Origin of the sequence: Flavobacterium labens (assembly GCF_048286755.1) — a bacterium.
Lineage (GTDB): Bacteria > Bacteroidota > Bacteroidia > Flavobacteriales > Flavobacteriaceae > Flavobacterium.
Genome location: NZ_JBLVPL010000006.1, coordinates 1 through 57,671, shown reverse-complemented (window position 1 = coordinate 57,671; position 57,671 = coordinate 1). Strand labels below are relative to the sequence as shown.

At 33.1% G+C, this 57,671-nt stretch carries 50 protein-coding genes, 1 tRNA gene and 1 pseudogene (1 of these 52 running past the window's edge); 20 read left to right on the top strand and 32 right to left on the bottom strand.

The window, feature by feature from the left end; all coding sequences use genetic code 11:
* From ACNQF8_RS12700 to ACNQF8_RS12640, 13 genes are all read right to left on the bottom strand, one after another.
* Window positions 1–442: the 5' portion of a helix-turn-helix domain-containing protein gene (locus ACNQF8_RS12700; RefSeq protein ID WP_315207752.1), read on the bottom strand. The gene continues 110 nt to the left of window position 1, outside the view; the window shows 442 of its 552 coding nt (coding positions 1–442); the start codon lies at window positions 440–442; the stop codon falls past the left edge of the window.
* Between the two features lie 521 nt (window positions 443–963).
* On the bottom strand, window positions 964–1,440 hold the full coding sequence (locus ACNQF8_RS12695) for a hypothetical protein (protein WP_417951606.1): 477 nt from the start codon (window positions 1,438–1,440) through the stop codon (window positions 964–966).
* Between the two features lie 2 nt (window positions 1,441–1,442).
* Window positions 1,443–2,120 (bottom strand): peptidoglycan DD-metalloendopeptidase family protein, encoded by a 678-nt coding sequence (locus ACNQF8_RS12690; protein WP_417951607.1) that lies wholly within the window; start codon window positions 2,118–2,120, stop codon window positions 1,443–1,445.
* A gap of 175 nt (window positions 2,121–2,295) precedes the next feature.
* Entirely contained in the window at window positions 2,296–2,559 is a 264-nt protein-coding gene (locus tag ACNQF8_RS12685) for a hypothetical protein (protein WP_417951608.1), read from the bottom strand.
* Window positions 2,560–2,696: 137 nt separating this feature from the next.
* Window positions 2,697–5,105 carry an alpha-ketoacid dehydrogenase subunit alpha/beta gene (locus ACNQF8_RS12680; RefSeq protein WP_417951609.1) on the bottom strand — a complete coding sequence of 803 codons (2,409 nt, stop codon included), beginning with the start codon at window positions 5,103–5,105 and terminating at the stop codon, window positions 2,697–2,699.
* Between the two features lie 186 nt (window positions 5,106–5,291).
* Entirely contained in the window at window positions 5,292–8,039 is a 2,748-nt protein-coding gene (locus ACNQF8_RS12675) for a gluzincin family metallopeptidase (RefSeq protein WP_417953730.1), read from the bottom strand.
* Window positions 8,040–8,228: 189 nt separating this feature from the next.
* A complete protein-coding gene (locus ACNQF8_RS12670) occupies window positions 8,229–8,957 on the bottom strand; it encodes an LOG family protein (RefSeq protein WP_417951610.1) in 729 nt (242 codons plus the stop codon).
* 118 nt (window positions 8,958–9,075) lie between these two features.
* Window positions 9,076–11,907 carry an excinuclease ABC subunit UvrA gene (gene uvrA, locus ACNQF8_RS12665; protein WP_417953680.1) on the bottom strand — a complete coding sequence of 944 codons (2,832 nt, stop codon included), beginning with the start codon at window positions 11,905–11,907 and terminating at the stop codon, window positions 9,076–9,078.
* An 88-nt stretch (window positions 11,908–11,995) separates the two neighbouring features.
* Complete coding sequence (locus tag ACNQF8_RS12660; protein WP_417953679.1) at window positions 11,996–13,780, bottom strand: chloride channel protein; 1,785 nt, start codon at window positions 13,778–13,780, stop codon at window positions 11,996–11,998.
* Window positions 13,781–13,822: 42 nt separating this feature from the next.
* Window positions 13,823–14,491 carry a DNA alkylation repair protein gene (locus ACNQF8_RS12655; RefSeq protein ID WP_417951613.1) on the bottom strand — a complete coding sequence of 223 codons (669 nt, stop codon included), beginning with the start codon at window positions 14,489–14,491 and terminating at the stop codon, window positions 13,823–13,825.
* A gap of 13 nt (window positions 14,492–14,504) precedes the next feature.
* Window positions 14,505–16,190, bottom strand: a complete 1,686-nt coding sequence (gene ggt, locus ACNQF8_RS12650; protein WP_417951614.1) for a gamma-glutamyltransferase — start codon at window positions 16,188–16,190, stop codon at window positions 14,505–14,507.
* A 15-nt stretch (window positions 16,191–16,205) separates the two neighbouring features.
* Window positions 16,206–17,891 (bottom strand): gamma-glutamyltransferase, encoded by a 1,686-nt coding sequence (gene ggt / locus ACNQF8_RS12645; RefSeq protein ID WP_417951615.1) that lies wholly within the window; start codon window positions 17,889–17,891, stop codon window positions 16,206–16,208.
* Complete coding sequence (locus ACNQF8_RS12640; protein WP_417951616.1) at window positions 17,888–18,472, bottom strand: acyl carrier protein phosphodiesterase; 585 nt, start codon at window positions 18,470–18,472, stop codon at window positions 17,888–17,890. Before ACNQF8_RS12640 ends, ggt (ACNQF8_RS12645) begins: the two co-directional genes overlap by 4 nt.
* A gap of 119 nt (window positions 18,473–18,591) precedes the next feature.
* Between ACNQF8_RS12640 and glmM the strand changes: the two genes are divergently transcribed.
* Both glmM and ACNQF8_RS12630 read left to right on the top strand, forming a co-directional pair.
* On the top strand, window positions 18,592–19,980 hold the full coding sequence (gene glmM, locus ACNQF8_RS12635) for a phosphoglucosamine mutase (RefSeq protein WP_165151122.1): 1,389 nt from the start codon (window positions 18,592–18,594) through the stop codon (window positions 19,978–19,980).
* A 202-nt stretch (window positions 19,981–20,182) separates the two neighbouring features.
* Window positions 20,183–20,959: a membrane metalloprotease gene (locus ACNQF8_RS12630; protein WP_417951617.1), complete on the top strand. Its 777-nt coding sequence runs from the start codon at window positions 20,183–20,185 to the stop codon at window positions 20,957–20,959.
* A gap of 95 nt (window positions 20,960–21,054) precedes the next feature.
* Here ACNQF8_RS12630 and ACNQF8_RS12625 read toward each other — a convergent pair whose 3' ends face one another.
* Both ACNQF8_RS12625 and ACNQF8_RS12620 read right to left on the bottom strand, forming a co-directional pair.
* On the bottom strand, window positions 21,055–21,951 hold the full coding sequence (locus tag ACNQF8_RS12625) for a hypothetical protein (RefSeq protein ID WP_417953678.1): 897 nt from the start codon (window positions 21,949–21,951) through the stop codon (window positions 21,055–21,057).
* A gap of 10 nt (window positions 21,952–21,961) precedes the next feature.
* Entirely contained in the window at window positions 21,962–22,381 is a 420-nt protein-coding gene (locus ACNQF8_RS12620; protein ID WP_417953677.1) for a DM13 domain-containing protein, read from the bottom strand.
* A gap of 174 nt (window positions 22,382–22,555) precedes the next feature.
* Here ACNQF8_RS12620 and ACNQF8_RS12615 point away from each other — a divergent pair, with 174 nt between their 5' ends.
* Window positions 22,556–24,043, top strand: a complete 1,488-nt coding sequence (locus ACNQF8_RS12615; protein WP_417951620.1) for an aminotransferase class V-fold PLP-dependent enzyme — start codon at window positions 22,556–22,558, stop codon at window positions 24,041–24,043.
* Between the two features lie 115 nt (window positions 24,044–24,158).
* Here ACNQF8_RS12615 and ACNQF8_RS12610 read toward each other — a convergent pair whose 3' ends face one another.
* Entirely contained in the window at window positions 24,159–25,028 is an 870-nt protein-coding gene (locus tag ACNQF8_RS12610; RefSeq protein WP_417953676.1) for a lysophospholipid acyltransferase family protein, read from the bottom strand.
* Between the two features lie 115 nt (window positions 25,029–25,143).
* On the opposite strand from ACNQF8_RS12610, the gene ACNQF8_RS12605 reads away from it, so the two are divergent.
* Together ACNQF8_RS12605 and ACNQF8_RS12600 are read left to right on the top strand one after the other, a co-directional pair.
* The gene (locus ACNQF8_RS12605; RefSeq protein ID WP_315207538.1) at window positions 25,144–25,782 is read left to right on the top strand and encodes a rhomboid family intramembrane serine protease; all 639 of its coding nucleotides are present in this window, start codon (window positions 25,144–25,146) and stop codon (window positions 25,780–25,782) included.
* Window positions 25,783–25,832: 50 nt separating this feature from the next.
* The gene (locus tag ACNQF8_RS12600) at window positions 25,833–26,522 is read left to right on the top strand and encodes an SIMPL domain-containing protein (protein ID WP_417951622.1); all 690 of its coding nucleotides are present in this window, start codon (window positions 25,833–25,835) and stop codon (window positions 26,520–26,522) included.
* Between the two features lie 285 nt (window positions 26,523–26,807).
* On the opposite strand, the gene ACNQF8_RS12595 is transcribed toward ACNQF8_RS12600, so the two are convergent.
* The 5 genes and pseudogenes from ACNQF8_RS12595 to ACNQF8_RS12575 form a co-directional block, all read right to left on the bottom strand.
* Window positions 26,808–26,888, bottom strand: a tRNA-Tyr gene (locus tag ACNQF8_RS12595).
* A gap of 175 nt (window positions 26,889–27,063) precedes the next feature.
* A pseudogene (locus ACNQF8_RS12590) lies at window positions 27,064–27,450 on the bottom strand (TlpA family protein disulfide reductase); the annotation flags it as partial.
* 18 nt (window positions 27,451–27,468) lie between these two features.
* Window positions 27,469–28,239, bottom strand: a complete 771-nt coding sequence (locus ACNQF8_RS12585) for a DUF4369 domain-containing protein (RefSeq protein ID WP_315207439.1) — start codon at window positions 28,237–28,239, stop codon at window positions 27,469–27,471.
* Window positions 28,240–28,544: 305 nt separating this feature from the next.
* On the bottom strand, window positions 28,545–28,985 hold the full coding sequence (locus ACNQF8_RS12580) for a KTSC domain-containing protein (RefSeq protein WP_099715348.1): 441 nt from the start codon (window positions 28,983–28,985) through the stop codon (window positions 28,545–28,547).
* Between the two features lie 173 nt (window positions 28,986–29,158).
* Window positions 29,159–29,404 carry a hypothetical protein gene (locus ACNQF8_RS12575; protein ID WP_035672083.1) on the bottom strand — a complete coding sequence of 82 codons (246 nt, stop codon included), beginning with the start codon at window positions 29,402–29,404 and terminating at the stop codon, window positions 29,159–29,161.
* A 93-nt stretch (window positions 29,405–29,497) separates the two neighbouring features.
* On the opposite strand from ACNQF8_RS12575, the gene ACNQF8_RS12570 reads away from it, so the two are divergent.
* The gene (locus tag ACNQF8_RS12570; RefSeq protein ID WP_417951706.1) at window positions 29,498–30,049 is read left to right on the top strand and encodes a hypothetical protein; all 552 of its coding nucleotides are present in this window, start codon (window positions 29,498–29,500) and stop codon (window positions 30,047–30,049) included.
* A 27-nt stretch (window positions 30,050–30,076) separates the two neighbouring features.
* Here ACNQF8_RS12570 and ACNQF8_RS12565 read toward each other — a convergent pair whose 3' ends face one another.
* Together ACNQF8_RS12565 and ACNQF8_RS12560 are read right to left on the bottom strand one after the other, a co-directional pair.
* A complete protein-coding gene (locus ACNQF8_RS12565) occupies window positions 30,077–30,484 on the bottom strand; it encodes a response regulator (protein ID WP_417951707.1) in 408 nt (135 codons plus the stop codon).
* On the bottom strand, window positions 30,481–33,321 hold the full coding sequence (locus tag ACNQF8_RS12560) for a PAS domain S-box protein (RefSeq protein ID WP_417953675.1): 2,841 nt from the start codon (window positions 33,319–33,321) through the stop codon (window positions 30,481–30,483). Before ACNQF8_RS12560 ends, ACNQF8_RS12565 begins: the two co-directional genes overlap by 4 nt.
* Before the next feature lie 357 nt (window positions 33,322–33,678).
* Between ACNQF8_RS12560 and ACNQF8_RS12555 the strand changes: the two genes are divergently transcribed.
* The 6 genes from ACNQF8_RS12555 (at window position 33,679) to ACNQF8_RS12530 (ending at window position 37,982) form a co-directional block, all read left to right on the top strand.
* Window positions 33,679–33,831 carry a hypothetical protein gene (locus tag ACNQF8_RS12555; protein ID WP_417951709.1) on the top strand — a complete coding sequence of 51 codons (153 nt, stop codon included), beginning with the start codon at window positions 33,679–33,681 and terminating at the stop codon, window positions 33,829–33,831.
* A 2-nt stretch (window positions 33,832–33,833) separates the two neighbouring features.
* The gene (locus ACNQF8_RS12550; protein WP_417951710.1) at window positions 33,834–34,064 is read left to right on the top strand and encodes a hypothetical protein; all 231 of its coding nucleotides are present in this window, start codon (window positions 33,834–33,836) and stop codon (window positions 34,062–34,064) included.
* Between the two features lie 30 nt (window positions 34,065–34,094).
* Entirely contained in the window at window positions 34,095–34,478 is a 384-nt protein-coding gene (locus tag ACNQF8_RS12545; RefSeq protein ID WP_417951711.1) for a YchJ family protein, read from the top strand.
* Between the two features lie 91 nt (window positions 34,479–34,569).
* A complete protein-coding gene (locus ACNQF8_RS12540) occupies window positions 34,570–35,688 on the top strand; it encodes a vWA domain-containing protein (protein ID WP_417953674.1) in 1,119 nt (372 codons plus the stop codon).
* Between the two features lie 67 nt (window positions 35,689–35,755).
* Complete coding sequence (locus ACNQF8_RS12535; RefSeq protein ID WP_417951712.1) at window positions 35,756–37,219, top strand: AAA family ATPase; 1,464 nt, start codon at window positions 35,756–35,758, stop codon at window positions 37,217–37,219.
* Between the two features lie 169 nt (window positions 37,220–37,388).
* Window positions 37,389–37,982, top strand: a complete 594-nt coding sequence (locus ACNQF8_RS12530) for a 2OG-Fe(II) oxygenase (RefSeq protein WP_417951713.1) — start codon at window positions 37,389–37,391, stop codon at window positions 37,980–37,982.
* A gap of 105 nt (window positions 37,983–38,087) precedes the next feature.
* Here the strand turns inward: ACNQF8_RS12530 and ACNQF8_RS12525 are convergent, their stop codons facing one another.
* Complete coding sequence (locus tag ACNQF8_RS12525; RefSeq protein ID WP_417951714.1) at window positions 38,088–38,570, bottom strand: hypothetical protein; 483 nt, start codon at window positions 38,568–38,570, stop codon at window positions 38,088–38,090.
* Between the two features lie 99 nt (window positions 38,571–38,669).
* The gene (mnmE, locus tag ACNQF8_RS12520; RefSeq protein ID WP_417953673.1) at window positions 38,670–40,058 is read right to left on the bottom strand and encodes a tRNA uridine-5-carboxymethylaminomethyl(34) synthesis GTPase MnmE; all 1,389 of its coding nucleotides are present in this window, start codon (window positions 40,056–40,058) and stop codon (window positions 38,670–38,672) included.
* A gap of 177 nt (window positions 40,059–40,235) precedes the next feature.
* Between mnmE and ACNQF8_RS12515 the strand changes: the two genes are divergently transcribed.
* The 3 genes from ACNQF8_RS12515 to ACNQF8_RS12505 all read left to right on the top strand — a co-directional run bounded on the left by ACNQF8_RS12515 (window position 40,236) and on the right by ACNQF8_RS12505 (window position 43,876).
* Window positions 40,236–41,066, top strand: coding sequence for a universal stress protein (locus ACNQF8_RS12515; RefSeq protein WP_417953672.1), 831 nt, complete (start codon window positions 40,236–40,238; stop codon window positions 41,064–41,066).
* An 86-nt stretch (window positions 41,067–41,152) separates the two neighbouring features.
* Complete coding sequence (locus ACNQF8_RS12510; protein ID WP_417952699.1) at window positions 41,153–41,986, top strand: universal stress protein; 834 nt, start codon at window positions 41,153–41,155, stop codon at window positions 41,984–41,986.
* Window positions 41,987–42,103: 117 nt separating this feature from the next.
* Complete coding sequence (locus ACNQF8_RS12505) at window positions 42,104–43,876, top strand: MutS-related protein (RefSeq protein WP_417953671.1); 1,773 nt, start codon at window positions 42,104–42,106, stop codon at window positions 43,874–43,876.
* 225 nt (window positions 43,877–44,101) lie between these two features.
* On the opposite strand, the gene dnaN is transcribed toward ACNQF8_RS12505, so the two are convergent.
* The 5 genes from dnaN to ACNQF8_RS12480 all read right to left on the bottom strand — a co-directional run bounded on the left by dnaN (window position 44,102) and on the right by ACNQF8_RS12480 (window position 48,959).
* Entirely contained in the window at window positions 44,102–45,220 is a 1,119-nt protein-coding gene (dnaN, locus tag ACNQF8_RS12500; RefSeq protein WP_126459175.1) for a DNA polymerase III subunit beta, read from the bottom strand.
* A gap of 104 nt (window positions 45,221–45,324) precedes the next feature.
* The gene (gene gldG, locus ACNQF8_RS12495; RefSeq protein WP_417953670.1) at window positions 45,325–47,010 is read right to left on the bottom strand and encodes a gliding motility-associated ABC transporter substrate-binding protein GldG; all 1,686 of its coding nucleotides are present in this window, start codon (window positions 47,008–47,010) and stop codon (window positions 45,325–45,327) included.
* A complete protein-coding gene (gene gldF, locus ACNQF8_RS12490; RefSeq protein WP_417953669.1) occupies window positions 47,010–47,735 on the bottom strand; it encodes a gliding motility-associated ABC transporter permease subunit GldF in 726 nt (241 codons plus the stop codon). Before gldF ends, gldG begins: the two co-directional genes overlap by 1 nt.
* A 31-nt stretch (window positions 47,736–47,766) precedes the next feature.
* Window positions 47,767–48,063 carry a putative quinol monooxygenase gene (locus tag ACNQF8_RS12485; protein WP_417952695.1) on the bottom strand — a complete coding sequence of 99 codons (297 nt, stop codon included), beginning with the start codon at window positions 48,061–48,063 and terminating at the stop codon, window positions 47,767–47,769.
* Between the two features lie 68 nt (window positions 48,064–48,131).
* Window positions 48,132–48,959 (bottom strand): SAM hydrolase/SAM-dependent halogenase family protein, encoded by an 828-nt coding sequence (locus ACNQF8_RS12480; RefSeq protein ID WP_417952694.1) that lies wholly within the window; start codon window positions 48,957–48,959, stop codon window positions 48,132–48,134.
* A 182-nt stretch (window positions 48,960–49,141) separates the two neighbouring features.
* Between ACNQF8_RS12480 and ACNQF8_RS12475 the strand changes: the two genes are divergently transcribed.
* The 4 genes from ACNQF8_RS12475 to ACNQF8_RS12460 all read left to right on the top strand — a co-directional run bounded on the left by ACNQF8_RS12475 (window position 49,142) and on the right by ACNQF8_RS12460 (window position 54,569).
* Complete coding sequence (locus ACNQF8_RS12475; RefSeq protein ID WP_315211223.1) at window positions 49,142–50,092, top strand: PhoH family protein; 951 nt, start codon at window positions 49,142–49,144, stop codon at window positions 50,090–50,092.
* 190 nt (window positions 50,093–50,282) lie between these two features.
* Complete coding sequence (locus ACNQF8_RS12470; protein ID WP_417952693.1) at window positions 50,283–51,098, top strand: Cof-type HAD-IIB family hydrolase; 816 nt, start codon at window positions 50,283–50,285, stop codon at window positions 51,096–51,098.
* A 62-nt stretch (window positions 51,099–51,160) separates the two neighbouring features.
* A complete protein-coding gene (locus tag ACNQF8_RS12465; RefSeq protein ID WP_417953668.1) occupies window positions 51,161–53,509 on the top strand; it encodes a S9 family peptidase in 2,349 nt (782 codons plus the stop codon).
* A 106-nt stretch (window positions 53,510–53,615) separates the two neighbouring features.
* The gene (locus ACNQF8_RS12460) at window positions 53,616–54,569 is read left to right on the top strand and encodes a phosphoribosylaminoimidazolesuccinocarboxamide synthase (protein ID WP_417952691.1); all 954 of its coding nucleotides are present in this window, start codon (window positions 53,616–53,618) and stop codon (window positions 54,567–54,569) included.
* A 60-nt stretch (window positions 54,570–54,629) separates the two neighbouring features.
* Here the strand turns inward: ACNQF8_RS12460 and ACNQF8_RS12455 are convergent, their stop codons facing one another.
* On the bottom strand, window positions 54,630–55,085 hold the full coding sequence (locus ACNQF8_RS12455) for a DUF1801 domain-containing protein (protein WP_417952690.1): 456 nt from the start codon (window positions 55,083–55,085) through the stop codon (window positions 54,630–54,632).
* Window positions 55,086–55,293: 208 nt separating this feature from the next.
* Window positions 55,294–56,382: a M42 family metallopeptidase gene (locus tag ACNQF8_RS12450; RefSeq protein ID WP_417952689.1), complete on the bottom strand. Its 1,089-nt coding sequence runs from the start codon at window positions 56,380–56,382 to the stop codon at window positions 55,294–55,296.
* 82 nt (window positions 56,383–56,464) lie between these two features.
* Between ACNQF8_RS12450 and ACNQF8_RS12445 the strand changes: the two genes are divergently transcribed.
* Complete coding sequence (locus ACNQF8_RS12445) at window positions 56,465–57,142, top strand: DUF4294 domain-containing protein (protein ID WP_417953667.1); 678 nt, start codon at window positions 56,465–56,467, stop codon at window positions 57,140–57,142.
* The last annotated feature ends 529 nt before the right edge of the window (window positions 57,143–57,671 follow it).

The following is a 57,671-nucleotide window of genomic DNA, read 5'->3' as shown; positions in this document are numbered from 1 at the left end:
CAACACTGCTGTAATTCATTTTCCAGGCAATTTCAGTGATATTTAACTCACCATAAATAATCAATTCCTTAATACGTTCTGTTTTATGAGAAATTATAAATTGTTCAATTGTAGTCCCTTGCACTTCCGAAAACAAGTTTGATAGGTACGTATAATCGTGATTTAATTGTTGACTCAGATAATCAGAAAAATTAATTTTTATATTTTCTGTTGAATGGTGAACCATCTGGATAATTACATTTTTTATTTTTTCGATTAGCATGGATTTTTTATCATCCATTAATTCGAGTCCGGAGTCTAAAAGCGCTGTTTTTAATCGTTGTCTCTGATCCATAGAAATGTTTTCCATGATTTCAACTTCGCCTAAATCTACAACCATGAAGTGTAGTCCAAGTTTTTTCAATTCCTCTTTTACCGCCATTTTACAGCGATTACTGACCATGTATTTTATGTATAGTTTCAAATTATTTTTTTTAACAGATTATGTAAAAATCGAATAAAATTTAGCAACAAAACTTATATAACTAAAAAAAAAAATTATATAATTCACACATTATTAATTTTAATAATATAGGGTTTTAAGAAAAAAAAGCAATTAGAAAAGAACCGTTTTTAAAGCAGATTCATTAGTTACTAATTTTAATAATCTATAAATTTACGAATAAACAGTTAGAAAGATTATGAATTGAGTTATAATAAAAATAGTAGTACTCTGTAATTGTATTAATCTTGAAATATGGATAATAAATTACTATATTCAAAACAGTATTTAGACGAGTTGTTTGAATACAATATTTCACAAGAAACATTCAGGGAATAGGTTTTCCTTTGAATTATTATTTGGTAATCAGATAGGCTTAATACCCTTTAAAGTTTAGGACTTTTCCGGATTCATTCCTCAAATAGTTATGATAAACTGTGAAAAAACTTTTTGAGGAATGAATTTAATTGTATCATTTTAAATTATTTCATCGAGAAAGGATTGACCCAATCTAATGATTTAATCGATGAAACTTTGTTTTCTTGGTTCATTGAAACCCGAAGTTCCTTATTAGCTACTTTCTTTGTATACAATGCTTTGTAGCGAAAAATGATTGTTCCGTCAAAATTGTTTTTATAAATTTCAGTTAATTGAAGATCAATAAAAGTCCCGTAATATTGGCGAAATTTGGTACAGGTTTTTGTTAATCTTTCCTCAGTAGTGTTCTGAATTACTGATGCAGTTGCTTCACTTTGATTGAAAGGTTTGAATTTAGAGGTATTACAAGTCATTAAAACTCTCTTTCCTAATTCATACGCTTTATTCTTTTGACTTTCGTTAACTTCGGTCATACCAAGTTTTTCAATTTTAGCTTTTTCCGGTTCAGTAGTTGTAACAACATTTTTTGATTTGCATCCAATGAGCAGCAAAATGCTGAAGACAATAATTATTTTTTTCATATTTATATAATTTTTAATAAAATATTCGGATCAGGACAGTTCTTCAAATAGTGCTTTAAGTCATTTTCACTACAAACTCCCGGGTAATCACCAAATGTTTGTGAAATTTTTTCTATAATCTGAAAATGTAAATGTGGTGCATAATCTCCATTCACAGAAGCATCTCCTAAAGTTGCTATTTGTTGTCCTTTTTCGAAAATATCACCAATTGCAATATCACTGATACTTTCTAACGAAAGATGCCCGTATAAAGTATAGAATCGCTTATTTTCTATTTTATGTTCTAAGATAATAGTTGGGCCATAATCACCTACGCCCGTATTGTAATTAAAACTGTGTACAAATCCATCAAGTGCTGCTAATACTGGAGTCCCAGCTTTAATCCATAAATCTAAACCAATATGGATATTTCGCTCCTCAGTTTTAGAATCGTTAAAAATATCACTTCGTTTATACAGATTTCTAATTTCATTATAACCACCAAAAGCTACTTTAGCATTGTTTTCGTCTAAATAGTTTTCGATATATTGTTCAAAATCAGTTGCATTGTCAATAGCATGTTTTGTAAAATTTTCATTTTTTATCGATAAATCCAATGGGATGTATTGGTTGTAATCAATTGATTTCTCTATCACTTTTACATTTTGGATGTCTTTTAAGATAGTTTCCAGTTCGGTCATAATTTGTATTAATTTTTATAATTCCTAAATTTAAAATAAAAAATGGCAACATAAAAATTTAGGTAGCATTATAACTTTTAATTGTGAAAAATGTTTAAAAAAAAATAAAAGAGCAAATGCCAATATGAAATTTCATATTGGCATTCTAATTCTTGGTTGAGATAAGAATCAGTTATTATTTTTTGATCTCAACTTTTGCTTCTCCACCGGAAAGTTCCACACTAGTTTTAGTTTTCCCATCTTTTGTAGTAACGCTTACACCATCGGTAGCTACTTTTATAGAGGTGCTATCTTTCGCTTCAGCGGTAACAGTTGTAGTTGTAGTTGTTTCACTTGAAGTTTCAGTTTGTGTTGCTGGAACTGGAGTTTCTTCTTTTTTCTTGCAGGATACAATCGCAAGTAGTGATAGCATTCCTAAAAATAATGATACTTTTTTCATATTTATGTTTTATAGTTATTAGCCAATTAATTGATTTACAATTTACTGTTTTAAATCTTTAAAAGAGAATATTGGTTTATTATTTTAAAAAAAATCCCAATCGTAAAGATTGGGATTTCAATTTATAGATTTAATTCTTAATACAAATTTGGATATTTCGAAGGATTTACTTCATTCATCATTGCATATACTTTTTCAAAAATATCTTCTGCAGAAGGTTTTGAGAAGTAGTCACCGTCCGTTCCATAAGCTGGTCTGTGTGCTTTTGCAGTTAAGGTTTGCGGTTTACTGTCTAAATAGTTGTAAGCGTCTTGTTGCTCAATTATTTGTTGTAAAATATAAGCTGAAGCTCCACCCGGAAGATCTTCGTCAATAACTAACAGGCGATTTGTTTTTGCAATACTTTTCACTACATCTTGATTTACATCAAATGGGAGTAAAGATTGTAAATCGATAATCTCACAATCAATTCCTACTTCAAGAAGCTCATTTGCCGCTTGTTGAACTAATCGCAATGTTGAACCGTATGAAACAAGAGTAATATCAGTTCCTTCTTTCAACGTTTCCACAACCCCAATTGGAGTTTTGAAGTCGCCATAATTCAAAGGCATTTTTTCTTTCAATCGGTAACCATTCAAGCATTCGATTACTAAAGCAGGTTCATCACATTCTAACAAGCTGTTATAAAATCCGGCTGCTTGAGTCATGTTTCTTGGAACTAATACATGAATTCCACGTATGGCATTTATAATCATTCCCATAGGAGAACCGGAATGCCAGATTCCTTCTAAGCGATGTCCACGTGTTCGTATAATTAACGGTGCTTTTTGTTTTCCAACTGTACGGTATCTTAACGTAGCTAAATCATCACTCATGATTTGAATAGCGTACAGTAAATAATCTAAATATTGAATTTCAGCAATAGGGCGTAAGCCTCTTAATGCCATTCCTATACCTTGACCTAATATGGTTGCTTCACGAATTCCCACATCGGCAACACGTAATTCTCCATATTTTTCCTGCATTCCTTCTAAACCTTGGTTTACGTCACCAATGGCTCCAGCATCTTCTCCAAAAATTAATGTTTCAGGATATTTTGTAAAAATGGCATCAAAGTTATCGCGTAGAATCATGCGGCCATCCGTGTCTTCTTTAGCATCTTCAGGATATACCGGTAAAACTTTTTCTACAGAAAATACGTTTAAATCTGTTTCTGAAAATAAGTTGCTGCTAAAATTCTTTTGAGTTTTATTAGTATAAGAGCTGATCCATTGTGATAATTCTTCTTTGCCGTTTTCGTTTAGGATTAAGCGTAAAACTTTACGTGCTGTAACTAGAATTTCTTTTTTCAAAGGTGATTTAATACTATTTAAATCAGATGTGAATTGTAAAATTCTATCTTTATTTTTACTGGTCTCCGCTATTTTTTCTAATAATCCAATCAGTTGTTTTTGTTCTTCAACAATAGGTTCAATAAATGCATTCCAAGCTGCTTTTTTACCTTCTAAAACATCTTTTTTTGCTTGAGCATCAATAGCATCGATTTCTTCAGGTGAAGCAACGTTGATTGCAATCATCCATAATTTCATTTGACGAATACAATCAAAATCTCTTTCCCATGCTAATCGGTCTGCGTTTTTGTATCTTTCATGAGAACCTGAACTGGAATGTCCTTGAGGTTGCGTCAATTCATTTACGTGAATCAAAACTGGAGTATGATTTTCTCGGGCAATATCAGCAGCTTTTTCATACGTAGCAACTAAGTCGGCATAATCCCAACCTTTTACTTTTAGTATTTCATAGCCATTGCTTCCCTTTTCTCTTTGGTATCCTTTTAAAATCTCCGAAATATTTTCTTTAGTCGTTTGGTGTTTTGCATGTACCGAAATCCCATACTCATCGTCCCAAACACTCATAACCATAGGAACTTGTAATACTCCTGCAGCATTTATGGTTTCAAAAAATAACCCTTCAGATGTACTTGCATTTCCTATTGTTCCCCATGCAATCTCATTTCCTTCATTAGAAAAATTAGCTGCATTTGGTATTCCAGTAACTTGTCTGTATATTTTAGAAGCTTGAGCTAGTCCCAATAAACGTGGCATTTGCCCTGCCGTTGGGGAAATATCAGCACTTGAGTTTTTTTGTTTTGTTAAGTTTTTCCAACTTCCATCTTCATTTAAACTATGAGTGGCAAAGTGACCACCCATTTGTCTTCCTGCTGACATTGGTTCTTGTTCAATATCGGTATGGCCATATAAACCCGCAAAAAATTGTTGCACGGTTAATTCGCCAATAGCCATCATAAAAGTTTGATCACGATAATATCCTGAACGGAAGTCACCATTTTTGAAGGCTTTTGCCATAGCTAGTTGTGGTACTTCTTTTCCATCACCAAAAATGCCAAATTTAGCTTTTCCAGTCAATACTTCTTTACGTCCTAAAAGACTGCATTCTCTACTGATTATGGCTAATTTATAGTCATTCAGCACCTCGATTTTGAAATCTTCAAATGTCAATGTAGTATTGGTTTTTTCTTTTATCATAATTGAAAAGTATAACTTTGTGAGGCAAATTTACTTAAAAACTAGCTATTTTCATAATTCATTAAAAAAAATATAATTTAATTATTGCAATTTATTCTAATAAAAAGAACTTTATTTTTTTGTTATATGTAATTTTAAATTCGTTTTAATGAGAATAGTTTAATGATTAATGAAAATTATATTGGATTAGAACCATTTTCGATTAAAAAGATTGATTAATGTTTTAGGCGAAAATGTTACTATAAATCGTACTTTCTCATTATAATTATTTTGCGCTATTTCCCATCCATTATTAGAATATACCGGAAAATACAACTCAAAGTAATCTGTAACTAGATTGAGACGAATACCGCTGTCGTATAAAAACTTTGCATTTTGGTTTTTATTTTTGATGAAACCAATATCTCCATAAATTTCTATCCAGTTCCATACACTAACACTAGCATTTAAGCTGGTAATCCATCTATTAGCATATGGCGTATCCATTTTTGATTTAAACCCGCCTTCTCCCATTATGAATTGTTGGCTATAAAAACCAGTGCTTTCTGAACGACCAAAGTAGTTGTAATCAAACAAATAATCAGTAGGTCTGTCTGATGCGAAACTAAAAAAATCAGATTCAGTTTTGTTGTATAAAAAACTTCCTGCATAGAATCGCAAATTAATTTGGCGATTGTTTTCAAAAAGCTTTCTATATTCTATTTCGCCGTTTATTTTTCCAAATTTTCCTGAGATTTGAATATCTGAACTAAAATTGAAATGATTTGTTACTTCTGTTTTTGTATTCACATAGCGTGCATTAAAAATGGAATAATTGGATGGAGCATTGTCCATTGCAAAAGCGCTTTTTTCCCTGTTTACAATAACTTGGCGTAAAAGGATGAGTTGTTTTCTGTTGTCTCTGAAATTTGGTTCCCGAATTCGCAATTGCACCATAGGATTTAATCTCAGGTATGAAGCGTCTTGCGCATAATGAAAGTAAGAGCCGCTAACAGAATATTTTACATTGTAAAGTGTGCTGTTTCGATAATTTTGATTGACTACAAATGAAGCTGATCCAGATAAATTATTGGATCTAGTGGAGTAGGATGGATTGATGTCAAAAGTAAAAGGCTTGTCTAAAATAGTTTTATTGTGCAATCGCAATCCAGGAGTTATTCCGTCGTATAAATTATAATATATAGAAGGAACATATAAAACCTGATTGTAATAAGGGTCTTCTAAATCTTTCATGAATACAAATTTAACAGGACGATTATTGGGAAAAAAACCTTCTATTTTCTTCCAATTATTTCTTAAATTGTATTCTGGTACTTCGTTTTTTAGATTTAATACGATCTTATCAATATTATTTCGTGGAATCGTAAAAGTGCTGTCACATTCTTCGATATCCAGCCATTGTTTAAAAACAACGGCGCCTTTTTTTGTGCCATAAACTGGAATTGGAATAGGAGTTCCAGTTCTATTTATTACTGAAAAAGTGATACTGTCATTGGTTTTCTTTACACTGGAAAATTTATAATCAATAATAGCTCTGGAATTAATAATGGTATTAAAAAACCAGTTAATGTCTTTTTCAGTATTTGATTTTAGGATGGTTTCAAAATCAGTTCTGGAAACTTGTTGTTTCTTATTTTGATTGTAAAATTGTTTTATACTGGAAGGTACGGCATCATTTTGTAAATAATTATCCAAAAATCGAATACTTAATCCGGAACGATATTTACTGGCTATTTGTTCATTGAATTTTATTAAAGTGTTTTTAGGATCGCCAAGCGGTTGGTCTAGATTTTTTCGTGCCATTAACATATAGAAATAACTATACTGTTCATTAAAACTTATATTGGCAATATTAAAACTTTTCAATAGTCTAATATTAGAGGCAGTTCCCATCATTTTAGTGTTGGGGTGATTTTCATCCATATATTTCATCATGGCATAAACCTGTAATCCATCGTATATCCAGTTGTCTTTTCTAGGATCTAATTGTAAACTTGTTTTTAGATATTCATTCAGATAGGTTTTTAGAAATTTAATTTCAAAAAGAAATTCATCCGAAAACGGGCTTATAAAAGAAGGAAGTTGATTTAACCCATAAAAAGGATTTCTCTCGTAATCCGTTTGAGAAACAATAATCTTTTCATGTGGATATTTTCCAATTAAATCGTTTGCAAAATTCACAACTCGATCTATTACAATTGCTTTTTGAATATTATCTAATTTGTTGTCTCTTAAATCGGTAAGTACTTCGACGGAGCTGTTTCTGTAACTTTCAAAATTGGATTTGGGTTCAATAATCAAACTGAAATCAGTTCTTTTGTTTCCCGATAATCTATAATATATAAAGTCATCATTTCCAGTTGTTTTCTCGCTATTTAAATCGGAAGTGGCGTCTAAAGTTTTAGGAATTTTAAGGTCAATTTCAAAATCAGAAACGGCATTGGCAATATCATCCAGATTGTTATTACTATTTTTTACAAAAGAATGATTTTCATATCGGGCAGGAGTAAGGTACCAGTTTTTGAGGTTAAAACTCCCACTGTTAGCATAGCCATATTTTGTAAACTTTTCGCTGGGAATTTTGGTGATATAGGAAAGACGTAAAGCTACTTTCTGATTTGGAAGTAACGGATTTTTAAGTTCAACAACAATATAATCAGGGTTTTTCTCTGTTCTTTGCCAAGATAAAAACTGCTGAGTGGCATCAATAACAATCAAATTTATTGTACTGCCGCGTTCCTCTTCTTTGGCTAAATGGAAACCTCTGTAAAATTCATCCGAAAACCGTTTCGCAAGTGGTGTATTTTTATTGGAAAATGCATGATTCCAGTCATTCAAAACAATAGAGTTCAAAGTATCATCCGACTGATTTACAAAAATAATTTCCTGCTTGATAGTCAATATTTTATTAGCGGCATTAAGCTCAACTTTGATCTTAGATTTATGCTGAGCATACTGATTAAATGAGGTTAATAAAATAAGGAAGTGGAATGTTATTTTAAGATATGCTTTCAAATTTGGGTATTATTTATTAAAAAAATAAATATACTTTTTTTTAGAATAAAACACTATAAAAATAGTCTTATTAACATAAAAAAAGCTGTTGATTAGACAGCTTTTTTGTTAAAAATTCGGAGTTAAATCATATTTTTTATAGAACTTATCTAACACGTCAACGACTTCGTCTTCGGTATCAACGATTTTAAATAAATTCAAATCTTCGGCACTTACTGTTCGCTCTTTCTCTACTAAAACTGTTTTAATCCAATCAATTAATCCGGACCAAAAGCTGGTTCCAACAAGTATAATAGGAAATTTTGCTATTTTTTTTGTCTGAATCAAAGTCATCGCTTCAAACAATTCATCCATGGTTCCAAAACCTCCTGGCATCACCACAAATCCTTGGGAATATTTAACAAACATCACTTTTCGAACAAAGAAATAATCAAAATTCAGGTTTTTATCGCTGTCAATATACGGGTTGAAATGTTGCTCAAAAGGCAGCTCAATATTCAATCCCACTGATGTTCCTCCACCCAGATGTGCACCTTTATTTCCGGCTTCCATGATTCCAGGACCGCCGCCAGTAATTACGCCATACCCAGCTTTACTGATTTTATAGGCAATTTTTTCTGCTAATAAATAATAAGCATCTTCGGGTTTTGTTCTTGCAGAACCAAAAATGGTTACACATGGACCAATGCGTCCCATACTTTCATAACCGTTTACAAATTCGGCCATAATTTTAAAAATAGCCCAACTGTCATTGGTTCTAATCTCGTTCCAAGTCTTTCTTTTTAGGCGGTCTTGGATTACTTTATCCTCGTCATTATCAAAATCTTCTAATCTCATATTCTCTATTTTAAATCTTATTTTTTTGGAGCTACTTCCAGCTATTAGTTTCAATCTTAATCGCCGAACTCCGGCTCATAAGGATTTCCACTGCTATCTGGGCTAGGGCTCCCAAATACTAAAGTAATTCTTTTTTCAAAAACTGCGCCGTATAACTCTTCTTAATTTTTATAATTTCTTCAGGCGTTCCTTTGGCGATAAGCTGTCCGCCGCCTTTTCCTCCTTCAGGGCCAATGTCAATTATGTAATCTGCTAATTTGATAACATCCATATTATGTTCAATAATCAAAATCGTATTTCCTTTGTCAACCAGTTTATTAATTACTTCCATCAATACTCTGATGTCTTCAAAATGCAATCCAGTTGTGGGTTCGTCCAGAATATAAAAAGTATTTCCAGTGTCTTTTTTAGATAATTCTCCCGCCAGTTTGATTCGTTGCGCTTCACCACCAGATAGTGTTGTGCTTTGTTGCCCAAGTGTAATATAACCCAAACCAACATCCTGAATGGTTTTTACTTTTCTGTAAATCTTCGGAATCATTTCAAAAAATGGAACCGCTTCATCCACCGTCATATTCAACACATCCGAAATGGATTTCCCTTTGTATCGAATTTCCAATGTTTCTCTGTTAAAACGTTTGCCTTGACAGGTTTCACATTCTACATAGACGTCTGGCAGAAAGTTCATTTCAATCGTTCGCACACCAGAGCCTTCGCAGGTTTCGCAACGACCGCCTTTTACATTAAAACTAAATCGTCCCGCTTTATATCCCCGAATCATACTTTCGGATGTCATTGTAAACAGATTTCTGATTTCGGTAAAAACTTCGGTATATGTTGCAGGATTACTTCTTGGCGTTCTGCCAATAGGACTTTGGTCAATATCAATCACTTTATCGATATGCTCTAATCCTTCAATTTTTTTATACGGTTGTGGTTTTTTGACACCATTGAAATAATACGCGTTCAAAATAGGGTAGAGCGTTTCATTAATCAAAGTAGATTTTCCACTTCCCGAAACTCCGGTCACGCAAATCATTTTACCCAAAGGCAATTCTATCGAAACATTTTTTAAGTTATTTCCTGTTGCTCCGGTCAGTGTTAGGAATTTACCATTTCCTTCTCTACGCTTTGCAGGGACTTCAATTTTCATTTCGCCATTCATGTACATCGCTGTGATAGTGTGATGTTTCAAGATTTCGGCTGGAGTTCCTTTACTGATAATTTCGCCTCCGTATTTTCCTGCTTTTGGTCCAATATCAATCACATAATCAGCACGTTCAATCATGTCTTTATCGTGTTCCACCACAATCACAGAGTTTCCAATATCGCGTAATTGTTCGAGGGAATGAATCAGTTTATCATTATCTCTTTGGTGTAAACCAATACTTGGCTCATCCAAAATATACAAAACACCAACCAGTTGCGAACCAATTTGTGTTGCCAAACGAATACGTTGTGCTTCACCGCCTGACAGTGATTTTGAACTTCGGCTTAAAGCTAAATAATCTAAACCTACATTCATCAAAAAGTTCAATCGATCCTTAATCTCTTTGATTACTTCAGTAGCGATACGCTTTTGTTTGTCAGATAAATGGCTGTCTAAATCATTAAACCAAGCGGTCAAATCCGAAATGTCCATATCACACAATTCGGTAATATTTTTTTCATTGATTTTAAAGAACTGAGCTTCTTTTTTCAAGCGGGAACCTTCGCAAACCGGACATTTTATTTCGTCCATAAATTCCTTGGCCCAACGCTTTATGCTTGTTGAACCGCTTTCGTCATGTTGGTTTTTGATGAAATGCGAAATCCCTTCAAAATCAATTTTGTATTCTCGGGCAACACCTAAATCTTTTGAATTGATGGTGAACTTTTCTTTTCCACCATTCAAAATCATTTCCATCGCTTCATCAGGAATGGTGTTAACTGCATCTGTCAATTTGAAGCCATATTTTTCACCAATAATTTCCAATTGCTTAAAAATCCAAGACGATTTGTATTCGCCTAATGGAGCAAATCCACCCGCTTTTATCGATAATTTTGGATTTGGAATAATCTTCTTTGGATTAATTTCATTTACCGTTCCTAATCCGTTGCAATGGTCGCAAGCCCCTTTTGGGGAATTGAAAGAGAATAAATTCGGCTCTGGATTCTGGTAGGAAATTCCGGTAGTTGGACACATCAAATTCCTACTGAAAAAACGAATTTCATTTGAATCTTGATCCAAAACCATCAATACATTTTCGCCATGATGCATGGCGGTATTAATGCTTTCTGTCAAACGTTTTTCATTATCAGCAGTATCTTCAATAACCATTCGGTCAACAACAATTTCGATGTCATGTGTTTTGTAACGGTCTAATTTCATTCCCAAAGTAATATCCAGCACATCACCGTTTACACGAACTTTAAGGAAACCTTGCTTGGCAATTTGTTGGAAAAGTTCCGCATAATGTCCTTTTCTAGCCCGAATAACTGGAGCCAAAATATTAATTCGTTTTCCAGTAAAATCCTGAATGATCAAATCCTTAATTTGCTCATCAGAATAGGAAACCATTTTTTCGCCGGTGTTGTAGCTATAGGCATCAGCACCACGAGCGTATAACAAACGCAGGAAATCGTAAATTTCTGTAATCGTTCCTACGGTCGAACGCGGACTTTTACTGGTCGTTTTTTGTTCAATAGCAATTACAGGAGAGAGTCCGTCAATTTTATCTACATCAGGACGTTCTAATCCACCCAGAAATTGACGCGCATAAGCAGAAAATGTTTCTACATAACGGCGTTGCCCTTCGGCATAAATGGTATCAAAAGCTAAGGAGGATTTTCCAGATCCCGAAAGGCCGGTAATTACAACCAGTTTCTCACGAGGAATGGAAACATCTATATTTTTTAAGTTGTGCACACGAGCGCCTTGAACTTCAATGGTATTGTCTTTGTCTAGCATAATTTTTGCAAAAAAGCAAAGTTACCATTTTGATTTATTCTTTCGATACAACAGTTTAGAAGTTTATGTTAAAAGAAAGATTAAAATTTTATTCAATCGTCATTGATTTTAGTTTTGTTCTATAGGCTTCAAGTGCAACAGATTTGGAAATAAAACCGTAATATTTCCCTTCTTTGAGAACGGGTAAGAATGCTTTTTTTGATTTTTCAAACTTATTCATGACCATTTCCATGCTGTCATCAGGAGAAATGATTTCTGTAGGCTCTATCATTATTTCTCTAACCAAAGTGTATTTAACTCGGTAATTATTGAATATTATTTCTCGAATATCATTAAAATGAACAATACCTAATAAGTTTTGTTCTGTATCAACTACCGCAAATATCACTTGGTTGGAGTGAGAAATGAGATCAACGAGTCTTTCTAAATTTTCATTAGGGGAAACCGTTAAATAGTCGGTTTGTATAATAGAAGTGGTCTCTAAAGTCGAAAGGATATTAGTGTCTTTATTGCTGGTAAATGCATGGCCTTTTTTGGCTAAATTCTTAACATCCATCGAATGTTTTTCAAATCGTTTTGAAATTGCAAAACTAATGGAAGCCACAATCATCAAAGGAATCATCAAGTTATATCCACCTGTAATCTCTGCAATTAAGAATATGGCAGTCAAAGGCGCATGAAACAAACCACTTAAAATCCCCGCCATTCCAACCAATGTAAAATTACTAACAGGCAATTTAGTTAGTCCTGTGAGATTTATAAATTTGGAAAAAAAGAAACCAACATAAGATCCCAGAAATAGGGAAGGAGCAAAATTTCCTCCGTTTCCACCACTGCCTAAAGTGATTCCTGTTGCAAAAACTTTCAGCATCATAGTCAATCCTACAAATACCAATAAAGCCCAACTATTGTCTCGAAAACCACTGAATAATGTGTTTTCCAATAATTTCCCCGGATCATTGTCAGATAATGTTTTGATGCTTTCGTAACCCTCTCCAAAAAGCGTTGGAAAAATAAAAATAAGAATGGCTAAAATCGAAGAACCAAACAACGCTTTTTTATAAGGTGATAATTTTAGTCGTGCAAAAAAATGCTCTACTCTCTGAAAATTACGGGAATAATAAACAGAAATAAACCCGGTAAACAAACCTAAAAGGATATAAAAAACAATGTTATGATAATCAAAACTTTGTTGCTGTTTGAACGAAAGCAAAATTTCTTCATCCAATGCGATTACAGAAACCAAAGCACCAGTTGCAGCAGCAATCATAATGGGAGTAAATGCTGCAATACTCACATCCACCAACAGTACTTCGATAGCAAATAAAACCCCGGCAATAGGCGCATTAAAAGCAGCGGCAATTCCTGCAGCAACACCACAACCTATGAGAAGCGTTCGGTCTTTATAACTTAATTTATATTTTTGTGCATAGTTTGAACCAAACGCGGCTCCTGTAATGACAATAGGACTTTCTAAACCTGCAGAACCACCTAAACCAACAGTTAACGAACTGGTTACGATTTGGGCATACATTTGTTTTTTAGGAATTATACTCGCTTTTTTGGCAACAGCATATAAAATTTGTGAAGTCCCTTTTTGGATTGTTCCTCCCAAAACTTTCTTGACTACCAGTACGGTCAATAAAATACCAATTATGGGCAGAATACTATTGATGAAGCCCAATTTTAAAATTCCACTTACATACGTAGCAAAAGAAAATACCCAATGCGCAAAAGTTTTCAGAACTATTACAGCAAAAGCGGAAGAAATACCAACCAAAACCGCCGATAAAAATATAAATTGCTTTGACGTCAACATGGATTGCGCAAAAGCTATTATGGTTTCTAATTTCGAAATATATTTTTTGAACATGATACTTTTTAAAAGGGGTGCAAAACTACTATTATTTTAATTTCAACAAATATTTTTCAACGCTTCTTTTGTGCTTAATGGTTTTAAATTACTCTTCTCTACAAATTCTTTCACTATTTTGGGATTTGATTTTGCATATTCTCTTAATGCCCAGCCAATTGCTTTTTGAATAAAAAATTTCTTAGAATGAGCTTGTTTTAAGCATTCGGAGAATAAAAAATCAGCATTCGTTTTTTGTTTGTAACCCAATTGAAATAAAATAACACTTCGGTTCAACCACATATTTTCTGAATTTGAAAATCGTGCTATTACATTTTTGGTTTCTAATGGAAATTCCAAAAGATATTCACCTAAAATGTACTTTGCAATTGTATCGACGCTGTCCCACCAAGAGTTATTCAGTATCAGTTTTTCAATCAGTTGAATGTCTTGTTTTTTATAATTACCCTTGAGTTCTTTTATCAAAATTTCAATCGCACAATAATGAAATTCCCGTTCTGGTTTTGAATATAAATCTAATGCAATTCCCCTTACGTTTGCTGAAACCTCTGGTTTGTTTTCTTTCCAAATTTCCTTAAAAATGCATCTTCGTTCCTCGGTTTTTATTCCAAAAAATGGAAAGTTGTTCTTCATGTATTTTGCCATTGCAAAAGCATTTTCAGGATTTTGATTTACTTCAAAAGCGTTTTCTAAGGCAAGTATAAAGTTCATAAATTGTTATTTCTTAAAATCCAACTGCTTTATCGTCTCCTCTAAAATCAGCACCACCTTCGAGTTTTTTATTTGGTAAAACCAAAATCGCATCCACTTTTCCTATTACGGGAGTCGTTTTTTCGTTGATTAAATATCCTTTCGATTTCAAGGTTTCAAAGGTTTTAGTGTCGAAAGTATTAGGCTCAAAAGTGATTAAATCCGGCAACCATTGGTGGTGAAAACGAGGTGCGTTTACGGCTTCCTGCATGCTCAAATTATACTCGTAAACATTTAGTATCGTTTGTAATACTGATGTAATAATCGTAGAACCACCGGGAGAACCCACAACCATAAATAATTTTCCGTTTTTCTCAACAATTGTTGGAGTCATGGAACTTAACATTCGTTTTTGGGGTGCAATGCTATTGGCTTCATTTCCCACTAATCCAAACATATTCGGTTCACCTGGTTTAGCACTGAAATCATCCATTTCGTTGTTGAGGAAAAAACCCAGTTCATCACAATAATATTTAGAACCATAACCGTCATTTAATGTAGTAGTAGACGAAACCGCATTACCAAACTGATCTACAATTGAATAATGGGTAGTCTCCGTACTTTCATTATAAGTTACTTTTCCTTCTTTTATTTCCGATGATAAAGTGGCTTTTTCAAAACTAAAATTCGACATTCTTTGTTTCAAATAATCATCTGCCATTAAAGCTTTCAAAGGAATTTTTACAAAATCAGGATCACCCAGATAATAGCTTCTGTCGGCATACGCTCTTCTTTCAGCTTCAACAATAACTTGAATGGCTTCGGTTGAATTATGGCCCTTTTTAGCTAGGTCAAAAGGGGCAATCATTTTGAATATTTCAGCCAAGCATATTCCGCCACTGCTAGGTGGAGGCATTGAAATAACCTTTAAATCTTTATAATCAAAAGTGAGTGGCGTTCTCCATTTGGCTTCGTATTTATTCAAATCTTCCAAAGTAATTATGGCTCCTTTTTCCTGAAGATATTTGACTAATGTTTTGGCTGTTTCCCCTTTATAAAACTCATCCCTTCCATTTTTTGAAATCCTTTTCAATGTAGTTGCCAGCGCAGGATATTTTATAACATCATTTTCTTTGAAAGCAGTTGCAAATAATGTTTTGTTGCCATTTACTTTTATGATTTTGTCTCTATACGCAGCTAATCTATCTTCTTGTTTTTTGGTAACAATAACCCCTTTTTCGGCTAATGCAATTACGGGTTTCAGAATTTCTTCAATCGGTAAGGAACCCAATTTTTCATGAACTGCAAAAACACCGGCAATTGTTCCGGGAACCCCAATAGCAAGAGGAGATTCGGTGCTTTTTCCTTTTATTACATTTCCTTTTTCGTCAAGAAACATATCTTTAGTTGCAGCTAATGGCGCTTTTTCTCGATAATCTAAAGAACCAATTTCTCCGTTTGCTTTTCGATATACCATAAAACCGCCTCCGCCAAGATTTCCTGCAAACGGATAGGCTACAGCCAAAGCCAATTCGGTAGCAACCATCGCATCAAAAGCATTTCCGCCTTTTTTCATGATTTCAACTCCAATTTTGGAAGCTTCTTCACGTGCCGAAACAACCATTGCTTCATTAGCAACAAGTTCTGTGGGTTGAACCACTACATTTTGGGTTTTGCAACCAATAGAAAGAACACTCAATAGAATAATAATTTTTTTCATTTGAATACTATAAATTTAAAAACCAACGGCTTTGTTATCGCCTCTTTTGTCAGCACCACCCTCCAATTTCCCATTTGGCAACATCAAAATCGCGTCTACTTCACCAATAATTTCTTTATTTTTTTCATTGATGAAATATCCTTTTTTCTTTAAACCATTCAATAATTCTTTATCGAAAGAATTGGGTTCAAATGTAATTTCATCCGGCAGCCATTGATGGTGAAAACGGGGTGCATTTACGGCTTCTTGCATGCTCATATCAAATTCAAACACATTTAATATCGTTTGTAAAACCGATGTGATAATAGTGGAACCTCCCGGCGTTCCTACAACCATGAAAAGTTTGTTGTCTTTTTCTACAATCGTCGGTGTCATTGAACTCAACATTCTTTTTCCGGGAGCAATGCTGTTGGCTTCGCTTCCAGTCAGTCCGTATAAGTTAGGAACTCCAGGTTTGGCGCTGAAATCATCCATTTGATTATTCAGAAAGAAACCCAATTCGTCGCAATATATTTTGGAACCATAATTATCATTCAAAGTAGTCGTTGCCGAAACTGAATTTCCTTTTGAATCCACAATTGAATAATGCGTGGTTTGGTTGCTTTCATATCCTTTAATTTCCCCATGGGCAATATCCGAAGATTTAGAAGCTTGATCGAATGAAAAATCACTCATTCTTTTTTCTAAATAGGATGGACTTAGTAATTCTTTTACAGGAAGTTTTACAAAATCAGGATCACCCAAGAAATAATTCCTGTCGGCATACGCTCTTCGTTCTGCTTCTGTAATTACTTGAATCGTTTTTACGCTGTTGTGTCCCATTTGCGATAGGTTGAACGGCTCAATCATTTTCATGATTTGATTCAGACAAATTCCCCCACTACTTGGTGGAGACATCGAAGTGATTTTTAAATTTTTATATTGAAACGTAATTGGAGTTCGCCATTTGGCATTATAACTGTTTAAATCTTTAATTGTTGCATTTCCGCCTTTTTTAGCCAGAAAAGCAACCAACTTTTGAGCTGTTTCTCCTTTGTAAAATTCATCCCGACCGTTTTTCGCAATCCTTTTTAATGTTGCTGCTAATGCGGTATATTTTATTGTGTCATTTTCTTTATATACTTTCGAAAATAAACTATTCTCACCATTACTTTTTATAAAGGAAGCTCTGTAATAAGCCAAGCTTTCGGCTTGAAATTTAGTGACAACAACACCTCTTTCTGCCAAGGCAATTACGGGTTTCAGAATTTCACTTATGGGTAAAGAACCATATTTTTTGTGGACTTCAAATATTCCTGCAATCGTACCTGGAATTCCCGAGGCTAAAGCCGTTGCGGTACTTTTTCCTTCGATTACATTTCCTTTTGTGTCTAAGTACATGTCTTTTGTGGCTGCTAAAGGTGCTTTTTCTCTATAATCGATAGCACCTGTTTCACCATTTGCTTTTCTGAAAACCATGAAGCCGCCACCACCTATATTTCCAGCTTGTGGATGTGAAACTGCCAAAGCTAATTCTGTGGCAACCATCGCGTCAAAAGCATTCCCGCCTTTTTTCATGATTTCCACTCCAATCTGTGAAGCTTCTTCACGAGCGGAGACAACCATAGCTTTTGAAGTTACTAAGCCTGTTGGTTCTACCGTTTTTTCATTCGATTTGCATCCTAAAATGGCAAAGGCAAGTAGGAAAATTATTTTTTTCATAAAGTGGTTATTTTAGTATTCGTAAATAGTATTAATTCTTGAAAGAAATTGGTGAATTCATTTTCAAATTCGAGATAAAATTCAGAAAGTTCATTGGTAGCAAACCGCATTTTAGATTCATTTTTGGTTCGTTGATCCATTTGCGTCAAAATTCGATTAATTCCGTCCACCGTTTGATAACTAACCAGCCAATTGTGTTCAATCATGTAAGGCATCATTCCCTTAGTTCTTTCCGAAAGAATGCTGTGATTATTGTGCAAGGATTGGTAAAAACGGGCTACAAATTCTTCCAATTTTTCATCGGAATACGTATTCCAGTTTTTAGCTAAAAAATGATCGTAAAAAACATCTACAATTACACCTGCATAGTGATGGTATTTTTCATGCAGTTTTTTGGTGCTTTGTCTAAAAATGGGATGCGCATCAGTAAAAGTGTCAATGGCACGATGTAAAATGATTCCTTTTTGAATTTCTATAGGATAACTTTCAAAATGTTTTCCACGAATTCCATCGGCCATGAAATTGCCAATTTTGATTAAATCATTATCACCGGAAAGATAGATGTGTGCTAAAAAATTCATTCGCCTAATTTAGGAATTTAAATGATGAATTTTGAATTCTAAATGACTTTTATAAACCGTCAATTATTATATTTGTGAGCAATTTAAAATTTATAATTCAAAAATTAAAATAATAATCAATGACATTAATAAAATCAATATCGGGAATTCGTGGAACAATAGGAGGTAAAGTAGGTGATAATCTGACACCTGTTGATGCAGTTAAATTTGCTTCGGCTTACGGAACTTGGTTGAAAAAATATATTGGTAAAGAAAAAATTACTGTTGTTGTAGGTCGTGATGCCCGCATTTCGGGACCAATGATTCACAATTTGGTAGTAAATACTTTAATTGGTTTAGGAATTGACGTGATTGATTTGGGGCTTTCGACAACGCCAACTGTTGAAGTGGCTGTTCCTTTAGAAAAAGCCGAAGGAGGAATTATCCTTACCGCATCTCACAATCCAAAACAATGGAATGCCTTGAAACTATTGAATGAAAAAGGAGAATTCTTAAACGGAGAAGAAGGCTTAAAAATTCTCGAAATTGCAGAAGCGGAAGCTTTCGATTTCTCGGATGTGGATGATTTGGGAGCCATTATGATTAACGATGCGTACATGGATATCCATATTGATGAAGTATTGAATTTACCTTTGGTAGATGTTGATGCCGTAAAAGCTGCTAAATTTAAAGTGGTTGTTGATGGTGTAAATTCTTCGGGAGGAATTATTATTCCTAGATTATTAGAGTTAATGGGTGTTGAAGTAGTTGAATTATACTGTGAACCTAATGGCCATTTTCCTCATAATCCAGAACCGTTGAAAGAACATTTGACTGATATATCCGAATTGGTTGTCAAAGAAAAAGCCGATTTAGGAATCGTTGTGGATCCTGATGTAGATCGTTTGGCTTTCATTTGTGAAGACGGAGAAATGTTTGGTGAAGAATATACTTTGGTGGCTTGCGCCGATTATGTATTGAGTAAAACACCAGGAAATACGGTGTCGAATATGTCTTCTTCTCGTGCGTTGCGTGACGTGACTAATTTGCATAACGGAAGCTATGAAGCTAGTGCCGTGGGTGAGGTGAATGTAGTCGAGCTGATGAAAAAGAATAATGCTGTAATAGGAGGAGAAGGAAACGGCGGAATCATTTATCCGGAGCTTCATTACGGTCGTGATAGTTTGGTAGGAGTAGCTTTATTCTTAACACATTTGGCCAACAAAAAAATGACAGTTTCTGCTTTGCGTGCTTCGTATCCGGAATATTATATGAGCAAAAATAAAATTGAATTGACACCACAAATTGATGTGGATGCGATTCTTGTTGCGATGACCGAGAAATATAAAAATGAAGATATTACCACTATTGACGGTGTGAAAATTGATTTTGCAGAAAATTGGGTTCACTTGAGAAAATCGAATACTGAACCAATTATCCGTATTTATACGGAAGCGGCTTCACAAGAAAAAGCAGATGCTTTGGCGCTTAGAATCATTGACGAAATAAAAGCAGTGGCTGGAATATAATCCCGCATTTTTATATAAAACGAACCCTTTCAAAATAGTATTTGAAAGGGTTTTTTCGTTTGAGATATGATGGTCTGACTTTTCGTTTAAATTATTGAAGACAATAATTTTAATCCAAAAGACGTTAGTTTTCGTAAATGATTAAGAACATATAATTTATGTTCAATTAAGATAGTATCAATAATACTAATTCATAAAAATTTTGAAAAAAATATTTACATTACTGACTATCGGTTTGTTCCTCTCAGTAGCATCCTGTTCAAAAGAAGATGATCCCATAGATAATCCAGTTGCAATAAATCCTAATACGAATAAACAGCAAACAGGAAGTTCTTCCAACGATTTATTGTCTGATAAAAAGTTCAAGAGCATGGTTATTGAAGTAGTCTATGTAGCCGGTTTTGAACCAAGTACTACAGCTATTAATAATTTTGTAAACTTTCTTACAGCAAGAACATACAAGCCAAACGGAATTCGTGTTATAAAACGTTCTATACCATCTCCGGGGAATTCACCTTATACTAATGAGGAGATTACAAGTATTGAAGATGTAAACAGAACTAAATACAATAATACTGATGAAATAGCGGTTTGGGCATTTTTTGCAGATGGAAAATCTTCAAAAGACACTGATACGTCAGTTATTCTGGGAACGGCTTACAGAAACACTTCTTTTGTTATTTATGAACAAACGCTTCAAGCTTTAAGCGACAGTCCATTTGAACCTAACAGAAGTTTATTAGAAACAACAGTAATTACCCATGAATTCGGACATATTCTTGGATTGACAAACCTTGGTACAGCATTGCAAAGCAATCACGAAGATGCTGAACATCCAAAACATTGTATTGAAAAAACGTGTTTAATGTATTGGTCTTCAGAAACTGGCGGTGGTATTTCAAATATGGTTTCAAATGGTTCAGCTCCACAATTAGATGCGCAATGTATTGCAGATCTTCGTGCCAATGGAGGGAAATAAAAGTAATATTATAATTGATTTGTTTTTTAATAAGAATGCCCAAGAAATTTTCTTGGGCATTTTTTATATTTTCCAAAGGATATAAGCTAATTTTTTTAGAAAGATACTTTGTAAATTATTCCAGCGGTGAATTCTCTGGTTAATCCGTCTGGGCGAACTTCTCGGACTACAAATGGTGTGGCTAGAGATAATTCGATGCTGTTTTTAGCATTAATTGCATAGGCGCCAATTATATTTCCATTTATGGTCAATCCATCAGAGTTTTTTATCGTTTCTCTTTGTCCAAAAGCATTCTCAAAACTATCTTCCCCTAAATGATAAATGAATAATACATTGGGTTTAAAAGTGAATTTTTTATTAGAAGTTTGGAAAGTATATGTTGTTCGAAATAAAGCATCTGATTTTCTTTCGAATAAATTAGTGGAAGGAAAATCATCTGTATTAGAGAATTCCTTGAAATACGAATTTTTATTGTTATTGAAAACAGGAATCTGAACAGCCGTATTAAAATCCCATTTTTTATAATTAAGATTAAGGCCTGCAATGAAATCAAAAGTTCCCAAACTAGATTGATATTCTAAAGGAAGTGAAAACTCATTTATTTTAAGATTTGAACTCGTAAAAGGTATTTTAAAACCCACAAGTGAACTCCATTGCATATTCATTTTTGGTTTCCAATTGTAATTTCCTATCAAATAGGCATCACCAAAAGCGCCTCGTTTACCAAAACTGCCACTTGCAACAGAATACGTAATTTTAGAACTTAGCGAAAATCGTTCGTTTATAGTTCTGGTGTAGGTGATGTAAGGTGAAATATAAGTGACATCAGCTTCGCCTGCACCAAAAATACTTCCTATTGTAATCCCGTTTTTTAATTCTTTATCTGTAGTTTGAAAACCGTTTCCAATAGAACAAATTCCGGCATCGCTGCATCCTTGCGCAAAGGAGTTAGAGAATATCCCAATGGCGATGATTAGCATTAGTTTTTTCATAAATCAGGTTTTAATTTTGAGATAATTGTGCTACAGCAAAAAGATGACTGTATTGTTGGCAGTGAATTAGGACATATTTATAAGCAGAAACATTAATCTGGGTTGGAATTGCATATACTGTAGAAGATGTTAAATTGCCAAGGTTTACAAAGTCTGTAGGCGTAGCATTTTTTGACAGGTATAGTTTCAAATCGGGACCACTGGAAACACTGAAATTTTCTAAGCGAATTTCATTCTGATTTCCATTCAAATAAATTTTAGCCGAACCGGTAACTTTAATTCCTGAGGTTGGCATGAAATTACCCGTAGCAACAGGAGCAGTATTTTCAGGAATTGGAGTGCTTAACTCAGTATCACGGGTCAAATCGCCTTCAACTTCACATGAAAGTATTAAGAAGAAAACAGGTAGTGTAAAAACAATTTTTTTCATGATGAAAATGTTTTTTGATTTGTTAATCAAATGTAAAACGAATCAAAATCACACTTTGTCAGCTACTTTACATTTGCGTCATGTTTATAATTTTTTTTTAAAATCAGTATTAACAAAATTTGAAAAAGACTATTTAGTAAAAATCAATATCTTTGAAATCAAATTAGACATACAATGATTACCAAAGAAGCGCCAACACTATTAGAGCAATACTTTCAACAGTTTCGCGATAACATAATCGGAATAGATCAAGGTTTTGAATCTCCTTACGGACAAAAACAAATTATTTATACGGATTGGACAGCCAGTGGTCGTTTGTATCGTCCTATTGAAGAAAAACTAATGAATCAATTTGGTCCTTTTGTTGCCAATACACATACAGAAACTACGGTTTCAGGAACAGCAATGACCAAAGCGTATCATCAGGCGCGTCATATTATCAAACATCATGTGAATGCAAGTGCTGATGATGTTTTGATTACTGATGGTACAGGAATGACAGGCGTTGTCAATAAATTCCAACGAATTTTGGGTTTAAAAGTACCTGAAAATTTAAAAAATTTCATCACTATTCCAGCCGAAAAGAAACCAATTGTTTTTATTTCGCACATGGAACACCATTCGAATCAAACGTCTTGGTTAGAAACTATTGCCGATGTTGAAGTTATTCCTTCTTCAGAAGATGGTTTGTTTAGTATAGAAAATCTTGAACTTTTATTAGAAAAATATAAAGAAAGACCTTTTAAAATAGCGTCTATCACATCTTGTTCGAATGTTACGGGAATCAGAACTCCGTATCATGAAGTGGCAAAAATAATGCATCAAAATAACGGACTTTGTTTTGTTGATTTTGCTTGTTCAGGACCTTACGTGAAAATTGATATGCATCCTGAAGATACTGAAAGTTATTTGGATGCCATTTTCTTTTCGCCACATAAATTCCTCGGCGGACCTGGAACTTGTGGAGTTTTGGTTTTTAATAAAAAATTATATCAAAATTTAGTTCCTGATAATCCGGGTGGTGGTACCGTAAGTTGGACAAATCCTTGGGGAGAACACAAATACATCGATAATATCGAAGATAGGGAAGATGGTGGTACTCCGGGTTTTCTTCAGGTGATAAAAACCGCATTGGCAGTTCAGTTGAAAGAGCAAATGGGAATTGAAAATATTTTAAAAAGAGAGCACGAAATAGTAGATTATATTTTCTCGGAATTAGGGAATGTTTCCAATATAAAAATCCTTGCAGGACAGCATCAGGATAGGTTAGGAGTAATTTCTTTCTTTGTGGAAGACTTGCATTTTAACTTGGGCGTAAAATTGCTGAATGATAAATTCGGAATTCAAACTCGTGGTGGTTGCAGTTGTGCTGGAACTTACGGACACTTTTTATTACATGTTGACCAAGAAACCTCCCATAAATTAATTGACGAAATTACGCTTGGAGATTTAATTAGAAAACCGGGCTGGATTAGAATGTCTATTCATCCTACAACTACAAATGCCGAAATTGAATTTGTTTGTAACGGAATAAAAGCATTAGCTGAAAACCATAAAACTTGGGCTTTGGATTATGATTATAATTCAGCTACTAATGAGTTTATAAATAAGAATGCACAACCTTTAGAAGATGAATTGGTAAAAAACTGGTTCTCCTTATAAAAAGTTGAAGTTTTAATAAACTAAAAAAAATCACATATTATAAACAATAGCGTTTATAATATGTGATTTTTTTACGAAACACTGTTTCTGATTACTGTAAACTGAATACTGAACACTATCTTCTGTGTTTCCATCTTTTATGTGTCCAGAAATAATATTCAGGAGCTTCCAGAATTTGTTTTTCAACTTCTCGTAAAAAGGTATTGGTAATTTCAAAATCAGGAATTGATGTGGGATTATCTGTAATGGGTACAAAAGTAGCTTCATAAAAACCTCTTTTTACTTTTTTTACTTTTACAAAAAGAACATTCAAATCATATTTTTTGGCTAGCATTTCGGCACCGGTATGAACTGGAACTTCAACGCCCATGAATTTATCCCAATGAAAAGCTCTGTTTAATTTTGGAGATTGATCACTGGCAAGTCCGTACATACTAAGAATTCCATTTTTTTGGTTTTCTGCCATCAACGGAATCGCTTTTTTAGTTTCTACTAGTTCAGCATTGTATTTGGATCGAATGTCTCGTATTAGTTTATCAAAATATTTATTGGCAATTTTTTTATAAACGCCTATTCCTTTAAATTTTGTTTTCTGGTTAATAGACAATAACCACTCCCAACTCGCATAATGAGAGGCTAGTAAAACAGTGCTTTTGCCTTTGTTTTCGTATTCTTTTACCAATTCAATATTGGTGACAACGAATCTTCTGTTCATTTCTGCAGATGAAATCGTCATAGTTTTAATCATTTCCAAAAACATATCACATAAATGGTGGTACGATTTCTTTTCAATTACAAGACGTTCCTTGTCACTAAGATGAGGTAATGCCAAAGCTAAATTTTCCTTTACGGTTTTTTTGCGGTAGCCAATAATATAATAAACTATTAAATAGATGAAATCAGAAAACCAATAGAAAATCCTAAATGGAAGAATGGAAATAATCCATAAAAACGGAAAAGTTAAGATAAAAACAAGAAATTGCATGCCGTTATTTTTCTTGCAAATATAAGCCAAAAATGTAGACTGATATAAATTTTGACTGCTTACTGTATCCGTATTTGAGAATGACTATCTTTACAATTCACAATAAATATACTTTATGAATACCGTTTTAATAGCAATAATTGTAGTAAATGTTTTAATTAGTTACAAAGGGTTTAATGACCTTTCTTTTTTTAGAAAATATGAGTTCCATGTTGGAAGTATTCGTTCCGGAGAACAAATTAGGATGTTGTCTTCTGGTTTTCTGCATGCTGACATGACCCATTTGATTTTTAATATGTTGACACTTTGGTTTTTTGCGCCTGTAGTCATTAGTTATTTGGGTGATTTTTCCTTTATATTGGTTTATTTTGGAAGTTTAATTTTTGGAAGTTTATTGACAATGGTTTTTCATAAAAATGATTATGGTTACAGAGCTGTAGGTGCATCAGGAGCGGTAACTGGAGTTTTATATTCGGCAATATTATTACAGCCGGACATGATGTTGGGAATCTTTTTTGTTATTCCAATGCCCGCTTACATTTTTGGAATCCTTTATTTGTTGTATTCTATTTACGGTATGAAGGCTAAGAATGATAACATTGGTCATACGGCCCATTTTGGAGGCGCTGTAGGTGGTTATTTGATTACATTGCTCAAAGAACCTACATTGTTAGTAGATCATACATTAATGGTGATATTATTAGCTATTCCAATAGTCATTCTTTTTGTAATGGAAAAATTGGGAAAACTATAATGGCACAACTTTTGAAAAGGAATTAGTACAAACAATTAAATTATATAAAAATGAAAAAAGCACTATTAATTCTGTCAGTTCTATTTATTTCGATGTCTTACGGACAAGAAGTTAAGCAAGTTCCTCAAATAAATGTAAGTGGAGAAGGAAAAGTAAAAGTTATTCCGGATCAGGCTACTATAGCAGTAACTGTTGAAACTAAAGGGAATAATGCCAAAGATGTAAAAAAACAAAATGATGAAAAGATAGAGGCAGTTTTAAAGTTTATCAAAAAAATGAACTTAGCACTGGCAGATTATAAAACGCAACGTGTTTCATTGAATCCACAATACGATTATGAAAAAAAGAAACACAGTTATAATGCTACGCAGACTATCGAAATTCTATTGAGAGATTTATCAAAATATGATGAATTGATGGAAGGCTTAGTAGACCAAGGAATTAATAGAATTGATGCGGTAACATTCCAATCTTCTAAATTAGCGCAATATCAATCTGAAGCTAGAAAATTAGCGATGAAAGAGGCAAAATTGAAAGCCGAAGATTATGTTTCTGTTTTAGGACAAAAAGTAGGGCGTGCCATGACTATTTCGGATAATTCACAAACCTATTATCCGCAGCCAATGTATGCTGCCATGAAAACAATGGAAAGAAGTGATGCTGAAGCACCAAGAGAAACTCTTGCGGTAGGAGAAATCAATATTTCAGCTAATGTTACTGTAAGTTTTATTTTAGAATAAAGAAGCTAAAAATTATAGTTAAGAAAATCCCATCTCAGATAAAAAATGAGATGGGATTTTTTTTGAATACCCTAAATACAAAATGATGAAAGTATCAATTAGGCTAAATAAAAAAACTCTTCAATTGCTTTAAAAGTTTTAGTGGGGAGAACCTGCTAAATTGTTTGGAAAAAAAACGTTCCAATTGCTTGAAGAGTTTTAGTGGGGAGAGCAGTCCCGAAGCTTCGGGAGAACCTGCTAAATTGTTCGCAAAAAAAAACGTTCCAATTGCTTGAAACGTTTAAGTGGGGAGAGCAGGATTCGAACCTGCGAAGTTTACACAGCAGATTTACAGTCTGCCCTCGTTGGCCGCTTGAGTATCTCCCCGAAGCCTTTGAGTACAACACTTATTTGTTGTAAGCGGTTGCAAATATAGAAACAGTTTTGGTTTCTGCAAACTAATTTTACACTTAATTTTACTATTATTTTTAATGCATTGGTATTGAATAAAATAAAAAAATCTCCACTAGGGAGATTTTTTGTTTTATACGGATAAATGCAATTATTTTGCTAGAAGTTCAATAACTTTTGCTCTAAGCGCATCACCTCTTAAATCTTTTGCGACTACATTTCCAGATGCATCCAGAATGAAAGTAGCCGGTATTGATTCTACTTTATATTGAGCAGCTATTGGTTCGTCCCAAAATTTTAAATTTGAAACATGATTCCAAGTTAGCTTATCTTTTGCAATGGCATCTTTCCAAGCTTTAGCATCTTTATCTAAAGAGACGCCGATTATGTTTAGACCTTTGCTGTGTAACTCTTTGTATATTGCTACAACATTTGGATTTTCTTGTCGGCAAGGTCCACACCATGAAGCCCAAAAGTCAACGATTGTAACCTTTCCTAAATTTTCTTTTAGAGAAATTACTTTCCCTTGAGGATTAGGACCTGAAAAATCTGTTCTTCATTTAGCTTCAGCAGCTGGTGCTGGAGCAACAGGAGCAGCTCCTACAGCTGGCATTTTCAATTCAGCAAGTTTAGCTTTGATAGCAATACCTGGTTTTGTTTTTTTCAATGACTCTTCTAAACTATTGTATAATTTTTCAGATTTTGCTACATCAGCAGTTGGATCATTTAACATACCTTGAATAATCAAAGCGGAAATGAATGCTTTAGGATGTGTTTCAGCATAAGTTACGTATTTAGCTTTTGAAGCTACACCAACTTCTTCTTGAATTTTAGAAAATTCTTGCATCAACTTATTGATAACAACTGTATCTTTAGTTTGTTGAGCAGTTTCCATAGCTTTCATGTTTTTGTTTTGGAAATCCATAAGTTTCTTTTGAACTTTAGTGATTTCTTCATTAAATGCTACGTATTCGTCATTATTATAAGTTCCTGAAACTTTAGATTTTGGGATACTGTCTTTGTTAATGGCGATAGTTACTTCCGCATTTTCTAATATAAAAGGTATTTTAGCTTGTGCTCCTTCTAATTGAATCGTGTAGAAAGCAGGTTCTGTTATGGTTCCTTTCATTTCGAATTTACCATTTTCAACTTTTACAGTATCTTTAGCAATCAATCCCATACCATTCGCATCTTGCGTTTCCAAGATAATTGTTTTACCATTTTCAATTCCTGTTGCAGTCCCCGAAATGATGTATTCATCTTTGCCAACTTTGCTACAAGAAATTAAAACAACAGCAGCCGAAAGTAATAAAATTATTTTTTTCATTATTAATTAGTTAATTAAGTTAAGGTTGCAAAAGTATTTAAAAAATATAAAATACAAATTATTTTGCAACCTAAATTTTTGTTATAATTTTTCATTCTTAATTAGAAGGTATCGTGTACTTTATTTGCATATGTTTTGGAATGTAAATGATTGATATTTTTATTTTAAATTTTGATTCAAAATTTATTTTTCTTCTGTCGTAATTACTTGTTTAAAAGTCAGTTATTGTGAAATAACCTGAAATTATGAAATAAAAAAAGCATCCTGATGAAGGATGCTTAATTATTTTTTGATTTTATAAAAAACTAGTCTTGGTTGATTGTTTTTCTCCAAGTAAAAGAATTTAGAATATGTCTTTTTGCAAATCTTCCAGGAGAATCAGCATTTACCATTTTTACATACGTTGCTTTAGGCACGCTAATGTATTCGTAAACACTACCATTTGAAAAGTTGATAATCAATCTACCTTCAACAAATTTATAATCTGTAATGGTAGAAGTTGAGATCGTCTCAGTATATTCTGGTAAATTTTGTTTAATCGTTTCAGGATTGATACTTACCAAGAAATGGTATGCTTCAATGATTTTTTTACTGTTTTCTTCTGCAGCTTTCAATCCATCTTCATCGCCCTGAAATTTGTCAGGATGCGCTTCTTTCATAGCGTTGCGATAAATCGTTTTCAAATCTTTCAGCTCTGCAGTTTTATCTACATTTAGCAGTTTGCGGTATTCAACTATTTTTTTCATAAATAAGGTAACTACTTGTCTTTTACTATTAAATCAATGTAATTTGATTTCAAAATCGACAAATTTTTTGCAAAGGTACACTTTTTTTTAAATTTTTAGTTTGTGACAAAAAAATATTCAAAAAAAAGAATTTGAATTCTATTTTTTGCTTAAAAAAATTGGATGCAAAAATATTATTGCTGTGGTTTATTATTAGCTTTATCGAAGTTTTTTGATTTTTTTGGATACTTATTATAACTGATATCGCTTGGATTTTCAATTATTGATTTTATTGTAATCCAATCACCAACAGTATGTTTTTGGGCCATTTTATAGTCTAAAAGATATTCACCACAAAAAAAGTTGTTGTTTTCATCTTTTTCCATAATTCCGGTGTAAACACCTTTTTGTAACATTCTTTCTTCAGAAGCTTTAGTCATAATCAATTTATTTTTTACTAATTCTAGTTGGCAAAGTTAATCAAAATATTACTTGTCTTACTATGTTTTAGACTTTCTGATTACCTTTGTTTAATGGAAAAAATATATCGTCCAAGCCCAAATTCCTTCAAAAATACTTTTTGTGTCTTTCATGAAGCGTCTTTGGACAGTATAAATGGATTAGAACTTCAATACGACAGTAAATCAGGAAGTAAGTATTATTATACTAAAGTAGGGATGTATCGCTTATCAAATCATTGGGGACGATTGGCTAACAGTAAATGGCGTTTAGAGCCATTAGAACCGGAAACAAATTCTAAAATAAAATTAGGTTTTGCGCCTTGGACCAGTTTTTACCCTGACAATGCTCTTGAAGAATTGTATTATTTAGAGGCAAATTATGTAAAGAAAACGGTTAATTATCAACATAAAAAGAATCCAAATTATGATAATAAAGCCATACTTAGAACCAGTTTTGAAACCACAAAAAGAATCAAGCAAGTCCGTAACTTATTTTCTCTGACTTCTTGGGCTAAGTATTTTGAGTATGATGATTTAGATATTTTGAGAAAAAAAATCATTGACGAATTAATCTTTACCAATAAAACATTGGAAGAAATAAAAAGAGAAGTGATGTCAATCTAAAGGATGATTTATTCAAAATTTTATCTTTTAATCATCCGAAGCAATCAATTCTAAATCATTTATAGTAACTGGTTTAGATAAATAACCTAAAATATCTGAATATGTTTTTGATTTGTTTTTGTCCTCAGAGGCAATAGAAGAACTTACAATATATACGGTGATGTTTTTGCTGAATTTAGATTTTAGCAACCCCATTTTTTCCATAAATTCCCAACCATCCATAACTGGCATATTAATATCTAACAGGATTAAATCTGGAAGTATTTCGATATTATCTGTTGTACTATTTACGGTTTCGTGCAATGCATCTATTGCTTCTTTTCCGTTTTTGAAAGAAGTAATAGTTGAAAACATTTCAGATCGTTGAATGATCTTATTTATTATGATTTGATAAATAGGATCATCATCGATTACCCAGATTGCTTTTTTTGTCATTGGATATAGATTTTAAATGTAGTTCCTACATTGGGTTCACTTTCCACAGTGATATTTCCGCCCATAGCATCAATTTGATTTTTTGTAATAAATAATCCAATTCCTTTTGAATCAGCATTATTAGTGAATGTTTTATACATTCCAAAAATTTTATCAGCGTTCTTAACAAGATCAATCCCAACACCATTGTCTGAAATTTGAAGAATTTTGTTATCATCATCATTTATCCATTTAATAATGATAATAGGTTTACGCTCCGGATGGCTATATCTGATGGAGTTCGAAATAATGTTGTAAAGAATACTCTCAAGGTAAGCTGGATTATAATTTATCATCACATTATCAGGCATGATAGTGGAAATAGAAACGCCTTTTGAGTTTATTTGTTCAGAAAGCACTCTTTGAACGGTTTCTAAATAGTGTTGTAGGTTTAATGATTCTGATACAAGACCAATGTTGGTCCTTATATTGATGACTTCGTTTAAGTGAATCATTGTTTCGTTTAAGGAATTCGAAACCGATTTTAATAATTGGATCATTTCATCTTTCTCTTCCTCAGATTCAGAAGATTCTATTAAAGACATAATAGATGCGATGTTACTAGTGTGTGATCTTAAATTGTGTGAAACTATATAGGAAAAGTTAAGTAGTCTTTTGTTTTGTTCGGTTACTAAATTGAAAGAGTCATTTAAATCTTTCTCAGCTTCTTTGGTTGTTGTGATATCGATCATTATACCACGTAAACTTAAAGCTTGGTCATTTTTGGAAATTACATTTACAATATCTCTTAACCAAACAACAGCTCCATTTTTAGCAATCATTCGATATTCAAAATCATGATTTAAATTTTCTTTAGTTTTTAAAGTGCAATAATCGGTTGTCCATTTTCTGTCTTCCGGATGAATATGATCTACCCAAAAAGTTTTGCTCTCCAACCATTCCTCTGCGGTATATCCCAATATTTTTTCTACTTTTTGACTTATAAAATTAAAAGCAAAAGTTTTAGCATCACATTCCCAAACAATTCCATCAATAGTATTAATTAAAGACTCAATTCTTTGTTGTGATTGAAGAATTATATTTTCGGATATTTTTCGTTCCGTAATATCTTCAGTGGAAACAATGATTCTTTCCAGTGATTTTTCATACCCCCGAATTACATTCCATCTTAAATTTACGTTACGATATTCGTCGTCTTTATTTTTTATTTTAGTATCAACAATTAATTGTTTGTCACCTTGAGTTATAGCAATTAGTTGTTTTGTAAAATCGTTAATTGAATCTTTATCGATGATTTGCGAAAGATCAGAAATTAATTCTTTTTTAGTTTTGACTTTATGTAAGTTCAAACACATTGTATTCACATCAATAATTTTAACTAAAGCAATACATTCACGAACCACATCAGGATGCATTTTTAAATAAAGAGAAACGGTTTCCGGACTTTCATTGATAAGATTTAATTTTTGAAGATACTTTTTAACTTCAGAGAAATCTTCTTCCCACAAAGGTATTGGTGAATCTTCAAATAGGCTTTGGAAACGGGTTTCACTTTTTTTGATTTGTTTTTCAGCTTCTTTCTTTAAAGATATATCTTCAACAATCGAGATAAGCGAAGTCAGTTTTTCACCTTTTTTAAAGAGAGGTGATACTGATAGGTTTACCCAAACAATGGCTCCAGATTTATTGTAATATCGTTTTTCTATGTTGTATTCTTTTATTTTTCCGGAGAGTAATTGGTTTAAATTTAATAAATCAGCTTCTAAATCATCAGGATGTGTTATAGCTTGAAAATTTTTTTCTTTCATTTCTTGTTCGGAATAGCCAAGTAATTTGCAAAATTGATTGTTTATTTCTATAAAATGACCTGTAGATGAATCTACGTGAGCTATTCCTACAGCTGCCTGATCAAAAATCGCTTCAAATTTTATTTCAGAATTAAAAAGTTTTGTGGCTTGAATGTTTACCAGAGATTGCAATTCTACTGGGATTTTTAATAAAGTATAAATCAAAACACCAAAAAGAGCAGCTAGAATTAGACCTATAATTCCAGGAATCAGAATTTGGGCATAAAAATAATTCTGATGTTTCGATATTAGGTATAATTTCCAATCGCCATCAGGAATAATTGTAGAGATGTTGTATTTTTTAGAAAAATCACTTTTGTTGGGCAAGTAAAAAATTTCCTTTTTGGTAGTTATATTTTTCTTTGAAAATTGAAAATAATATTTTGAATCATCTACAGTATTGATTCCGGAAGATCTCAATAAATCATTTAATTTAATAATAACAGCAGAAAATCCCCAAAATTTATTGTTCCTATAAACTGGAAATCTTCCCACAATTCCCATACCGCCTTGTTTTAGTTTTAAAGGACCGGCAAAATACATTTTTTGAGTGGCAACTGATTTCAATGCTTCCTCTTTAAGATGAGGAGTAGTTAAGATATTCAAATTCATTGCTGCTTCATTACCCTTTATAGGATAAATATATTTTATCACTCCGTTTGGAACCAATTGAACGGCACTGATACTATTATTTGATTCCATTAGTTTTTTCCCTACATAATCAAAGTTTTCAGGTACACCTTTATCATTAAGGGTTAATGCTAATGTTAAGGTTGTTGTGTAACAATTTTTTAGAGATTGCTCTAAATTCTGATTAACAATATGCAGTATATTGTTCATTTCCCGTTGTTCATCTTCTTTTATAAGTTGATACTGCTGATAAACTAGAAATCCCACAACATAGCTGAGGAATATGAACGTGATGAAGCCCGTAGTTTTTGGTTTATTTAAGAACCAACTGATAAATTTAGGGTATTTTTTATTGTTCATTTGTGCTAATTGGAGGGATAGAAAAAGCTTAATTTTTTAAAAAATAAATATATTAAAAAAAAAATAGAACACAACAATAATTTAGTACTATAGTTAAATTATCAGTTTTTAGCCTTTTAAAATATTTTATATGATTAATCATATTCATTGTGGCCTTCAAAATTATACAAAAACTAAAATTTTCGAAAAAAAGTATAATGTATTAAAAAAAAACAGAAATGATAACAGTAAATATTAAAAGGAATTAAAGCTACTATTTTGAAAATGCTAAACTCTCCAATTAAAAACAATTTAAATTTGAATAATTAACACGAACTTTGCAAGAGTTCTCAGATTTGATAGTTTAAAAAAAATGACATGGGTAGAAATAACGAAAGAAATATAAAAAAGCACAATGACAAGTTGCACAAAGCTCAGGACAAAGTAAAACAAGCGGAAATGTTGCGTAAAGAAAAACTAAAGCAAATCGCCAAAAAGTTTAACGAGACTAAGGATTTAGAAAATAATTAAAGATGGAAAACAATAAATTCGCGGATCTAAAAAAAGGGGTTCAGGAAATAATTGATTTGATTGCTAGTAGAAATGGTAGAGAGGCTAACAACAAATTAGTTGAAGTCAGTGAAGATTTAGATGAACTGCTAGACTTTGCAGAAGAAGATGAAGATCTAATAGAAATTAGTAAGTATCAGGTACTATTGAATCAATTGCAGCAAAAAATAATTGCACTTGACGGACAATTGTAAGCTGTAGCTCTTAATAGTTTTTGATATAAAATGACAAAAATAAAATGCCATTGTGGTTCCCTAAAAACCTTTGATGAATGTTGTGAACCATTTATTAATGGAACTGAAAAGGCAACAACAGCTTTAGAGCTAATGCGTTCCCGTTATTCGGCTTACGCTACCCATGCTGCAGAATACTTATTGGCAACAACTCATATTTCAGAGCGAAAACAGTATTCTAAATCTGAAATTCTAAAATGGGCAACTTCAAATCAATGGCTTCAACTAGAAATTATTGAGGCTACAGAAAATACAGTAACATTCAAAGCTTATTTTTTGGACAACAAACTACAAAAACAAATTCATCACGAATTTTCTACTTTCAAACTCGAAAATGGAAGTTGGTTTTATGTTGACGGACAATTTTTTAATTAGTTTCAGGATCTGTTTTTCTCTACTGGTTTTAACTAAAAATTAATAAACGTTTGTATAGAGGACATTTTTTATTAATGTAATTTTATTGTCTATGAAAAATGATAATAAAAAAGGATTTTATTTCAAGCAATACGAAGCCCCATTTCAATCTCCGTTTGATAAACTCTTTGGTATTTTCAAAGAATTAATCACGCATACTTCAGGAGACTTTGATGAAGCTATCGACTGGTTGAGAGAATTGGATAAAGAATATAAACTCACCGATGAACACTACACCATTGATGATTTTATTGAAGATTTAAAGAAAAAAGGCTACATCCGCGATGAACTCAAAGACGATGGAACTTCGGGAATTGGTATAACAGCTAAAACCGAACGCGCTATTCGGCAACAAGCTTTAGACAACATTTTCGGCAACTTAAAACGTTCTGGAAGTGGCAATCACAAAACAAAACATTCCGGAAACGGTGACGAACATACCGGCGAATTTCGAGAGTTTCATTTTGGTGATGGACTCGAACGAATTTCGTTGACCGAAAGTTTACGGAACGCTCAAATCAATAATGGAGTAGCAGATTTTATGTTGACCGAAAATGATTTGGTTGTCGAAGAAACACAGTACAAATCCCAAATGAGTACGGTTTTGATGATTGACATTAGCCACAGCATGATTTTGTATGGTGAAGATAGAATTACACCGGCCAAAAAAGTAGCAATGGCTTTGGCTGAGTTGATTACGACACGTTATCCAAAAGATACGTTAGACATCTTGGTTTTTGGAAATGATGCTTGGACGATTGCAATCCGAGATTTACCGTATTTGAAAGTCGGTCCGTTTCACACTAATACGGTCGCGGGTTTGCAGTTGGCGATGGATTTACTCCGCCGAAAACGAAACACTAACAAACAAATTTTCATGATTACTGATGGAAAGCCAAGTTGTGTGCGCGAAAAAGATGGTTCCTATTATATGAACAGTAATGGACTTGACGAATATATTGTGGATAAATGCTACACTCAAGCGCAACAAGCCCGCAAATTGCACATTCCAATAACGACTTTTATGATTGCTAGTGATCAGTATTTGCAGCAATTTGTCAACCGTTTTACCGAAGCTAATCAAGGAAAAGCGTTTTACACTGGATTGAAAGGTTTGGGCGAAATGATTTTTCAAGATTACGAAGCAAATCGTAAAAAAAGGATAAAATAGCAGTCAATTTATTGTCTCAGCGGAGACCAGAATAAATAATAATTTCAATAGCAATTATAATAGTAATATGAAAATAGAAAATATAAAAACACTCGGAGAATTAAAAAAATCAGGTTACGAAAGTAAAAGCATTAAAGATGAATTGCGTTCCAACCTTAGAGAAAAAATAAAATCGGGAAAACCAACATTTGAAGGTGTTCACGGTTTTGAGAATACCGTAATTCCTGAATTGGAACGTGCTATTTTGTCGCGTCACAACATCAATTTATTAGGACTTCGCGGTCAAGCCAAAACCAGACTGGCGCGTAAAATGATTGAATTATTGGACGAATACATTCCGTTTGTGACTGGTTCAGAAATTAATGATGATCCTTTAAAACCCATTTCGCGTTTTGCTAAAGATATAATTGAAACTAAAGGCGATGAAACTCCAATTTCCTGGTTGCACAGAAGCGATCGTTTTTTTGAAAAATTAGCCACGCCAGATGTTACCGTTGCGGATTTGATAGGTGATGTAGATCCTATAAAGGCCGCAAATTTGAAGCTGTCTTATGCGGATGATCGTGTGATTCATTTTGGGATGATTCCAAGAGCAAATCGTTGTATTTTTGTCATTAATGAATTACCGGATTTACAGGCTAGAATCCAAGTAGCATTATTTAATATTCTACAAGAAGGTGATATACAGATTCGTGGATTCAAGTTGAGAATGCCACTCGATATGCAATTTGTTTTCACTGCAAATCCAGAGGATTATACGAATCGTGGTAGTATTGTAACACCATTAAAAGACAGAATAGGGTCTCAAATATTAACGCATTATCCGGATACGATAAAAATTGCGAGAACAATTACAGAACAGGAAGCTAAACTGGATGCGACACAAAACGATATGGTTTATGTTCCTTCGTTAGCTCGGGATTTATTGGAACAAATTAGTTTTGAGGCAAGAGAAAGCGAATATATTGATAACAAAAGTGGTGTAAGTGCCAGATTGAGTATCACTGCTTTTGAAAATTTATTAAGCACCGCAGAAAGAAGAGCGTTGAAATCTGGACAAGATAAAACTACTTTGCGTTTGTCTGATTTTATGGGAATTATTCCAGCAATTACCGGAAAAGTCGAATTGGTTTATGAAGGAGAGCAGGAGGGAGCCGCCGCTGTAGCGCAACATTTATTAGGAGATGCGATTCATACTTTTTTCCCAGCTTATTTTCCAAAAATTGAAAAGCTGGAAAAACAAGATGAAAAAACGCCTTACACGGATATCATCGAATGGTTTTTTGCTGAAAGTGGATTCGAATTATTAGACGATTGTTCTGATGAGGAATATGAAAGAATACTTGGAAGTATTGTGCCGCTTGAAGTTTTAATCAAGAAATACCAACCACAATTGGAAAAAGAAGACAAGTTTTTCATGAAAGAATTTATTCTTTGGGGATTGGTAGAATACAAGAAACTGAGTAAAGACAGGTTCTCGGAAGGTTACCAGTTCAAGGATATTTATGGAAGTTTTATCAGTAAATTATAAATAACAAAAGGGTTTAGATTGATTTCTAAACCCTTTTTTCTTGTTTTTTATAGCTTTTAAAATAAGAAATTATGAACTAATAATTTTATTTATTTCATAATCAGTCTCTAACGGTTTTTATTAGTCTACCTTGTCCCGTTGGCCGTCTAAGCAGTCAACAAAAACTGACATGGAAAATAGCTTTGAGGCTTTGATTGCTACTTATATTGAAAATAAGGTAGGTATATCCGAACATTTTTTGAGTACCAATTTGGCCAATAATCTAAAACAAAATTTGATTGCTTTAAACCAACAGAGTTTGTTGACAGAAGCGGGAACAGGTAACTCAGAAGCTATTTCTTACGATAGTGCTGTGCGAAGTGATTCTATTTATTGGTTGGATAAAAAACACAACAACGCATTCGAAAATGAATTTTTTGCTCAAATTGAAGCCTTTATTATCTATTTGAATCAAAGTTGTTATGCCGGAATAACTGGTTATGAATTTCATTATTCTTTGTATGAATCGGGTGATTTTTATTTAAAGCATTTGGATCAGTTCAAGAATAATCCCAGCCGAAAATACTCTATGATTAGTTATTTGAACAGCAATTGGCAAGAAAGTGACGGTGGCGAATTGTTGATTCATCAAGCAGATAATAATCAGAAAATTGCTCCTACACAAGGGAAAACTGTTTTCTTTAAAAGTGACGAGTTGGTTCACGAGGTTTTGGTAACACAGAATACCAGAATGAGCATTACAGGATGGTTGAAGAGTGATTAATTTTACTGCCTTTAAAAATTAATAAAAAAGAAGTCTATTTAATGTTTATAAATATTTGATTTTAGGTTAATATCAAAAAGAGTATCGCTAGAATCGAAGTGTTAATTATTCAGTTACACACTCTACAGCTGAGAATTTAAACTTTACACTTTCAAAATCTATAGGTGAGTCTTTGACAAAATAAGTGGCTCCCATGGTTGTTTGCATTTTTCCATTGCCTAAAATAAGTTGGTCACCTCGCTTTAAAAATGCCATTGGGTTTTTAAATGTTACTTTTTTATTATCGCCCTGAATGAAGGTGTAGCTGGCAAATAATGTATCTCCACTGAATTCTCCTGCGATTTTACCTACTTTTTTTTCTGTATTGAAAAATTTCATTACCATATCCCCGGTTATTTTTCCATTTTTTAAAGTATTCATTTTTAATTCAATAGTATCTTGCTCATACAGCGCTTTAAAGCATTGGACACTTATTGGTTTTTCAGCTTGGATTTGTTTAGCCTTATCGACTTCTTCGTTTTGATTTTTTTTACAACTTTGGAATCCTATACAAGCAAATAATAGACTAAAAAGAAGAGAAGTTTTCATAATATAAATTTTATAGTTATTAACTATCACTAATATAGTCAAAATAATGCTTTATATTTAAAATATTGACAGTTAATATATTAAAATTATTTTTTGAATTTACTTTCCGATGCAGAAATTAGCGAAAATATTCCCTAACAATTCGTCGTTAGTTACCTGTCCTGTAATCATCCCAAACTGATACAAAGCTTCTTTAATATCTAATGCCATCAAATCTGATGATAAGTTTGTTTCAAGACCAAATTTCACTTTTTGTATTTCATCTAAAGCTTTTAGTAATGAATCATAATGTCTTGTATTAGTTACGATTGTTTCATTATTTCGTAAAGCACCAGTATTAACAAATGAAAGTAATTGATTCTTCAACTCCTCAACGCCTAGTTTTTCTTTTGCTGAAATAAGTAAGATTTCCGGAATTTCAGATTTGATATTTTGGATTTCACTTTCTTCTAATTTGTCAGCTTTATTACCAATAATTACAAGTGGCTTTAATGGAAATTGATTTTTAATTTTTTCAAGTTCCACTTTCAACTTTATACCAGAAACTTTAAACTCAGAACTGTCAAAAAGAAAAACGACTACTTGTGCTTGTTCTATTTTTTCGAATGTTTTTTTGATTCCAATGCTTTCTACAACATCTTCAGTTTCCCTAATTCCAGCCGTATCGATGAATCTAAATCCGATTCCGCCAATCACTAATTCGTCTTCAATAGTATCACGCGTTGTTCCAGCAATTTCCGAAACTATCGCGCGTTCTTCATTCAATAAAGCGTTCAAAAGTGTCGATTTCCCTACATTGGGTTCACCCACAATAGCCACAGGAATTCCGTTTTTAATCACATTTCCTACTGCAAATGAATCGATTAATCGTTTTAGGACAAATTCAATTCGATTCAATAATTCATGAAATTGGGTTCGGTCAGCAAATTCTACATCTTCTTCTGCAAAGTCTAATTCGAGTTCGATAAGTGAAGCGAAATTCAAGAGTTCTTCTCTTAGTTTAGCTATTTCATTAGAAAAACCACCACGCATTTGCTGCATCGCAATTTGATGTGAAGCTTCATTATCAGAAGAAATTAAATCGGCAACAGCTTCTGCTTGTGACAAATCGAGTTTTCCATTTAAGAATGCGCGTAATGTAAATTCACCGGCATCGGCCATTCGACAGCCTTTTCGAAGTAATAATTGAATAATTTGCTGTTGGATATAAGTAGAACCATGACACGAAATTTCTATCGTATTTTCGCCAGTATAGGAATTTGGTCCTTTAAAAATAGACACTAGGACTTCATCCAAAGTTTTGGAGTCGTCCATAATATGTCCTAAATGTAAGGTATGCGTTTTTTGGGTCGTTAATTCTTTGTTTTTGATGGATTTAAAAACAGAATTTCCAATAGTAATGGCATCTTGGCCGGAAATTCGAATTATGGCTATAGCACCCGCTCCCGAAGGAGTTGCCAGTGCCACTATGGAATCGTGAGGTATCATATTAAAATTCAATTTAATGCAAAAGTAAGTAAAATTGATAACGCAACAAGACCTGCTTGTTAAACCAGTAACTTTATTTTTGTTAAAAATTCGCCAAACTGATAATTATCATATTAATTTATTTTTTCTTTCGTAATTTTATATAGATTATTGATTTGTAGTAAATTACTATATGTTATGAGAAAAATTTTATTTCCAACAGACTTTTCAGAGGTATCCAAAAATGCATTTATTTACACATTAAAATTGGCAGATTCCATAGATGCTGAAATCATTACTATGCATGTTTATCAACTGCCACAGGCAAACTATGTAAATGTTTCGGAATACTTGCATGAAATTTATGATGTTACGGAGTTGAGTAATTTTGATAACTACAAAGATGAAGTTCCCATTTTAAGACATATTGCCGAAGAAAATAATTTAGATAAGGTAAAAATAAGTCATGTTTTAATTTTGGGTAATTTGATTGAGGAAATCCAAAAAATTACTAAACATGAAAATATAGATTTTATAGTAATGGGAACTAAAGGTGCGACCGGTTTAAAAGAAACCTTTTTAGGAACTGTTGCAACAAAAGTAATGAATTATGTAAAAGCAGTTGTTTTAGCTATTCCTGAGCACTGTAAATACCAACCTATAAAAAATTTACTTTATATTACAGAATATAATTCTACAGATATTGAATCTTTTATGCGCGTTATGGCTTTGGCCAAAGTGTTTCAGGCACATATTGATTGTTTGCACGTAGAACCGCTACATCATAAAAATAAGAAAAACGATATGGAAGATTGGAATGAATTAATTAAAAATCATAATATTGCTTTACATGCTATTTCAGGGGATGATATTGAAGGTGTTATTTTGAATTTCATTGATTTGTATAAAATTAATATGATTGCGATGCGTGTATATCATAAAAATTTCTTTGAAAAATTATTTGAAATCAGTCTTTCAAAAAAATTAGCATTTCATGTCAATGTACCTATTTTGGCGATCCACGAATGAATTTAATTTCGATATTTATTTAAATAATCGAAAAAAATAATTCAGCAATTTATTTTAATAAACGAACTATTTTAATACTTAATAAAATGAAAAAAATTCTATTTCCAACAGATTTTTCTGAAGTGGCTGCAAATGCATTTGTCCATGCTTTAGAATTCGCAAAAATAGTTCAGGGTGAACTCGTTTTATTGCACACATTTCAACTGCCAATATATGACAATCAGTTTTTTCCTGAAAATTATGCTGTCATTTATGATTCTTTAGAGTTGTCTCAGTTTGATATGTTTAAGGACGAAATCCCAAAATTGCGCGCTATAGCCGAAGAACGCCATTTGGATAAAATTAAAATGTCACATAGGCTTATGGATGGAGATTTACTTTTTAACATCAAAAGATCGATTAAAGAAGACAAAATAGATTTTGTAATAATGGGTACTTCTGGAGCTACAGGTTGGGATGCTTTTTTTGTAGGGACTAATGCAGGAGCTGTAATCTCTGGAATAGAAGTTCCAATGTTATGTGTACCTGCTGAAGCAAAATTCAAAAAAACAGAAATTATAGGATTTACAACCCGTTTTAGAACCAAAGATAAAAAGGCACTAAAGATGGTTTTGGATATAGCAAAAAAAACAAAGGCCAAAGTGAAATGTCTTTACGTAAAAACCAGTGATTCTGATGTCTCTAAAGATACAGTTTCTAAATGGGAAGACGAATTTATTAATGAACCCATTGAATTTTTTGTCATCAACAGCGACGAAGTCAAAGAAACAATTCTGGATTTTATAATGTATAAAGAAGTAGATGTCTTGACAATGCTGACGTATAAAAGAGGTTTTTTTGAAGGGATTTTCAAACCTAGTTTAACAAAAAAAATAGCTACAAATTTTGATATCCCAATTTTAGCTATTCACATTGATTGATTCCGTGTTGATTCAATTGAAATCTTGATTTCTATGTAGTTTGGCATCGCCATTGCCTTTTAATTTAGACCTCAAAGTAATCTATTTCGTTATATTTGCAATTCATCAAATTGAATTATGGAAATATACAAAGCAAAAAAGATTCGCTTTTCAACGGCATTAACTACAATCAATAAAAAGTACAATAGTATAAGTATTTTAAGACTTTTTACTATTGTACTTTTTTTGGTTTCTATTTATAATTACATCAAAAACAGCCAAATTATTTTTGTAGTTGCCACTATTTTTCTTTTTGGATTATTTGTTTTCTTGATGCGCATTCACACCAAATTACTTTTCGAAAAGCAAGTTAATCAAGCCTTATTCGATATTAATGAAAATGAAATTTCGTACTTAGAAAGAAATAAAATCCCTTTTGAAAACGGACAGGAATTCAATGATTTTCATCATCCGTATGCGTATGATTTAGATGTTTTTGGCGAGCATTCCTTGTTCCAAAACTTGAATAGAACCGCTACTTTTATTGGTAAAAAAACATTTGCAAACCAATTGTTATCCATTTTACCAAATGATGAAATTACCAGAAATCATCAAGCAGTAAAAGAATTAACCGAAAAATTAGATTGGCGTCAGGAATTTTTGGCTTTCGCCAAAGTTAGCAATGACACTCAATCAAATTATGAGACGCTACTCAAGTGGAGTACATTCAATAGTACGCCTTTGTCTAAAATGAGTATTTTTATTTCCTATTTTTCACCACTTCTTTTTCTAGGAGTTCTGATTGCTTATGTAGTGACTTCTAATACTTTTTTTGCTTCTGTTTTGTCGTATTTGTTTGTTATTAATTTAATGATTTTAGGACGTTTTATAAAGCGAATCCAAGCTGAAGTAGCTAATTCTACCAACATTGATAAAACTATTCATCAATATAGTTTGCTGTTGCGAAAAATTGAAAACGAATCTTTTCAATCACAAAAATTAATCGATTTACAGCAAAAACTAATGTTCAAAAAAGAAAATGCCAGCATTCATTTGAAACAATTAGCAGGTTTGTTTTCGAATATGGACAGCATCAGTAATTTCGTTACGGCTATCGTATTCAATGGAACGTTTCTTTTTAATTTACATGTTTTAAAATCATTAATTCAATGGAAAAAAGACCATGCTGAAGCATTAGAAAATTGGCTGGAAGTTATTGGAGAATTCGAAATGCTGAACAGTTTAGCCAATTTTTCGTATAACAATCCCGAGTTTGTGTATCCAACCTTGAACACCAATTTTGAAATAGATTTCAAGGATTTAAGTCATCCTTTATTAAATGAAAAAACCAGAATAGGAAATGATGTGCGTTTTCATCCCGAATCGTTTATGATTTTAACAGGTTCAAATATGTCCGGTAAAAGTACTTTTCTAAGAAGTTTAGGAATCAATATGGTTTTGTCAGGAATGGGTTCGCCAGTTTGTGCCAGTCAGGCTAATGTGCATCCGTTACCCGTTTTAGTTTCCATGCGATTATCCGATTCGTTGTCCGATAGTGAATCGTATTTTTTTGCCGAAATCAAGCGCTTAAAGCAAATCATGGACGAATTGGAAAACAGACCAGCATTTGTTTTATTGGACGAAATATTGCGCGGAACCAATTCAGATGATAAACGCAATGGAACAATAGAAGTAGTCAAAAAAGTGATTGGTAAAAAAGCCGTTGGAGCCATAGCTACACATGACATTGAAGTTTGCTTGACAACAAATGAGTATCCAAATATACTAACCAATAAATGTTTTGAAGTGGAGATTATCAATAATGAACTTCATTTTGATTACAAACTGCGCGATGGAATTTGTAAAAATAGAAGTGCTACATTCTTGATGAAGAAAATGGGAGTAATTTAAATTAGTAATTAATAGTCATGTTCAAACTTTTTTTGCGAGGAAGAAATCAAACCCACCAAAAAGAATATTTATAGTTAATCAGTGAGACTGGAAATACGAGGTGAGATTCTTCCTTTGTTGGCATGACAAAAGAGAAATGAATAAAAGCAAAAAACCGTCCCGATTTATCGGGACGGTTTCTTAAATATAAAAATGGTTTGGTTAATAGCGTATTTTTAAACTGAATTAACTGTTTAGCATTACAGGCATTACAAGCATCGTAACAGTTTCACCTTCTTCTAATCCATCAACAGGAGTAAGGATTCCTGCTCTGTTTGGTAATGACATTTCAAGCATAATCATATCGGATTGCAAGTTAGTCAACATTTCAGTCAAGAAACGAGAATTGTAGCCTATTTGCATATCATCCCCTTGATAATCACATGTCAATCTTTCTTCTGCCTTGTTTGAATAGTCAATGTCTTCAGCAGAAACATTCAATTCAGCACCAGCGATTTTTAAACGAATTTGGTGTGTTGTTTTATTCGAAAAGATGGCAACACGACGCACAGAACTCAAAAATTGAGAACGGTCAATCATCAATTTATTTGGATTCTCTTTTGGAATTACCGCTTCGTAATTTGGATATTTTCCATCAATTAAACGACACATTAAAACATAATTGTCAAAAGAAAAAGTAGCATTCGAATCGTTATATTCAATTTTCACTTCAGCATCTGAAGTTCCAAGAATATTTTTTAAGATGTTCAAAGGTTTCTTTGGCATAATGAAATCAGCCACTTGAGAAGCCGTTACATCCGTACGGGCATATTTTACTAATTTGTGAGCATCAGTGGCAACAAAAGTCAATCCTTGTGGCGAAAACTGGAAGAATACACCTGACATTACCGGACGTAAATCATCGTTTCCGGCAGCAAATATAGTTTTGCTAATGGCTGTTGCCAAAACATCAGCAGGAACAAGTGTTACAGATGGATCGTCTAAGTTAACCGATTTTGGGAATTCATTTCCAGGAGCATAAGCTAAAGCGTATTTTCCAGAATTAGAACTGATTTCTATCGTACTGTTTTCTTCAACTGTAAAAGTTAAGGGTTGTTCCGGGAATGTTTTAAGGATTTCCAAAAGTAATTTTGCAGGGACAGCAACGCTTCCTTTACTTTCTGAATCAATTCCTAAAGTAGCAGACATTGTTGTCTCTAAATCAGAAGCGGAAACCGTTAGTACATTATGGTCTAAATCAAATAAAAAGTTATCTAAAATAGGCAAAGTATTACTGCTGTTGATAACGTTACCTAAAACTTGTAATTGTTTCAATAAGTACGAACTCGATACTATAAATTTCATCTGTTTTGTTTTATTTTTTAAGGTATTTCTTTAATATCCGAAATACGATACATTTTACAAATATATCGTAAACTATTCTAGTTTGGAAACTTTTTTATTAACATCTATTTGCTGTATTTTCTTTTTCGAAGGAAAGTAAATACGACTCCAAAAAGCACCAAAATAAGAATTGGAAGCCCGATAGTTAGGATTTGTGTTCGGGTATAGTTTTCATAAACTTTTTCTTTATCCAATAAAGGTAAATCAAGATCTTTGCTTCGAATGTTAATAAGTCCCGTGTCATCCAATAGATAATTGACACAATTTATGAGGAAATCTTTATTATCATACAAATTCCCAGACCTTTGGTCATAACCTAATTCTACCGGTTGAAAGTTTTTATCCAATTGGTTTTTTATCAAATCCCCGTCCGAAACCACAATCATTTTGTTCTCTTTTCCTGCCGTTTGAAATGTTTTTTGTTCAAATGGCAACACGCGGTTCTCGAACATCGAACGAAAAGAGCCTTCCAATAAAACCGATAATGGAATCTTTCCTTTGTTCAGGTAATCGTTTGGTGAAGTTTCTTCGGCAACAATGTTTAAATTTATCTCTGTTGGAGTTCCTATTTTCTTGGAATATTGAGACGATTGCAATAAAATGGTTTTCTTAATTCCGTTTTTCAAGGTATCGATTGGATTCGCAAAATTAAATTTGATTCCACCTAAATTTTTCACAATCGGATGCAAACTGTTTGGATACACTTGTGGTGCAAACTTCCAATTGAATTCCTGAAATTGAGTCGCACTTCCTTGTTCACCTGTTGCCAGTTTTATGGGACTTCCTTGTTCGTCTTTTACTAAATCAGGATTGATTCGGATTCCGTATTTAAAGAACATATCATTCAAATTCAGATCTTTTGGATAGGCCAAAGTGGCTCCAGATGAATCGTATAAACTATCCATTTCCGCCGTAACTTGGTCAATCAACCACAAAGTTTTTCCACCGTTGATGATAAATTGATCTAAAACTTGTTTCTCCGCATCGGAAAAGGTTTCAGTTGGTTTAGCGATAACAGCCAAGTCATATTTTTCTAAAGCTTCTAAACTTCCAATAGGATTTTTGGCAACCGAATCTAGAGTAAAAGGTCCGATATGGTAGCTTTCGCGCACTTGCAAAAGAAATTTAGCCATCAAAATATCTTGTAATTCACCGTTTCCTTTGATAACAGCAATTTTCTTTTGTTTGGCTTTGGTAATCTTATTCAACGCTTCGGCAATTGAGTATTCCAAATGCTGAACGGAACCAATTACTTTTTGGGTAGTTGACGCACCCATAATGTTTTTCAGCAATGGAATATTTACTTCCTTGTTGTCATAAACGGCAATCGCCCAGGGAAAAACCATAGCTTGTGATTGCTTTCCTTTGTCGTCAACGGTTATGTTTATTGGCGTAAGCCCTTTTCGATACAAGTCTTTAATATTGTCCATACTGGTATCTTCGTTTTCCAAAGGATCTACGAATTCAAAAACAATATTGGAGTTGTACGCCTGAAATTCTTCCAGTAATTGTTTTGTTTCTTGTTGTAAACGTTTGAATTCGGCAGGTAAATCGCCTTGCATATACACTTTTATGGACAGCGGATTTTGAACTTGCTTAATGATGTTCAAAGAGGTCTGGGAAAGGGTGTATCTTTTATCTTTTGTTAAATCAAAACGATGAAAAAAGGAACTTCCTATCACATTCGCAAGCACTACAATAGCAATGATAATCAATACTGATTTTAGGTTATTTTTCTTAGAAGTATTCATTACGATTTGAAAGATTTTAGATTATAAACAGTAAGTGAAAGAAAGACAACAGTTATGCTTGTAAAATAAAGGATATCTCTTGTGTCTAATACGCCTCGGCTCATGCTTTTGAAATGATCTTGCATTCCTAATGATGAGATTATAGAAGATACATTTGGAACAACTGAAGCTAAACCTTCAAATCCAAAATAGAAGAAGAAACATAAAAATACTGCAACAATAAAAGCCACAATTTGATTATCTGAGAGTGTTGATGTGAATATTCCGATGGCTGAATAGGAAGCAATCAGGAACAAAAATCCAAAATAAGAACCAATTGTGCTTCCCATATCGATATTGCCTTCAGGCATTCCTAAGCTTGAAATAACGGCTACATAAACAAATGTTGGAATTATTGCCATGACAATTAAAAGTAAAGCTCCAAGAAATTTTCCGTTTACAATTTGCCAAATACTCAATGGTTTGGTCAACAATAATTCTAACGTTCCCTGTTTTTTTTCATCCGAAAAACTACGCATGGTTACTGCTGGAATCAAGAATATCAAAATCCAAGGCGCCAAAGTAAAAAATGGAGTCAAATCAGAAAAACCGGTATTCAGAATGTTATAATCTCCTTCGAAAACCCAAAGAAACAGTCCATTGATAATTAGAAAAATAGCAATAACTAAATAACCTATGGGCGAACCGAAAAAGGATTTTATTTCTCGTAATACTATTGATTTCATTTATTTTTTTGTTTAAACTTTAAACTATTTTTTATTCTAAAGTAACTAATTTATCAACGCTCCACGCTTCTGGTTTGTCGTTGAATAATTTCTTGGTGAATGTCCAAACATCATAAAAAAGTTCGGAATTTCTGTAATTTTCTAAATCGGCTTCGGCTTCCCAATAACTGTAAGTAAAGAAAATACTTTTGTTATTTTTATCCTGATACAGTTCTAAGAAACGATTTCCGGGCGCATTTCGTATTTTATCTTTCATTAACTCGAAGTTTTCTAAAAATGCAGGAATGTGCTCCTCGTGAAAACTCAATTTTACTATACGTACAAACATTAGATTTTTTTTTGTTTAAAGTTCAAAGTTCAATACGTTTAAAGTTGCTCCACTTTAGACCTTAAACTTTAAACGAATTTTATAATGATAATATCTCTATAATTCAATCCTAATAAACTATTCGCAGAACCTACTTTGGAAGGATTACTTCTAAAAATGGCAATCTCCAGAAAACCGGCTTCGTTGAAAATTGCTAATTTTTCGCCTTCATACGATTTTATCGGATATTTATCGGAACTGGCTATTGCGGAATAGTTGGGCAAAATGGTTTTGATATTTTTGGTTTTCAAAACAATTTCATAAGGTCTTCCTTTGGCAACTTCGATAAAATATTTTTTAGAAATATTGGTAATTACATTTCCAAAATGGTCAATGTAAATCACATGACCTTTTAATGAATTTCCATCATCTGAAATAGTGGCTTGCAGATTTGTAACTTGCTTAATCGTATTTATTTCTTTACCAATGACATTCATCAAACCACCTTTGGCTAAATGGCAGACCACTTTTACAAATACATCGAGATCAGTAGCTTCGCTTGGCAAACGATCATGAATATTAATCGCTACCATTTTTTGTGGAACAATTTTTTGCGAAAGCATACTTAAAATGCCATTATCGGCGGCAATAAAATAATGATCGTTCCATTGCATCACAATATGTTGATTCTCTTTATTTGATTCCATATCGACTCCTACAAGGTGAACAGTACCTTTTGGAAAACTCGCATACGATGCTCCAATAATGTAACTTGCTTCTAATGTGTTGAATGGGTCAATGTCATGTGAAATATCAATAATTATAGCCTCGGAATACTCAGATAAGATTTTCCCTTTCAACGCACCTACAAAGTGATCTTTCAAGCCGTAATCGGTAGTTAGGGTAATTATTGACATAAATTTGTTTATAACTATTGGTGTTATGTAAACCTAATTTTATTAAATTTGAGAAGTGCAAAGCTAATAATAGTAAACTCAAAAAACGAAAAACAAAAAACAAATTCTATTTAAATAAAAGAAATATACCCGACAGCCAATTGATTTATAAAAAAATTAATTCTAATTTAAAACTACCTCATTTGAACGAAAGAATAATCGAGCTCATAGACATCGCTCCAAAAGACTTTTGGGGCGCTCAAGACACTCATCTTGAAACAATTAAAAAATACTACCCAAAATTAAAAATTGTCGCTCGGGGAACAACCATAAAAGCTTTTGGAGAAAAAGAGGTTTTAGACGAGTTTGAAAAACGTTTTCAACGTTTAATGCTTCATTTTACACGTTATAACACTATTGATAACAATGTTATTGAACGAGTGATTTTAAGTGATGGGAAACAGATTGAGAGAATGGGCGATCACGATAAGATTTTAGTACATGGAGTAGGTGGGAAGATCATCAAACCGATGACACCCAACCAGCAATTACTGGTTGATACTATGGAAAAAAATGATATGGTTTTTGCTGTAGGGCCAGCCGGTACTGGAAAAACGTATACTGGGGTAGCCATGGCAGTGAAAGCACTGAAAGAAAAGCAAGTGAAACGAATCATACTCACGCGTCCAGCAGTAGAAGCAGGGGAAAATCTTGGTTTTCTGCCAGGTGATATGAAGGAAAAATTAGATCCTTATATGCAACCTCTTTACGATGCTTTACGTGATATGTTACCCAACGAAAAATTAGAAGATTATATTCTAAAGGGAATTATTCAAATTGCCCCTTTGGCTTTCATGCGCGGTAGAACGCTGGACAACGCTTTTGTAATTTTGGATGAAGCACAAAACACTACACATTCCCAAATGAAAATGTTCTTAACACGTATGGGTAAAAGTGCTAAATTTATGATTACAGGAGATCCTGGTCAAGTCGATTTACCACGAAGAACCATTTCCGGACTTAAAGAAGCTTTATTGGTTTTGAAAGATATTGATGGAATTGGAATTATTTATTTGGATGATAAAGACATTGTACGACACCGATTAGTTAAAAAAGTGATTGATGCGTATAAGATGATTGAAAATAACGATTAGGAAATAAGTAAAATTTTTTGGAGCGGAAAGCAAGTTCATTTTCAGTAGAGAATGGATTTGCTTTCTGCTTCATTATTTTAAAGTAAAAATGGATTTTCGTGAACTACTTAAAATAAAAATCAATCGATTCCTTTTGTATCTCTTGAAAATGCAATAAATTTGGAATTAATTAAATTTCAGTTAAAAAGAAATGATTTTAAAAGAAAAAATTAAAGTAGTTATTAGTGATTTAGACGGAACTTTACTCAATTCAGATCACAAAATATCCCAATATACCAAAACTGTTTTTCAAGAACTCCACAATCAAAATTATTTAATAATTGTAGCAACTGGCCGCCATCACTTGGATGCAATGCCTATTGTGGCAGGATTGGATGTTCCTCTTTATTTAGTAACTTCAAATGGGGCACGGATACATTCTCCTGAAAAAGAACTTCTTTTTTCTTTTAATATGGAAAGCGAAGCTGTTAAATCAGTCTTGTCTTTAGATATTGATCCTGAAATAACAACCGTATTGTTCAGAGAAAATGTTTGGCAAACAAATAAGCACAATGAAAAATTAAACGAATTTCAACCAGAAGTAAATTATCATCCTGAACTGGTAGATTTTTCCAGTTTGGAGGATTTGAGTGCAATAAAAGTATTCTTCACACACGATAAACATTCAAAATTAATTGAATTACGGGATCAAATTTTAGAAAATCATACTGGGCTTTTTAGTCATGCTTTTAGTCTTCCGCTTTGTTTGGAATTTATGGACAAATCAGTAGACAAAAGTGTTGCGATTGCCAAAATTTTAGAAAAAGAAAATTTTGTTTTTCAGGAAGCACTATCTTTTGGTGATGGATATAATGATGAAAATATGCTTACATCTTCCGGTAAAGGTTTAGTTATGGGGAATGCACCAAATAGTTTGAAAGATAGACTTTCTCATTTAGAAGTGATTTTAACTAATGATAATGAAGGAGTTGCAAAATATATAGCACAGCAACTATTAAATAGTTAAAAGTCTTTAAATAAGCACTTTTTAAAATAATTTTAGAATCCATTTTTTATAAAAATAGTAAAATGAATAAAAAAATAATCCTTGTTATCTGTATTTTGTTTTCCATAACAATGCAAAGTCAAATGCTAAAACTGGAAGAAATCATGAAAGGAAACGCTTTCATTGGTGCGCAACCAGAAAATGAAAGATGGTCTTTAGATGGACAAAAAGTTTATTTTGATTGGAATCCAAATAATGAATTGGGTACAAGTACTTATTTTTGGAAAAACGGAATGTCAAAACCTGAATTGGCATCACCAAATGAAGCTGCTTTTTCAAAATTAGATTTCAAAAAAACTACCAATCCGGATTTGTATTATTACATTGATAAAGGAAGACTATTTTCGTATTCCTTGAAAAGTAAAACTTCGAAAAAACTCTACCAACAAAGCAGTCCGATTGCTAATTTACAAATGGGTTCAGTGCCAGGAGTGCTTTATTTTAGACAAAATGAAAACCTTTTTCAGGTCAATACCAATGAAGGTTCGATTATTCAAATCACGAACTTTCGTAAAGGAAAATCGGACGAGAAAGTCGCTGATAAAGAATCTTTTTTGAAAAGTCAACAAGAGGAATTGTTTCAATTCGTAAGAGATCAAGAAGCATTGAAAAAATGGAATTTGGCAAAGTCAAAAACCACAAAATCTGATTTTCCAAAACCTTATTATTATGGAAAAAATACCTTTGGAAGTTTAAAAGTAGATCCAAAAGGAAATTTTGCCACCTTCAGGTTAATAGAAGATTCGGAACGAAAAAGTGAAAAAATGGAACTTTTTATAACAGCCGATGGTTACAACCAAATTGAAGACACGAAGGAAAAAGTTTCTGTAGATAATTTGTTGGCAACCAAATTCGGGATTTACAACATCGCCAAAGATTCTGTTTATTTTATGAATTTTTCATCATTGAGTCACATTCAGGATGTTCCTAAATATTTTGAGTACTATGAAAAATCAAAAACTGCAGCAAATAAGGACAAACTAATTGTAGTTCAGGAACCTGTTTACAATGAAAATGGTTCATATGCAATTAGTGAAATAAGAAGTCAAGACAACAAAGACCGATGGATTGTCAGTTTGAATTTAGAAAATGGAACTTTTCAGGAATTAGATCATCAACATGATGAAGCTTGGATTGGCGGGCCCGGAATTCCTTCTAATTCTTATGGAAGAGGAACGCTTGGATTTTTGGGAGATAATGAAACAGTTTATTTTCAATCCGAAGAAACCGGTTATTCTCATTTATACACTTATAATTTAAAGTCAAAAAAGAAAACACAGCTTACCAAAGGAAATTGGGAAGTGCGCAACGTGACTTTGGCAAAAGATAAAAACTCTTTTTATTTAACCACAACAACGACACACCCGGGAAACAGAAACTTTTATAAAGTAGACGTTGCAAATGCCGTTTTACAACCTATTTTAACTAAAGATGGCGCTCATGAAGTGAGTTTGTCTCCAGATGAAAGTATGGTATTGGTTAGATATTCGTATAAAAATAAACCTTGGGAATTGTATGTAGCGCCTAATAAAAAGAATACAAATTTAATTCAGATAACGTCTTCAACATCGGAAAGTTTCAAAGGATATTCTTGGCGTGAACCGGAAGTAATTACTTTCAAAGCTCAGGATGGAACTTCGGTGAATGCCAGGTTGTACAAACCGCAAACTGCCAATGCGAACAAAGCAGCAATCTTGTTTGTACATGGAGCTGGTTATTTGCAAAATGCGCATAATTATTGGAGTACGTACCACAGAGAATACATGTTTCATAATTTATTGGTCGATTTAGGCTATACCGTTTTGGATATTGATTATAGAGGAAGTGATGGATACGGACGTGATTTTAGAACAGGAATTTACCGTTTTATGGGCGGAAAAGATTTAACAGATCAAATTGACGGCAAGAAATATCTAGTCGAAAATTACGGAATTGATACTTCAAAAGTTGGGATTTATGGTGGTTCTTATGGAGGTTTCATCACGTTGATGGGAATGCTGACGACTCCAAAAGAGTTTGCTTCGGGTGCAGCTTTACGTTCTGTTACTGATTGGGCACATTACAATCATGGCTACACTGGAAACATACTTAATTTCCCTGAAACGGATCCGGATGCTTACAAAAAAAGTTCTCCAATCTATTTTGCGGATAATTTACAAGGGGATTTATTGATGCTTCACGGAATGGTTGATGACAATGTAGAATACAAAGATATTGTTCGTTTGTCTCAGCGTTTTATCGAATTAGGTAAGAAAAAATGGAGTTTAGCAAGTTTCCCGGTGGAAGCACATGGATTTAAAGAAACCTATTCTTGGGTAGATGAGTACAGCCGAATCTTAAATTTATTCAATGAAACGTTGCTTAATAAATAACTTTAAGTATAAAAATGAAATTTAAGAGTTCTGTTCTTTGGGAAACTCTATGAAATAGTTTTAAATTTGCAGAACAAAAAATAAACACACACACACAACTAATATAATGAGCAATACCATCACAACTACTGATTTTAATTTTCCAAACCAGAAATCTGTTTACCGCGGTAAAGTAAGAGAAGTGTATAATATCAATGATGAACTTTTGGTTATGGTAGCTACAGACAGGCTTTCAGCTTTTGATGTAGTTCTGCCAAAAGGAATTCCATATAAAGGTCAAATTCTAAACCAGATTGCTACTAAATTCATGGAATTGACAGAGGATATTGTTCCTAACTGGTTAATTGCAACTCCTGATCCTAATGTAGCTGTTGGTCATTTATGCGAGCCTTTCAAAGTAGAAATGGTGATTCGTGGATATCTTTCAGGTCATGCTGCTCGTGAATACGCTCTTGGCAAAAGAGAAATTTGCGGAGTTTCAATGCCAGACTATTTGAAAGAAAATGATAAATTTCCAGAACCTATTATAACGCCGACAACCAAAGCGGATAATGGAGAACATGATGCTGATATTTCTCGTGAGGATATTTTGTCGAAAGGAATCGTTTCTGAAGAAGATTATGTTGTTTTAGAAAAATTCACAAGAGATTTGTTTCAAAGAGGAACTGAAATTGCTGCTAGTCGTGGTTTGATTTTGGTGGATACCAAATATGAATTTGGTAAAACTAAAGAAGGTGTAATTGTTTTGATTGACGAAATTCACACACCGGATTCTTCTCGTTATTTTTACGCAGAAGGATACCAGGAACGTCAAAACAGCGGAGAAGAACAAAAACAATTATCGAAAGAGTTTGTTCGTCGTTGGTTAATCGAAAATGGTTTTCAAGGTTTGGAAGGACAACAAATTCCTAATATGACGGACGAATATATTGAAACAGTTTCTGAAAGATATATTGAGTTATACGAAAACATCTTAGGAGAGAAATTTGTAAAAGCAGACATCACTAATATAGATGAAAGAATTGAGAAAAATGTTTTGGAATATTTAGCGAACAGATAGAACCATTTCTATAAAAAAATAAAAAAAACCGCAATTCATAATTTTGAATTGCGGTTTTTTTTATTTTTTAAATGATGATTCATAACAAGTAATCCATTCATCTATTGACATTTTTTGCACGAGTTCAGCAATTAAATCAAAAGGGATTTGGTCCATCTTCTTAAATCGGATGCAACTTTTTCCAATGTCTAATTTTTGTTTGCTGTGTTTTGGGTATTCGGAGACAAACCAATTCAGTAATTCGGGTTTAGCATAAATTCCCATGTGGTAAAGCGCAATGAAATTTTTTTGAGAAGCGATGTTAACAAAGGGTAACGGGAGTTTTGGTTCGCAATGATAGCCGCCAGGATAAATAGAATGTGGCACTACATAACCAATCATGCCGTAGGACATTTGTTCAACAAATCCTTTTGGAATATTTTCTAGAATAGTTTCTCGAAGTTTTGTAAAAGCATCTTTTCTATCTTCTGGAATTTCTTCTAAATAGGCTTCTATTGATGTGGCGGTTGATTTCATTTTTATGAATTGTATGAGTAAAGTTAACAAAAAAACCGCAATTCATAATTTGAACTGCGGTTTTTTAGCCCCGATTACTTCACTTTGTTTCTACTTTCAGCGGAGTTCAGTGAACTTCGTTTGAAGAGGAAATCCTTTCCCTTTTTGCTACCAAAAAGGGAAAGATTGCAATCTCGTTTTTAGAACGAGACGCGATTAGCTCCTAAAACTATTTGAAATAAGAGAATGTTTCTTCGTTTTCTAATTTCAATAGGGTCTCGTAAATTAATTTAATCACGTTTTCAACATCTTCACGATGCACCATTTCGACCGTGGTATGCATATAACGCAACGGCAAGGATATCAAAGCCGAAGCCACACCGCCATTACTGTACGCAAAAGCATCGGTATCTGTTCCGGTAACGCGAGAAGAAGCCAATCTTTGGAACGGAATTTCTTTTGCTATAGCCGTTTCAAGAATCAATTCTCTCAAATTATTCTGAACTGCAGGCGCATAGGTTACTACTGGACCTTTACCAATTTTTGTATCTCCTTCAATCTTTTTATCGATCATTGGAGTAGTGGAGTCATGGCAAACATCGGTAACAATTGCTACATTTGGTTTGATGGTTTTGGTAATCATTTCTGCACCACGAAGACCTACTTCCTCTTGAACGGAATTAGTGATATACAATCCAAAAGGAAGTTTTATTTTGTTTTCGTGTAACAAACGAGCCACTTCGGCAATCATAAACCCACCCATACGGTTATCAATGGCCCGACAAACAAATTTGTTTTCGTTCAAAATCATGAATTCATCAGGATACGTAATCACGCAACCTACATGCACTCCCATTTTATCAACTTGTTCTTTGGTTTCACAACCAATGTCAATGAATAGATTGTCAACTTTTGCCACTTCTTCTTTTCCTCTATTACGGGTATGAATAGCTGGCCAGCCAAAAACACCTTTTACAATTCCTGCTTTAGTATGAATATTGACACGTTTTGAAGGTGCAATTTGGTGATCTGAACCACCATTTCTAATCACGTAGATTAATCCATCATCGGTAATATAATTGACGTACCATGAAATTTCGTCAGCATGCCCTTCGATCACTACCTTATAAGGTGCATCTGGATTTATAATTCCAACAGCAGAACCATAAGTGTCCGTTATAAAAGTATCAACATAAGGTTTTAGGTATTCCATCCATAATTTCTGCCCGCCACTTTCATAACCTGTGGGTGATGCATTATTAAGGTAGTTTTCTAAAAACTCAAGTGATGACTTGTTTAATATTGATTTAGTGCTCATAAAATTATTTTTTTGCTAAATTATAAATTTGGCATTACACTTGTGTATATAATGTATAATTTTGGCAATTAAATTTCCCTATATGAAGCTAATTAAACTTTTGTTGTTTTGTTTATTTATCACTCTGTCTGTTAATGCACAGGTAATACCTCAGGATACCACAAAGATGGGGTATGAGTTAGAAGATGACGAATCTATACTGAATGATACTATTCAATTACCCGAAGTGTTAATATATAAGGGAAAAATGGATCCCGATGCAAGAAAGCAATTTTTACTGCTACAAAGTCGTGTTTATAAAACCTATCCTTATGCAAAACTAGCATCTGAGAGATTGTCGAACTTAAATAAAGGAATGGCAAACCTTAAAACAAACAAGGAGAAAAAAAGATACTTTAAGATAGTAGAGAATTATTTGAGTAACGAGTTTGAAGCTAAACTCAAAAAACTTTCTCGTAAACAAGGCCAAATATTAGTCAAATTGATTCATCGTCAAACAGGCACCACAACTTATGAATTGGTTAAAAACCTCAAAAGTGGTTGGAAAGCATTTTGGTCTAATGCGGCGGCAAGTATGTTTGACATTAATTTGAAAACAAAGTATGTGCCTTTCGATGTTAATGAAGACTATCTGATAGAAACTATATTAGTGCGAGCATTTGATTCCGGAAGATTACAAAATCAAAATCCGGCTAAACCAGTTGATTATGATAATTTAACTGATTCTTGGGAATCCAGAGCTGAAAAGCTTAAAAAATAAAATTCATTTGTGCGTTCCTCCTTATATATAGAAAGGCAATTATCTTTTTTAGATAATTGCCTTTCTATATATAATGAGTCGGGCTATCCGCTGCAAGTCCTCGTTAAGTTCCGTTACACTCCACTTATCTGTGGGCTTTCCACTGCTATCCCTAACGTGAACTATAGTAATCCAGAGTTTTTTGGTTATTCGACTAATTCAAAATGACATCTACACGACAAATTTTTGTTACCTTATATATAGGAGAGGCTATATATAGGAGCGATTAAAAAAAGGGAAGTTGTTATCGTATAACGTCATTTCACTGATTCAGCCGATTTTTTGGTTAGTGGGCAGAGAGCGGGAGCTTTTTTCAGGAGTAAGATGGACAAAGTGGCTGTAAAAAAGGGAATAAAGGTAAAGTGCAATAAGTTTGTATAGGTAAAGAAAGGTGTGATCAGGTTGTCTATAGGTAATATGATTCACAGTTTTCTGGGGATAAAGCCACCCTTTGCTTTGGATAGGGTGTTGTAGCGGAAAAAACTTTTAC

Bases quoted from the DNA above. Each gene is read 5' to 3' on its own strand.
- ACNQF8_RS12455 (WP_417952690.1), bottom strand. From the start codon at position 55,085: ATGAAATCAACCGCCACATCAATAGAAGCCTATTTAGAAGAAATTCCA.
- uvrA (WP_417953680.1), bottom strand. From the start codon at position 11,907: ATGCTAGACAAAGACAATACCATTGAAGTTCAAGGCGCTCGTGTGCAC.
- ACNQF8_RS12605 (WP_315207538.1), top strand. From the start codon at position 25,144: ATGAATACCGTTTTAATAGCAATAATTGTAGTAAATGTTTTAATTAGT.
- glmM (WP_165151122.1), top strand. From the start codon at position 18,592: ATGACATTAATAAAATCAATATCGGGAATTCGTGGAACAATAGGAGGT.
- ACNQF8_RS12640 (WP_417951616.1), bottom strand. From the start codon at position 18,472: ATGAATTTTTTAGCACACATCTATCTTTCCGGTGATAATGATTTAATC.
- ACNQF8_RS12535 (WP_417951712.1), top strand. From the start codon at position 35,756: ATGAAAATAGAAAATATAAAAACACTCGGAGAATTAAAAAAATCAGGT.
- ACNQF8_RS12615 (WP_417951620.1), top strand. From the start codon at position 22,556: ATGATTACCAAAGAAGCGCCAACACTATTAGAGCAATACTTTCAACAG.
- ACNQF8_RS12600 (WP_417951622.1), top strand. From the start codon at position 25,833: ATGAAAAAAGCACTATTAATTCTGTCAGTTCTATTTATTTCGATGTCT.
- ACNQF8_RS12540 (WP_417953674.1), top strand. From the start codon at position 34,570: ATGAAAAATGATAATAAAAAAGGATTTTATTTCAAGCAATACGAAGCC.
- ggt (WP_417951614.1), bottom strand. From the start codon at position 16,190: ATGAAAAAAATTATTATTCTATTGAGTGTTCTTTCTATTGGTTGCAAA.
- ACNQF8_RS12625 (WP_417953678.1), bottom strand. From the start codon at position 21,951: ATGAAAAAACTAATGCTAATCATCGCCATTGGGATATTCTCTAACTCC.
- ACNQF8_RS12470 (WP_417952693.1), top strand. From the start codon at position 50,283: ATGATTTTAAAAGAAAAAATTAAAGTAGTTATTAGTGATTTAGACGGA.
- ACNQF8_RS12460 (WP_417952691.1), top strand. From the start codon at position 53,616: ATGAGCAATACCATCACAACTACTGATTTTAATTTTCCAAACCAGAAA.
- ACNQF8_RS12525 (WP_417951714.1), bottom strand. From the start codon at position 38,570: ATGAAAACTTCTCTTCTTTTTAGTCTATTATTTGCTTGTATAGGATTC.
- ACNQF8_RS12450 (WP_417952689.1), bottom strand. From the start codon at position 56,382: ATGAGCACTAAATCAATATTAAACAAGTCATCACTTGAGTTTTTAGAA.
- ACNQF8_RS12510 (WP_417952699.1), top strand. From the start codon at position 41,153: ATGAAAAAAATTCTATTTCCAACAGATTTTTCTGAAGTGGCTGCAAAT.
- ACNQF8_RS12560 (WP_417953675.1), bottom strand. From the start codon at position 33,321: ATGAACAATAAAAAATACCCTAAATTTATCAGTTGGTTCTTAAATAAA.
- ACNQF8_RS12530 (WP_417951713.1), top strand. From the start codon at position 37,389: ATGGAAAATAGCTTTGAGGCTTTGATTGCTACTTATATTGAAAATAAG.
- mnmE (WP_417953673.1), bottom strand. From the start codon at position 40,058: ATGATACCTCACGATTCCATAGTGGCACTGGCAACTCCTTCGGGAGCG.
- ACNQF8_RS12445 (WP_417953667.1), top strand. From the start codon at position 56,465: ATGAAGCTAATTAAACTTTTGTTGTTTTGTTTATTTATCACTCTGTCT.
- ACNQF8_RS12680 (WP_417951609.1), bottom strand. From the start codon at position 5,105: ATGATAAAAGAAAAAACCAATACTACATTGACATTTGAAGATTTCAAA.
- ACNQF8_RS12480 (WP_417952694.1), bottom strand. From the start codon at position 48,959: ATGTCAATAATTACCCTAACTACCGATTACGGCTTGAAAGATCACTTT.
- ACNQF8_RS12655 (WP_417951613.1), bottom strand. From the start codon at position 14,491: ATGAACTTTATACTTGCCTTAGAAAACGCTTTTGAAGTAAATCAAAAT.
- ACNQF8_RS12580 (WP_099715348.1), bottom strand. From the start codon at position 28,985: ATGAAAAAAATAGTTGAATACCGCAAACTGCTAAATGTAGATAAAACT.
- ACNQF8_RS12565 (WP_417951707.1), bottom strand. From the start codon at position 30,484: ATGACAAAAAAAGCAATCTGGGTAATCGATGATGATCCTATTTATCAA.
- ACNQF8_RS12570 (WP_417951706.1), top strand. From the start codon at position 29,498: ATGGAAAAAATATATCGTCCAAGCCCAAATTCCTTCAAAAATACTTTT.
- gldF (WP_417953669.1), bottom strand. From the start codon at position 47,735: ATGAAATCAATAGTATTACGAGAAATAAAATCCTTTTTCGGTTCGCCC.
- gldG (WP_417953670.1), bottom strand. From the start codon at position 47,010: ATGAATACTTCTAAGAAAAATAACCTAAAATCAGTATTGATTATCATT.
- ACNQF8_RS12550 (WP_417951710.1), top strand. From the start codon at position 33,834: ATGGAAAACAATAAATTCGCGGATCTAAAAAAAGGGGTTCAGGAAATA.
- ACNQF8_RS12505 (WP_417953671.1), top strand. From the start codon at position 42,104: ATGGAAATATACAAAGCAAAAAAGATTCGCTTTTCAACGGCATTAACT.
- ACNQF8_RS12685 (WP_417951608.1), bottom strand. From the start codon at position 2,559: ATGAAAAAAGTATCATTATTTTTAGGAATGCTATCACTACTTGCGATT.
- ACNQF8_RS12585 (WP_315207439.1), bottom strand. From the start codon at position 28,239: ATGAAAAAAATAATTTTATTACTTTCGGCTGCTGTTGTTTTAATTTCT.
- ggt (WP_417951615.1), bottom strand. From the start codon at position 17,891: ATGAAAAAAATAATTTTCCTACTTGCCTTTGCCATTTTAGGATGCAAA.
- ACNQF8_RS12695 (WP_417951606.1), bottom strand. From the start codon at position 1,440: ATGAAAAAAATAATTATTGTCTTCAGCATTTTGCTGCTCATTGGATGC.
- ACNQF8_RS12575 (WP_035672083.1), bottom strand. From the start codon at position 29,404: ATGACTAAAGCTTCTGAAGAAAGAATGTTACAAAAAGGTGTTTACACC.
- ACNQF8_RS12485 (WP_417952695.1), bottom strand. From the start codon at position 48,063: ATGTTTGTACGTATAGTAAAATTGAGTTTTCACGAGGAGCACATTCCT.
- ACNQF8_RS12465 (WP_417953668.1), top strand. From the start codon at position 51,161: ATGAATAAAAAAATAATCCTTGTTATCTGTATTTTGTTTTCCATAACA.
- ACNQF8_RS12690 (WP_417951607.1), bottom strand. From the start codon at position 2,120: ATGACCGAACTGGAAACTATCTTAAAAGACATCCAAAATGTAAAAGTG.
- ACNQF8_RS12670 (WP_417951610.1), bottom strand. From the start codon at position 8,957: ATGAGATTAGAAGATTTTGATAATGACGAGGATAAAGTAATCCAAGAC.
- ACNQF8_RS12555 (WP_417951709.1), top strand. From the start codon at position 33,679: ATGGGTAGAAATAACGAAAGAAATATAAAAAAGCACAATGACAAGTTG.
- ACNQF8_RS12620 (WP_417953677.1), bottom strand. From the start codon at position 22,381: ATGAAAAAAATTGTTTTTACACTACCTGTTTTCTTCTTAATACTTTCA.
- ACNQF8_RS12545 (WP_417951711.1), top strand. From the start codon at position 34,095: ATGACAAAAATAAAATGCCATTGTGGTTCCCTAAAAACCTTTGATGAA.
- ACNQF8_RS12660 (WP_417953679.1), bottom strand. From the start codon at position 13,780: ATGTTCAAAAAATATATTTCGAAATTAGAAACCATAATAGCTTTTGCG.
- dnaN (WP_126459175.1), bottom strand. From the start codon at position 45,220: ATGAAATTTATAGTATCGAGTTCGTACTTATTGAAACAATTACAAGTT.
- ACNQF8_RS12610 (WP_417953676.1), bottom strand. From the start codon at position 25,028: ATGCAATTTCTTGTTTTTATCTTAACTTTTCCGTTTTTATGGATTATT.
- ACNQF8_RS12515 (WP_417953672.1), top strand. From the start codon at position 40,236: ATGAGAAAAATTTTATTTCCAACAGACTTTTCAGAGGTATCCAAAAAT.